Genomic DNA, 55,011 nt, shown 5'->3' on the forward strand with positions numbered 1-55,011 from the left:
CCCGGGGGGCTGCCCGCTGGGCTGTTTGTGGGGGTGGGGGGGGGGGGGGGGGGGGGGGGGGGGGGGGGCGGGGGGGGGGGGGGGGGGGGGGGGGGGGGGGGGGGGGGGGGGGGCGCGCGGGGGGGGGGGGGGGGGGGGGCCCCCCCCCCCCCCCGCCCCCGGTCGCTCAGGGCAGCTCGTCGAGGAGTCGCTCAGGGCAGCTCGTCGAGGAGCCCGGCCCGCTCGGCGAGGAGGGCGGCCTGGAGGCGCCGCCGCACCCCGAGCTTGCGGAGTACGGCCCGCACGTGGTCCTTCACCGTGCCCAGGCTCAGGTGCAGTTGGCGCCCGATGTCGGAGTTGGGCAGCCCCAGGGCCATCAGGACGAGCACCTGTCGCTCGCGGGGGGAGAGCCGGGCGACGGCGGCCGCGGTCGCGCTCCGGCTGGCGTCCGACAGGAACGCGGTGACGACCGGCGCGCTGATCTCGGACGACATCATGGTCCAGCCCTGGTCGAGGAAGCGCACCAGGGGCGGGAGCCGATCGGGCGGCGTGTCCTTGCGTACGTAACCCGCCGCGCCCGCTGCCAGGGCGATGGCCACGTGTTCGGGCCGGTTGGAGGCCGACAGGACGCAGACGGTCGGAGGCGCGCTCACCGAACCGAAACCGGCGGACAGCCGGGGCGCGTCGGAGTCGCAACTGTCGAGCAGCACGACTCGGGGCTCCAGATCCCGGACGGTGTCGACGGCCTCGTTGACCGGGGCGGCCGCGACGACGTCGATGTCCTCCGCGTCGCCGAGGGAGTGCTGCAGACCGGCTCGTATCAGGGGTTCATCGTCGATGACAACGACTCTGATCATGTCTGCGCCGTTCGTTGAGGTCCGCGGCCTCCCCGATTTCCAGCGTAGGGCCGCCGGCCGGCGGGCGCAGGGGGCGGGGAGGCGAACCATCCGTTCGGAGGGGTGTGGGGAGGCGAACCATCCGTTCGGAGGGGGCGGTTCCAGCCGGTGGACGGATAGTCTCCACCCCATTGGTCCGACGATGCTCGTGGCACCCCGGTGAGCCTCTGACCAGCGCGTATGAGACGCGAGTCCTCGCCGGGAAGCAGGGGATTCAGGTAAGAGCATGAAGATCAAGTTCATGGCCGCGACGGTCGTTGCTTCGATGGCGCTGGCGGGGGCGGCGGGCGTTGCGGCACCGGCGGCGTACGCGGTGGACCCGATCCAGGAGCACGCCATCTCGAAGTGCTACTTCGACAAGAGCGCCTCGGGCAAGGAGAAGGAGAAGTACTGCAAGAAGCTGGAGGGCAAGGACCTGTCGGCCCAGGACAAGGAGTGCCTGAAGCGGGCCGGCGTGGCCGGCGCGGCCGCCCTCACGCTGGGCAGGATCAACAACAAGAAGGCGAAGGAGATCACCGCCAACGCGACCGTCGGCGCTCTGGCCGCCTGCTTCTCCGCCAAGATCAAGTAAGGCTGGCACGCACACCATGTACGCAAGAGCTGTCGTCTTCGCCGTCTGGGCGTTCACCCTCCTGCTGGTCGACGCCTACGTGATTCATGCCCTGTGGGGGCAGTTCCTGTTCACGGGCGCTTCTGTCGTGGCGATGACGTACGTCCAGGGCAGGCTTGGGGCCAAGAAGCAGTCCTGATCGTCGGGAGTTGCGCGGTGCGGTGCGGTGCGGTGCGGTTCGGTGCGGTGGCCGGTAGGCGGTAGGCGGTAGGCGGTGCGAACTTCGGTCCCCAGGTGGAGGGGAGGGGACGGGGGTGTCTCCCACGGCCGGAGGAAGGGGAGTTCGCACCGCCTGCCGGCCTCCGCAACCGGCCTCCGCAACCGTGTGTCGAGCCGCCGCGTCCAGGCCGGTATGAAGTCGAAGGGTGAGCGCCGGGAAGTCAGGCCCGTTCTCGCCGTCCTCGGCGCCGCGATCGGGCTGGTGGTCTGGGCGCCACGGGCCGCGTTCAGTATCGACGGCGGATTCGAGAGCCATGCCCGCGACCTGACCGTGCTCTTCGTCGACCTGCCGCTCATCCTGCTCGGCGGCGGGCTGGTGCCGGTCATCACGTGGGCCTTGGCCATCAGGCGGGTCCCGCCCTGGGCCGCGATGGTCGCGGCCCTGGCCGCGCTGGCGCTCGGGGTGTGGGGCCTCACCGAGTGGTGGACCCCTCGCCAGCATCCATCCCCGGGCTACGACATCCCCGGCATGTGAGCGCCAGGCGCGCCTCCGTGCCTCAAGATCCTCAAGATCCGTCAGGCTTCCGGGCGAAGAAGGTCCCGGACCTCCTCCTGGCCCCCTCCCCGGGCTCCTGAGTCAGCCGCGCGGTGAGCACGAAACCGGCCCGACGGAGGAGTTCGGCGATCCGCTCGGGCGGGAGGAGGTACGAGGTGTACGACACGGGTAGCCCGCAGTACGCCTCCGTCGGCCGGAGCCGCTCACCGTCTCCGTCCCGGTCTCCCACATGCCCGGCGAGCATCAGCTGCCCACCGGGTGCGAGCGCGCGATGGAACTCCCCGAAGACGGTTGGCAGTTCCTCCGGTGGTGTGTGGTGCGTGGAGTAGTAGGCGAGTACGCCACCCAGTGTGCCGTCCGCGACGGGCAGCGCGGTCATCGACCCGACGACGAACGGCAGCCGCGGGTACGCCCGACGGGCCTGCCCGACCATCGCGGCGGACAGGTCCACCCCGAGCACGTCGCCCACCCCGCGCTCGTCCAGGTACGCGGTCACCTTCCCGGGCCCGCACCCCACATCGGCAACGGCCCCGAGCCGGGCGTTCCCTACGACCTCGGCGAACGCCTCCAACATCCCGCGCGACACCGGATCCAGCCGCGCCGGCGGCGGAACGATGTCGGCGTAGGCGGCGGCCACGGTGTCATACGACTCCCGGACGGCGACAAGGTACGAGAGATCGGCCACGGGGGCGACTCTAGGTGCCTGGGCCTGCACGAGGCGGGCGCCTTTTGTGGGCTGTGGGTCTCGGTGCGGGTCGGGTTCCGGGCCGTTCGTGGGCGGCGGGTCTCTGGGCGGGTCGTGTTCCGGGGCCTCGGGGGCTGGGGGTCTCCTTGCCGGTCGTGGTCGGGGGGTCTGGCGGGTTTCTGGTTCGGCCGCCCTCGTTCTGAGTGTGGCGACCTCCGGTGGTGCGTCAAGGGCGCTCCCTGCGGTCGCCTGCTTTTGCTCGGGGGGCGGCCGGGGGGCGTGGCCACCGGGAAGGCCGGGGATCGCTGCGGTGGCGGGGGCGGCCTGCGGCCCGGTGGGTGGGGGGCCGGGAATTGCTTCGGTCGTGGGGGCGGCCTGCGGCCCGGTGGGGTGGGGTCCGGGTATCGCTCCGGTCGTGGGAGCGGCTGCCGCCCGGTGGGTGGGGGCTTGGGGATTGGCTGGGCGGGGCGAGTCTCTTGCGCCCGGTGGGGTGGGGTCCGGGTATCGCTCCGGTCGTGGGGGCGGCCGCTGCCCGGTGGGTGGGGGCTTGGGGATTGGCTGGGCGGGGCGAGTCCCTTGCGCCCGGTGGGGTGGGGGCCGGGGATCGCTGCGGTGCGGGGGCGGCCTGCGGCCCGGTGGGTTGGGGCTCGGGGATTGGCCGGGCGGGGCGAGTTCCTTGCTCCCGGTGGATGAGGGGCCGGGTATCGCTTCGGTCGCGGGGCGGGCGCCGTCCGGTGGGTGGGGGCTCGGTTCGCGGCGGGGGCGGGTGAGTTGGTGCTGGTTGGCCCGGGGGTGCGCGGTGGTGGCGTGGGGCGGTGACGGCAGCGGCTCAGCGTCTGGCGGTTGCCGTTCGGTCGGGCTTCATGCCCCGCCGACCACTCCCGGTGGGTCCTAGGTACCTGGCGGCGGCAGCCGCGCGGGCGAAAGGGCGGCCTGCGCCCGCCCGGCGCGCCCTAAGTGCAGCGAACTCCGAGTATCCGCACCCGAGCCATGGCTGAAGCGGGGCATATCGGGCGCGGGAAGCGACTTCGGGGGGAAATGTGTGCCTGAGCGGCGATCCGAGGGCCCACCTCCGCCTCAATCCGCCCTGACTCTCATCGGCGAGGCTTTCCCCGCCGCCCCTCTGGAGTGACTAGCCGGGCACGAAGTCCGGCCGCTGGAGGGTGATCCGGGGTGTGCCTGCACCAACCCCCACCGCCCAGGGCTTCCCTCACCATCCGTCGCGAGCCACAGCCACCACGAAGTCCGGCTGCCGCAGCAGCGGTTCGAGGGGCGAGTTCCTGCCCCGACCCCGTTGGCGAGGCCTTCCCACTACCCACCGGGAGCCACTCGCCGGGCACGATGCCGGGCCGCCAGAGCGGCGGTTCGAGGACCTGTGGCTCTGGTCACGAGAAGGAGCGCAGGTTCGGTGGTACGTGACGATGGGACACCAAGCCGGAGGGCTTGCTTGCTCACTCCGCTTGCGTGGCCCGTCGGCGCCGCCAGGCCAGTCGCGACGGAGGAGCGCCCTTGAGGCGCCGCCTCCACCCGCCACACTCGGAGAGAGGGCGGCCACACCAGAGGCTCGCGGAGGTCGGTCAGAAAAAGTTCCGCTGGACCTGTCACACGTGTGCGGTGCGTTCCGTCAGTGCGGTGTGCGAGCGAAGAGCGCCCGCGAACGACTGACTGACTGACCCAGGAGCCCGCCATGACCACCACCTACATCGTCGTCACCGCCGTTGCCGCCTTCATGGTCGGCTTCTCGGCGCTCTCGATCTTCATCAAGGCCCCCTGGGTCACCCAGCCCCTCACCGAGTACGGCGTCCCCACCACCTGGTGGACCTGGCTCGGACTCGCCAAGGCTGCCGGCGCCGCGGGCCTCGTCGTCGGCCTCTGGGTCCCCGCGATCGGCCTCGCGGCCGGCATCGGCGTCATCCTGTACTTCACCGGCGCCGTCATCACCGTGATCCGCGCCCGCCAGTACCCCCACGTCGCCTGGCCCCTGATGTACGCGGCCCCGGCGGTCGCCGCGCTGATCCTCGCCTGAGCGAGGAACGGTCAGTCAGCCGCGGGAACTGGCGTTGATCAAGCGGCGTCAGTCTCATCGATCGAGGCGCATGACGACCGGGGGTACCCATGCGTACGACTCAAGCGCAGAAGATGCTTCGTCTGATGGAGAGCGGTGAGCCGGTCAAGCTCACCGTCTCCACGGCGGGAAGCTTCAAGAAGCTCACCCGACTCGCCTTCGTCGCGGAGCAATTCGGTTACGCCTACGAGGACCTGGCACAGGTCGGCAGAGCCGGGTTCCAGATCTCGCTCGTGCCGGACCCCAGCCCTCAGGCTCAAGCACTGGCCGCGGCGAACCGGACCCGGTACCCGCACGCGCGAGACGGCGGCTCGCTGCCGCCACTCGTCCCCGAGGCGCACCGCCTGCTCAAGGCCCGGATGACCTTGGACCTCAACCGCCGGCTCTCCGACCGCCAGCGGCTGCTGCTCGTCACCATCCCCGTCACGATGATCGCGCTCGCGCTCGGCATACGGTTCGGCCAGGACACAACCGGCTTCATCACCATCACCGCCATCACGCTCGGCTCGGCCACCGCCCTGTTCGCCCCCTTGCTGGTCATCAGCCGACGCCACGTCGTCACCTACAGCGCCCAACTGAAGGCCGCCGGCTTCGTGCCCACGACGGACCGGAACGGCCGGACGCGGTACGTGCCCCCGGGTGGCCGGCTTCCCGAACACGGCAACTCGGCCTAGGGCTCGATGGGCTCGATCCAGCGCCGCAGCGCGTCGACCGTGGTCTCCGGCGAGGTGTTGAAGCACAGCCGGATGCCGGGCACGGCCTCGGTGAGGACGTTCACGAGCCGCTCGAACAGCAAGGTGTGCTCGGGCATCATCCGTACGCCACCACCGATCATCGCCACCCCGAACTCCCCACCCTTGAGCTGCTCCCGCACAGCCGCCTCGGCGAGGTCGGGGTCGGTGTCGATCAGGCAGGTCGCGACATCGAACCCCGCCTCCCGCACCGCGGCCATCCCGGCTTCGATCCGCGCGGTCAGCGACGCCTCGTCGACACCGGCAGGCATGGCGCTGTAGTCCAGTGCGCGGGGGTGCAGCCCGATCGACAGGGCCCTCGCCTTCACAGCGACCCCACGAACGACTCCCAGGCCCTGCGCTCGAACACGAGCGACGGCCCTTCGGGAGTCTTGCTGTCACGTACGGGGACGAGGTCGGGGAATCCTGGGGCGACTTCGAGGCAGTTGCCGCCGTTGTCTCCGCTGTAGCTGCTCTTGATCCACGTCGCGGGACCCAGATCGTGCCTGTCCATGATGCCCGTACCCTTCGATCAAGTCGCTTATCAGAGCGGCGGTTTCGCGGGCGGACAGTGCATCCGCCCTCAGCCCATCATAGGTCTGGGTGTGCCGTAACAAGACGGATGGATCGTCGCTGAAGTGACCGCTGTCGAGCGACTCCGAATAGACCCAGTCGTGCCCGTCGGGCAGCTTGATCAGTGACAACGACGTGTTCGGACGGTGGAGGCCGTGGTCTCGCGCCGGTGCGATCTGTACGAAGACGTTGGGGAGCTCGCTCACGTCCAGCAGGTGGGCGCACTGCGCGCGCATGATGTCCGCGCCCCCGATGACGGTGCGGAGGCAGCTTTCGTCCAGTACGACCGTGTACAGGGGGCCGTCCGCCGAGAGGAAGCGCTGCTGGCGGCTCAGCCTGGCGCGGACCCTCTCCTCCAGTTCCACTCCCGTCGTCGCCCGGGAGAACAGAGCATGGGCGTACTCCGGGGTCTGCAACAGGCCCGGCACGATGTGCACCTGGTACTCCCGCAGGATGACGGCCTTGGCGTCCATCTCCGCCCGCCGCTCGAACCAGTCCGGATGCTCCACCTGCGGGTACCAGTTGATCCGCCCCCACAGCCGCGGCAGCACCCCACCCGTCCCCAGGGCCTCGTCGCACGCCTTGGCGAAGGTGTCCGTCGGGACGCGCTTCGCCGCTTCCACGCGGGCGACCTGGGAGCGGTCGCAGTGGATGAGGCGGGCCAGGCGGTCCTGGGTGAGGCCTGCTGCCTCGCGGTAGTGGCGGAGGAGTTCGCCGAAGACCTCCGCCGTCGTCGCGGCCTCCGTGCTGGCCCTCGCGTTTCGCTGGGTCACTCCAAACCCCCTCGTGACAGTGGCCCTTGGCACGCGTCGAGCGTTGTGGCCGCACCTTCCATTGAGCAACGCTGAGCGCACAGAGAGTAGTCGCCCGATCGGGTGAGGAGCTGAGGAGTTGAGGAATGGCAGGGCAGAGGGAGTGCGGTGGGTTCGTCTACGACCCCGAGGCGCGCAGGGTCGGGGAGTACCGGGGTGAGGCGGGGCCGTACGCCATGCTGCGGCCCGTCGGGGGCGGGAGGGAGTGGCAGGCCGACCCGGCGCAGGTGAGGCCCGCGACGGCGGCCGAGCGGCTGAGCGCCGAGGTGCGGGCCGTCAACGAGCGGGCGGGGGTGGAGTACGAGATGAGCCGGCCGCCCGTGCCCGTACCGGGGTGTGCCGAGTGTGGGGCCCTCGCTGCCCAGAGGGCCGAGGCCCGGGAGCGGTTCGACTGGAGTGGTGAGACCGACGCCAATGTGCTGATGCGGCGGCATCGGAGTGCGGCCCACCCCGTCACTTCCACGTCGCCGTGACCTTCTGGGTGTCGACCCGCATGCCGAGCGGGACCCGCCAGGAGTCCACGCAGACCGTGTACGTATGCGTCCGCGCCGCCCCCGGGGCGATAGGTGTCGGCAGCGGTTGGGCGGACTCGATCGTCGCCCAGTCGACGCCCAGCGCGCCGATGATGTGCGTCGCGAAGGTGACCGTCCCCGAAGTGGCCGCCGCGCCGCCCGTGTTGCGGAAGGTCATCGTGACCTGCTCGCACCAGCGCTTGTCCGCGTCCGTGAGTACCGGGGCCGAGAGCGTGAGGGTGGCGGGGGTTGTCGGTGGGGCCGGAGTTGTGGGTGGGGGTGGGGCGGTCGTGCCTGGAGCGGGGGCCGTCGCCGTGCGGGGCGGGGGTGCCGGTGTCCGGGTCGCGGGTGGGGGTTGGGGGGTCGTCCTGTCCGGGGCGTCCGTGCTCCCCGGAGTCGGAGCCGAAGTCGGAGACGGAGTCGGGCCCGGCGCCGGTGTCGTGCCCGGTGGGCGGGGGGACGGGGACGACGTGCTCGATGTCGTGCCCGTCGTCGTCGGGGACGGCGTGCCGTCCAGGGGGATCAGCGTGACCGATCCCGACGGGGCGACCGCGCCCTTCGGGGAGGAGCCCGCGCCGACCGCCGCGTAGCCCTCGTCGTCGCTACCGCTGCCGCACGCGGTCAGCGCTCCGCCCAGGCAGAGCGCGACCACTGTCAGGAGTGACCTCTGTCGCCGCATGGCGGCAGTCTTGCTGACGGGATGTCAGTTGGGAATGCGATTCCCGAATTTGGCCCGGGCGCCCGCCCGTTGGTGATCAGTCGGCGATCAGGCCCTGGCGGAGCTGTGCCAGCGTCCGCGTCAGGAGGCGCGAGACGTGCATCTGGGAGATGCCGACCTCCTCGCCGATCTGCGACTGGGTCATGTTGGCGAAGAACCGCAGCATGATGATCTGCCGTTCGCGGGGCGGGAGTTTGGCGAGGAGCGGCTTCAGGGACTCGCGGTACTCGACGCCCTCCAGGGCCGTGTCCTCGTAGCCGAGGCGGTCCGCGAGGGAGCCCTCGCCGCCGTCGTCCTCCGGGGACGGGGAGTCGAGCGAGGAGGCGGTGTACGCGTTGCCGACCGCGAGGCCGTCGACGACGTCCTCCTCGGACACTCCCAGTACGGCGGCGAGTTCGGGGACGGTCGGGGAGCGGTCGAGCTTCTGGGCGAGCTCGTCGCTGGCCTTGGTGAGGGCGAGGCGCAGCTCCTGGAGCCGGCGCGGGACGCGGACCGACCAGGAGGTGTCGCGGAAGAAGCGCTTGATCTCGCCGACGACGGTCGGCATCGCGAACGTCGGGAACTCCACGCCGCGTTCGCAGTCGAACCGGTCGATCGCCTTGATCAGGCCGATCGTGCCGACCTGGACGATGTCCTCCATCGGCTCGTTGCGGGAGCGGAAGCGGGCCGCCGCGTACCGGACGAGGGGCAGGTTGAGCTCGATCAGGGTGTCGCGGACGTACATCCGCTCGGGGCTGTCCGCCGCCGTGCCCGCGTCGTCAAGTGCGCGCAGCCGGACGAACAGGGAGCGGGAGAGCGTGCGGGTGTCGATGGCTTCCGACGTGACGACGATCGGCGCGATCGGCGTGATCGACGCGGGGGCCTCGACGGTCTCCGCCGACGGCTGGACTGGCATCGACACGGGCATCGATGCGGGCATCGTCTCGGACATCACTTCGGACATCGATACCGGCGTCGCCGCGGGCGTGAGCGTGAGCACCTTCGAGCTGCCCTGTTCTGCGGACATGCCACCCCCTTGAGGTCGCGGACGGTCGCGGCGGCCACGACCATCGGAGGAACGCAGCCTCCACCTGAATACCGGAGGCGGGGCTGCGGCAAACGCGGTTCCAGCAGAATGTCACATGTCGGCAACACGCTGTAGTGACTTGTCGACATGACGTGGGTGAATATCCGCAGGAAACAAGGGGTGTACGGCATTTGGGGTGCCGTAGAACTACTCCGAACCGGTCTACCCGTTCCAGCTACGCTTCGATCCTGTTTGCGGATCTCAAACGGGCGAAGCTCCGGGCGAGGAGCCTTGACACATGCATCTGTGAGACGCCGAGCTCCTGGCTGATCTGGGACTGCGTCAGGTTGCTGTAGTAGCGGAGCATCAGGATGCGCTGCTCGCGCTCGGGCAGCTGTACGAGCAGATGCCGTACGAGGTCGCGGTGTTCGACGCCGGCGAGGGCCGGGTCCTCGTAGCCGAGCCGGTCGAGGAGGCCGGGCAGTCCGTCGCCCTCCTGGGCCGCCTCCAGGGAGGTGGCGTGGTACGAGCGGCCGGCCTCGATGCAGGCCAGCACCTCGTCCTCGCCGATCTTCAGGCGCTCGGCGATCTCCGCGGTGGTGGGGGAGCGGCCGTGGGCGGTGGTGAGGTCCTCGGTGGCGCCGTTGACCTGGACCCAGAGTTCGTGGAGCCGGCGCGGTACGTGCACGGTGCGGACGTTGTCGCGGAAGTACCGCTTGATCTCGCCGACGACGGTGGGCATCGCGAAGGTCGGGAACTGTACGCCCCGGTCCGGGTCGAAGCGGTCGATGGCGTTGATGAGCCCGATGGTGCCGACCTGGACGACGTCCTCCATCGGCTCGTTACGGGAGCGGAAGCGGGCGGCCGCGTACCGCACGAGCGGGAGGTTGGCCTCGATCAGCGCCCCGCGTACGCGGTCGTGTTCGGGGGTGCCCGGCTCAAGCTCCTTGAGCTGCCCGAAGAGCACCTGGGTCAGGGCGCGGGTGTCGGCGCCGCGGGTGCTCGGGGGGCGGGTGCTCTGGGGGCGGTGGGGCTGGGGGTTCTGGCGAGGCTGTGGCTGCTGGTTCTCCGGCTGCTGGCTCTCCGACCGCTGGTTCTCCGGCTGCTTGTTCTCTGGCCGGGGGCGCGCGGTGTCCGGGCCACCGACCTCGTTCTGGGGCGGGACCTGAGGCGCTGTACTGGCCGGCACGTTCACGCCACCCCTTTTGCTGGTCAACTACGGTCAACTCATCCGTCAAAAGCGGTCATAGCATCACAAGACATGTCCACTGTGTGCAAGCACCGCCTAACCACGTGTTGACGGCGTCGCGGCAGATGCCGACAGCCGGAAGGCCCCCCGCCATGACGGCGGGGGGCCTTCCGGAACTTGGATCGGGGGCGCGCTCTAGTACGCGTAGTCCGCGATCACCCACGTGGCGATCTCACGCCACAGGGCGACACCCGCCTGGTGGGCGGGGTGCTCCAGGTAGCGCTGGAGCGCATCGGGGTCCTCGACCGCCGAGTTGATGGCGAAGTCGTACGCGATCGGGCGCCCGCTGATGTTCCAGCCGCACTCCCAGAACGCCAGCTCCGGGATCTGCTTCTCCAGCCCGTCGAACGCCTCGGCGGCGGCCAGGGCGCGCGGGTCGTCCTTCGCGATGCCCTCGTTGAGCTTGAACAGGACCAGATGGCGGATCACAGCAGGACTCCTCGTCGGTGGTTCTAGTTGACGAGTTCGGTCATGAACTCGCCGACGCCCTGTGCGGCGGACGATATGCCCTCGAACCCTACCTGGACGAGATCGGCGGCCCTGTCCGGGGAATTGATGATCGTGTAGAGCACGAAGACCACCACCGCGTACAGCGCGACCTTCTTCGCTTGCGCCATCTGCCGCGCCCTCCCCTGTCTGCGACCCCTGCGTGGACGCGTGAGTCTAACGGAGCCACTTCAGCCACTTCACCGGACCTTTATGGACCAAGGGCCCGGGAATCGGGGCCTTTTGCCGCCCCCGGAAGGGTGACGGCAGAGCAGTATGGATGTCGAGCCCGGCGGATCTGGCAGGAATCCGACGGGCCGAGGAACCGGCCCTCACTGCGGGGTCCGCGCCGCGAGCTTCCCCCCTGACTGCGGCGCTGGACTTGCAGGACCGGTTCTCATCGGGGGGAGCGGCTTGTCCCCCCGATGCCGCTCCCCCCGTCCGACGAAGAAGGCCCCGGCCGCGCGCACACGCGTGGCCGGGGCCTTCTGTCGTATCGGTGTATCGCAGCCACACCGTGCCCGGATACGCCGAAGGGCCCGGTGCATCGCACCAGGCCCTTCGATCGAAGCGGTAGCGGAGGGATTTGAACCCTCGGTGACTTGCGCCACACTCGCTTTCGAGGCGAGCTCCTTCGGCCGCTCGGACACGCTACCGAGAGAGAGCTTAGCCCAAAGATGCCGCTGCGATGAAATCCATATCGATCCGCAGGTCAGCGGGTTCGGAAGAAGGCCGTGAGCTGGGCGGAGCACTCCTCGCCGAGGACGCCCTGGATCACCTCGGGACGGTGGTTGAGGCGGCGGTCCCGGACGAGGTCCCAGAGCGAACCGGTCGCGCCCGCCTTCTCGTCGAGCGCGCCGAACACCAGCCGGTCGACCCTGGACTGCACGAGTGCGCCGGCGCACATCACGCAGGGCTCCAGGGTCACGACGAGCGTGCAGCCGGTCAGCCGCCACTCGCCGGTCGCCGCCGCGGCCCGGCGCAGGGCCAGGACCTCGGCGTGGGCGGTCGGGTCGCCCGTCGCCTCGCGCTCGTTGTGGCCGACGGCGAGGACCGTGCCGTCCGGGGACAGCACGACCGCGCCGACCGGTACGTCACCGGCCAGCGCGGCGCGGTCGGCCTCGGCGAGCGCGAGCCGCATGGGCTCCCGCCAGGGATCCCGTACGGGATCGGCGGCGGGATCAGCCACAGCGGGGGCGGGGGTCGGACTGAGGGTCGGACTGGGGGTCGGGGTGGGTACGGAGTCGGGGGCGGGTACCGGGTCGGGTACTGCTTCGGTCACTAGCGGACGGTCTCCAGAACGTCCGAGGCGCCCAGCGCGTCCGCGATCTCGCCGAGCGCGTCGCTGTCGAGCTCCTGGAGCTGGCTCTCGGACATGCCGAGGTCCGCGAGGATCAGCCGGTCGCCGACCGGCTCGGCGGGTACGGCGTCGTCGGACGCACCGGCCTCGTCGTCCTCGTCGTCCCGGTCGAGCGGCTCGCCGTCCTCGGTGCCGTCGAGGTTCAGGTCGTCCAGGGTGTCGGCGTCGTCCTGGTCGTCCCCGAGGATCTCCTTGGTCAGGATCTCCCCGTACGAGGAGCGGGCGGCGGCCGCGCCGTCCGAGACGTAGATGCGAGGGTCTTCCTCGCCCTCGATCCTGAGCACGCCGAACCAGGCGTCCTCCTGCTCGATGAAGACGATCACCGTGTCGTCGTCGACCGAGGCCTCGCGGGCCAGGTCGATCAGATCGGACAGGGTCTCCACATCGTCGAGCTCTGTGTCGCTCGCTTCCCACCCGTCTTCGGTGCGCGCGAGCAGTGCGGCGAAGTACACCGTGACTCTCCCACTGATCAGAGGATTGACGATCCGGCGAGGCGCTCCTGATGCCCCGCCCAATCGGCATCGTGGCAGAAACAGCGGCTTCAGGAGAGGTCTTCGGCTCTTGCGTCGTGCATCAGTCTGAACGACACGCCGACGGTGGGCGTGCGAACCCGGCGCGCCTTCCCGGCGCACGGCCCCGGCGCACGGGCGGCGCGCGCGTGGTGCCGGGCGCCGTCGCCGTCACCAGCGGAAGGTCCTCATCCGCATGGCCTGGCGCATCCTTGCCGCCCGCGCGCGCCGGGGCTGCACGCGGTCGCGCAGCGCCTTCGCCTCGTGCAGCTCGCGCAGGAACTGGGCGCGGCGCCTACGGCGCTCCGCGTCCGTCTCGGGCGGCGTCTCGCCGCCCCGTACGTCCGCCGGGTCTTCCGGATCGGGCATGGGCCACCACCCCACGACTTGGTCCTTGCCCCCACCTTCCCTCCACGGCATGGGTTGATGCCACCGCGGGCTACTGTTGGAGTCATGCGTCTCCACGTCGTCGATCACCCGCTGGTCGCCCACAAGCTCACCACGCTGCGCGACAAGCGCACGGACTCCCCGACCTTCCGCCGGCTCGCCGACGAGCTGGTCACCCTGCTCGCCTACGAGGCCACCAGGGACGTGCGGACCGAGCAGGTCGACATCGAGACCCCCGTCACGCCGACGACCGGTGTGAAGCTGTCGTACCCGCGGCCGCTGGTGGTCCCGATCCTCCGCGCCGGTCTCGGCATGCTCGACGGCATGGTCCGGCTCCTCCCGACCGCCGAGGTCGGCTTCCTCGGCATGATCCGCAACGAGGAGACGCTGGAGGCGTCGACCTACGCGACGCGGATGCCGGAGGACCTCTCGGGCCGCCAGGTGTACGTCCTGGACCCGATGCTGGCGACCGGCGGCACGCTCGTCGCCGCGATCCGCGAGCTGATCAAGCGCGGCGCCGACGACGTCACCGCCGTCGTGCTCCTCGCCGCCCCGGAGGGCGTCGAGATCATGGAGCGCGAGCTGGCGGGCACGCCGGTGACCGTCGTGACGGCCTCGGTCGACGAGCGCCTCAACGAGCACGGCTACATCGTCCCGGGCCTCGGCGACGCGGGCGACCGGATGTACGGCTCCGCCGACTAGTCGGCCGGATCCACCAGTTCCTTCAGTTCCTTCAGCACTTCGCGGCGGGCGCGGGCTTGGGCTTGTTCAGAGCCGTCAGGGCCGCGTCCGCCGTTGCTTTCGGGTCCAGGGTCTTGAAGGCCGTACCGATGATCAGGTCCACGTCCGCCGTCGCGCGTGGGTCCGTCTTCGTCGGGGCGTCCTTCAGTTGGGTGCCGAGGACGGGGAACGCGCCCTTCGTCGCCCCCGGGCCGCCGAGCAGTAGCCCGGCGCCGGGGACCTTCTTGTCGTACGCGGCGGGGGCGTTGCCGACCTTGCCGATGACGAAGCCGCGCTTCTTGAGTTCGTCGGCGGTCGTCTTCGCGAGGCCGCTGCGCGGGGTCGCGTTGTAGACGTTCACGGTGATCTGCGCGGGCTTGGGGAAGGCGGCCACGGGCGTGCCCGTCGCCAGCGGTACGACCGGCTTGCAGTCGGCGCCCCGGCCGGCGGTGGTCTTCGTGTCGTCTCCGCTGCCGCCGGAGAACACGTCGACGAGCTGCAGCGTTCCCCAACCGGCCGCGCCGAGCACGACCACGGCGGCTCCGGCCGCCAGGACGATCCTGCGCCGGCGGCGAGGGCGGCGCATGCGGGGGTACTTGTCCCCCGTGATGCGGTACTTTCCGCCCATTCCTGGGGGAGTGAGCATGCTCATGGACGCAGCGTAATGCCGTCCGTCGGCGTTGGATACTTGACGATCATGTGATCGCGTCCGGATGGACGGGCGTAGCCCCCGAAAGGGTCAGAACGGCGCGTCGCGCAGGGGTGCAACGGCGGGGCCGTGCAGCGGTGGGACGGCGCGTCGCGCAGGGGTTGGGACGGCGCGTCGGGCAGCGGTCCGAACGGCGGGCCGTGCGGGGAGACGCAGGACCGCGTCAGTCCATCTCCAGGACGCGGGCGTGCAGCACCTGTCGCTGCTGGAGCGCCGCGCGCACCGCGCGGTGCAGCCCGTCCTCGAGGTAGAGGTCGCCCCGCCACTTCACGACGTGCGCGAAGAGGTCGCCGTAGAAGGTCGAGTCCTCGGCGAGCAGCGTCTCCAGGTCCAGCTGGCCCTTGGTGGTGACCAGCTGATCGAGGCGGACCGGGCGCGGGGCGACGTCCGCCCACTGCCGGGTGCTTTCCCGGCCGTGGTCGGGATACGGCTTGCCTTGTCCGATGCGCTTGAAGATCACACGGAAAGCCTACCGGGCGAGCGGCTCCCGGCGCAGCCACGCGGAGCCGGTGGGATGCTGGGGCAATCCGTGACAATTCGGGAACTAGGGGTCCTGTCATGAGCGTGAGTGAGCAGTCTCCGACCGGCGAGATCGCGGCGGGGTACGCCTTCTCGGGGCCCGCGCTGGAACTGGGCGCCCTGCTGTGGGACGGCGAATGTCACCCGGACGCGCGTATCCGCATCCCGCTCCCGATGCTCAACCGGCACGGTCTGGTCGCCGGCGCGACCGGCACCGGCAAGACGAAGACGCTCCAGCTCATCGCCGAGCAGCTGTCCGCGAACGGGGTGCCGGTCTTCCTCGCCGACATCAAGGGGGACGTCTCGGGGATCTCGGCGCCGGGCGCGGACGGCGAGAAGGTCCGGGAGCGGGCGGGACAGGTGGGGCAGGAGTGGGTGGCGACCGGCTTCCCTTGTGAGTTCTACGGGCTCGGCGGGGTCGGTCCGGGGATTCCCGTACGGGCCACGGTGACCAGCTTTGGGCCCGTCCTGCTGTCGAAGGTGCTCCAGCTCAACCAGACGCAGGAGCAGTCGCTCGGGCTGATCTTCCACTACGCGGACCAGAAGGGTCTGGAGCTGGTGGACCTGAAGGATCTGCGGGCGGTGATCGCCTTCCTCGTGTCGGACGTGGGCAAGCCGGAGCTGAATGGGATCGGCGGCCTCTCGACGGTGACGGCCGGGGTGATCCTGCGTTCGATCACCGCGTTCGAGCAGGCGGGCGCCGGCGGGTTCTTCGGGGAGCCGGAGTTCGACACGGCCGAGTTCCTGCGGACCGCGGCCGACGGGCGCGGGATGGTCTCCGTACTGGAGCTGCCCGCGGTGCAGGACAAGCCGCAGCTCTTCTCGACGTTCCTGATGTGGATGCTGGCGGATCTGTACGGCGACCTGCCGGAGGTCGGGGACCTGGAGAAGCCGAAGCTGGTCTTCTTCTTCGACGAGGCGCACCTGCTCTTCAACGGGGCGTCGAAGGCGTTCCTGGAGTCGATCACGCAGACCGTGCGGCTGATCCGCTCGAAGGGCGTCGGCGTCTTCTTCGTGACGCAGACCCCGAAGGACGTGCCGGGGGACGTGCTCGCGCAGCTCGGCAACCGGGTGCAGCACGCGCTGCGGGCGTTCACCCCGGACGACGCGAAGGCGCTGAAGGCGACGGTACGGACGTTCCCGAACTCCCCTTACGACCTGGAGGAGGTTCTGACCGGTCTCGGGACGGGCGAGGCGGTGATCACCGTGCTCAGCGAGACGGGCGCGCCGACGCCGGTCGCGGCGACGCGGCTGCGGGCGCCGGAGTCCCTGATGGGGCCGATCGACGCGGCCGCCCTCGACGCGGCGGTGAAGGGGTCGCTGCTGTGGGGGCGGTACGCGGAGGCGGTCGACCGGGAGTCGGCGTACGAGAAGCTGACGGCGGAGCAGCAGGCGGCGGAGGCCGCGGCGGTGCGGGCCGCGGAGGCGGCGGAGGCTGAGAAGGTGGCGAAGGCTGAGAAGGCGACGCCTGCCCCTTCGAAGAAGGAGGACGCGTCGCTCGCGCAGCAGGTGGTGGGGAGCGGGGTCTTCAAGTCGCTGGCGCGGTCGATCGGGACGCAGCTGGGGCGGGAGATCAGCCGGTCGATCTTCGGGACGGCGCGGCGGAAGCGGTAGCGGATACCGAAGGCCCGCCCCTGGAGGGGGCGGGCCTTCTAGGACGTTCAGACGACCTTCAGAGGGTGGTTACTCCGTCACCTCGTGGTCGTGGCCGTCGTGGAGGCCGCCGCCGCTGCCGGCGTCGCCCTCCGTCGGGACGGTCGTGACCGGACGCTTGAGGGAGCTGATGTCGTGGGCGTAGGTGCCCACGGCGTTGGCGATGACGTCGATGTTGGCGTCGAAGGCCTTCATGTTGATGTTCGACAGGTTGTCACCGGCCGCGTGGTAGTTCACGTCGTACGCGACACCGGCCGTACCGCCGAACTTCGCCGCCTGCGCGGCCGTCTTGATGCCCTCGGCGCCGGTGAACGTGCCGCCCGAGGGGATGCCGATCGCGATGAACGGGCCGTAGTCCGAGCGGCCCGTGAAGTCGGTGCCCTCGTGCGGGAGGCCGCGCTTGTCCATGAAGTCGGTGATGTCCCGCTCCAGTTGGGCGGAGCCCTCCGGCCCGGCGCCCTCGCCGACGTTGTCGGAGTTGTCGCCGTCGTAGACGAACAGGCCGTAGTTCGGCGAGGCGATCATGTCGAAGTTGAGGTAGAGCTTGACTTCCTTCTTGTCCAGCTCGCTCATGTTCGCGACGTAGTGCTCGGAGCCGAGCAGCCCGTTCTCCTCCGCCGACCACCAGGCGAAGCGGACCTTGTTGCGGACCTTGTCCTTCGACTTGGCGAGCTCCAGGGCGGCCTGGAGGAGGCCGGCGGAGCCGGAGCCGTTGTCGTTGATGCCGGGGCCGGCCGTCACCGAGTCGAGGTGCGAGCCGAGCATCACGGTGTTGGCGGCGTTGCCGCCCTTGGTCTCCGCGATGACGTTGTTGGTGGTGCGGTTCTCCTGGAGCTGGCGGATCTCGAAGGAGAGGTTCACCGGGCCCTTCGCCAGGTCGGCGACGAGCTTCTCGCCCTCGGCCTGGGTGATGCCGCCGGTCGGGATCTTGCCGGCGGCCGGGTCTCCGAGGGTGCCGGAGAGCGCGCCTGCGGTGTTGTTGTAGATGATCGCGCCCACGGCGCCGGCCGCCGCCGCGTTCTCCTGCTTGGCGGCGAAGGTGCAGCCGCCGCGCTTGACGAGCGCGAGCTTGCCGGTGAAGGCGCCCGCCGCGAAGTCGCCCGGCTCACAGCCGTTCGTGCCGTCGGCGTCGACGGGGGCGGCCGCGAGGTCGGCCTTGATGCCGCCGACCGGCGTCGACTTCGTGTACGTCATGGCCGAGATGGTGACGTCACGCGGGGCCGGGGAGACCACGGAGGCCTTCTCGGCCAGCGTCTGCGTGTAGAGGAAGGTGAACTTCTGGTACGAGACGTTGTAGCCGGCCTTCTTCAGCTGCTGGTACACGTACGCCGCGGAGGCGTCGTGCCCGAGCGAGCCGGCCGCGCGGTGACCGCCGGCCGAGTCGGCTATCGCCTGGAACTTCTGGAGGTGCTTGTAGGCGCCCTGTGCGGAGGTCTCGCGGACGAGCTCCTTGGCCAGCTTCGCGGCGTCCCGTGCGGGCTTGGCCGCGGGGTCGTGCTTGGCAGTGGCGGGGGAAGCGGCGGCCAGCAGGAGCGGGGTGGCGAGTGCGGCTGCGGCCAGGGTGGCCGCGGCTCTGCGAGAGGATGCGTTCACAGAGGTCCTTCCCGGTTCGGACGAGGTTGAAGGGAAGTTAGCGATCTCCGACGCCTTCTGTGAACAGGTTCGGCACAATTCATGTCTGATTTAGCAGGATTGACATGCGGAACGATCAATTCCCGGACGATTTGGAATCGTTCGCCGCTTTGGCCGCCTTCGCCGCGCGCTTGGTCTCCTGCTTGAAGGCCCGTACCTTCGCGAGCGACTCGGGCCCCGTGATGTCGGCCGCCGAACGGTACGAGCCCTGGTCGCCGTACGACCCCGCCGCCTCCCGCCAGCCCTCGGGCCGTACGCCGTACTGCTTGCCGAGCAGGGCCAGGAAGATCTGCGCCTTCTGCACCCCGAAACCGGGCAGCGCCTTCAGCCGGGCGAGCAGCTCCTTGCCGCTCTTCGCGTCCGCCCAGACGGCCTCGGCGTCACCGCCGTACTCGTCGACGAGGAACTGGCAGAGCTGCTGGACCCGCTTGGCCATCGAGCCCGGGTAGCGGTGCACGGCGGGCTTCTCGGAGAGCAGCGCGCCGAAGGCCTCGGGGTCGTACGCGGCGATCTGCCCGGCGTCGAGATCGTCCGCGCCGAGCCGCTGCGCGATCGTGTAAGGCCCGGAGAACGCCCACTCCATGGGCACCTGCTGGTCGAGCAGCATCCCGACGAGCGCGGCGAGCGGGGAGCGGCCGAGGAGTTCGTCGGCCTCGGGCTGCTGGGCGAGGTGGATCTCGGTGGTCATGCTCCGATGATCTCCCCCGGGGCGGTGGGGCGCACGGCCGGTCACCCGCATGCCGCTCCGGGTGGGTGACGGTCACCGCGTCCCGGTCGCCGCGTCACCGTCGTCGGGCGGGCGCCTCCCGGTCGTCCGGCGTCAGGGGATTGCGGTCGACGGTGCGGGAGAGCGTCCAGACGTAGTACCAGGCGTTCTCGCGGAGCGTCCGCGGGCTGTTGTCGGCGCCCGCCTGGAACGCGCCCCACAGGCCCCCGGCCGCCCCGCCGACGACGGCGGTGAGCGCCGACTGGAGGGCGGGGCCGTAGACGGCGACGAGGCTCGCGGTGACCGTCCCGACGACCGCGCCCGTCACGGCCACGGCCTGCTTGCGGCGGATCTGATTCATCTGCGCCCGCATGCCCCGGACCGAGTCCTGCATCCGGAAGCCGATCTTCATCAGCTCCTTCTGCCGCCCTTCCGCGTCGAGCGCGCTGTCGAGGCCGGCCAGTTCCATGCGCAGCCATAGGCGATGGGCCCGGTAGGCGTCGAACTCCCCGACGGTGATCTTGCTGAAATCCTCCAGCGAGACGCCGTCGATGAAGGGCAGTTCCAGTTCCTCGATGACCGGGATCACGAGCTGGCTGAGCACGGCGGGGGTGTGGCTCTGGGCGACGACCCGGCGCCCGGTGGCGGCGAAGTCGAGCAGGCTCGGTACGTCGGAGTCCGTGGTCGGGCCGTCGAGCCCTTCGTAGACGGCGTCGATCGGATCCCCCACGTATCCGTAGTTGGTTGTCTGACGGGACACCGAGTACGTGGGCAGGTACCAGGCGCAGCCCGCGCGCAGCAGCGGTTCGGTCTGCAGCAGCCAGCGGCCGAGGCGTTCCGGGTCCGGGCAGTGCATCCACAGGTCTTCCGTCGTGTCCGACCCGGTGGGCAGGACGTTGGTGCGCTCCTGCTCCTCGGTCTGGGGGATGTACGAGGAGTCCCGGGCGATCTGCCTGACGTGGTGGCGCTCGCCCGCGCCGTTGTGGGACAGCAGGAGGGTGTCCGAGACGAGGACGGCCCGCTTGGTCAGGTCGGCGAAGTCGTCGGCACCGACGCCGATGCCGACGTGGAAGCGGGAGGCGGCGAAGCGCTTCTCGTCCACGAGCCTGCGCCTGCGCCTGTGGAAGAGGTGCTTGCCGTACTCCTGGGCCACCAGTCGGGGGGCCTTACGGGTCTCGGCCGACAAGCCCTTGAAGAAGGTCCGCATCTGCGCGGCGACGACCGCGTTCTCGACCGCCCCCCTGGTACGCCACCACATGGCTCGCCACCCTAGGGGTAGTCGGGGGAGGCCAGGAGGGGTCCGGGAGCCGTTCCCTCGGGAGGGTGACTCGGGAGGGTGAGGGGCTACCTGGGACGCCGGCCCCCGGGCGTCACTTCTCCGCGAAGCGCGCGAGGGCGGAGAGGATGAGGGCGCGGGTCTCCTTGTTGCCTAGGTGGCCGGCGTGTTCGATCACGTGCAGTTCCGCGTCCGGCCAGGCGCGGGCCAGTTCCCAGGCCGTGGTCAGCGGGCCGCCCATGTCCTGGCGGCCGTGGATCAGGACGCCCGGGATGCCGGCGAGGCGGTGGGCGTCGCGGATCAGGGCGCCCTCCTCCAGCCAGGCGCCGTGGGCGAAGTAGTGGGCGCAGATCCGGACGAAGGCGAGGCGGGCGTCGTCGACCCGGTCGGTGTACGGGGTGCCCATCCCCTCCATGGACAGCACCGCGTCCTCCCAGGCGCACCAGTCCGCCGCCGCCTTCTCCCGTACGGAACGGTCCGGGTCCTCCATGAGGCGGGCGTACGCGGGGACGAGGTCGGCGGCCCCGTCGGCCCCCGCGCGGAACCGCTCGTGCGCCTCGGGGAAGAACGCCCCGGCGCCCTCGTACAGCCAGGCCGTCTCCGAGCGGCGGGTCGTCGTGACGGAGACGATCACGATCTCGGAGACGCGCTCGGGGTGGGCCTCGGCGTACGCCAGGATCAGGGTGGAACCCCAGGAACCCCCGAACAGGAGCCAGCGGTCGACCCCGAGGTGCTCGCGCAGCCGCTCCATGTCCGCGACGAGGTGCGCGGTGGTGTTCACGGACATGTCGGCGGCCGGGTCGCTCGCGTGCGGGAGCGAGCGGCCGCAGCCGCGCTGGTCGAAGAGGACGATCCGGTACGCCTCCGGGTCGAAGACGCGGCGGGCGCTCGGGCGGACCCCGGAGCCGGGGCCGCCGTGGACGTACAGGGCGGGCTTCCCGGCCGGGTTGCCGGCGACCGAGTAGTGGACGCGGTTGCCGTCACCGACGTCGAGCAGGCCTTCGTCGTGCGCTTCGGTCTCCGGGAACATCCGGCCGACCCTACCGGGGCACGAGCCTCGTCGTAGGGGTCTCGCACCACTGGAGGAGCGAGGGCCACTCCCCGTACCCCGAGTCCGGGGTCAGGTGCGCGCCGCCCGGGACGACGTCCATGTCGAGGCCGAGCGGGATGCCGTAGGGGACGTCGGCGCCCTCGGGGCAGTACGGGTCCCCGGCGGCGTAGACGAGCCGGGCCGGGGCCTTGAGCCGTACGGAGCCGAGGGCGAGCAGCCCGTCCAGCCCGTCCAGCCCGTCCGCGAAGGCGGCGATCTCCGGGATCGACGCCGTCACGGCGGGCGACGGCGGGGCGACGAGCAGGACCCGGTCGACGTCGAGCCCCTCCGGGTCGAGGGCGGCGGCCCGCAGCCAGAGGAGCACGGACAGGCTGTGGGCGACGACGACGAACTCACCGCCGTCGCCCGGGCGGTGCAGGTTCTCCCGTAGGGCGTCCAGCCAGTCGTCCAGTACGGGCGCGTCGGGCTCGGGCAGCTGCGGATACCGGACCTCGTGCCCGCGCTCGGCGAGCCGCCCCGCGAGCCAGTGGTGCCAGTGGCCGGGGGGACGGTGGTTCTGGAAGCCGTGGAGGAGAAGGAAGGTCGCCATGGGGGCGATGGTGCGGGGTGGGGGCGGGGGCGGTCCAGACGGTTTCAGGTGGTGGACGCCCGGGAGGCCTGACGCCCGCCCCCAACCCAGTACGTCAGCGCTTACGCGCCCACGTACTCCCTCAAGTGGCGAGCCGTCAGCGTCTCCCCCTTCTCCACCATCTCCGACGGCGTGCCCTCGAAGACGATCAGGCCGCCGTCGTGGCCCGCGCCCGGGCCGAGGTCGACGATCCAGTCGGCGTGGGCCATGACGGCCTGGTGGTGCTCGATGACGACGACCGTGTTGCCGGCCTCGACCAGGCGGTCCAGGAGGGCGAGGAGCTGGTCGACGTCGGCCAGGTGGAGGCCGGTGGTCGGCTCGTCGAGGACGTAGATCGCGCCCTTCTCCGCCATGTGGATCGCCAGCTTCAGGCGCTGCCGCTCGCCGCCCGAGAGGGTGTTGAGGGGCTGGCCGAGGCGGAGGTAGCCGAGGCCGACGTCCTTCAGGCGGCCGAGGATCGTGCGCGCCTGGCCCTTGGCGGTGAAGAAGTCGTACGCCTCCTCGATCGACATCGACAGGACCTCGTGGATGTTCTTGCCGTCGAGGGTGTAGGAGAGCACCTCGCTCGTGAACCGCTTCCCCTCGCACTCCTCGCAGACCGACGCGACGCCCGCCATCATCGCCAGGTCGGTGTAGACGAGCCCGAGGCCGTTGCACTTCGGGCAGGCGCCCTCCGAATTGGCGCTGAAGAGGGCCGCCTTGACGCCGTTGGCCTTGGCGAAGGCCGTACGGATGGGGTTCAGCAGGCCCGTGTACGTCGCCGGGTTCGAGCGGCGCGAGCCGCGGATCGGGGACTGGTCGGCGACGACCACGCCCTCGCGGCCGGGCAGGCTGCCGTGGATGAGGGAGGACTTGCCGGAGCCGGCGACGCCCGTGACGACGGTCAGGACGCCGGTCGGGATCTCGACGCTCACGTTCCGCAGGTTGTGCCGCGTCGCGTCCGTGATGGAGAGCGCGCCGGTGCGGGGCCGTACCTCGGGGCGGAGCTTCGCCCGGTGGGAGAGGTGTTCGCCGGTCAGCGTCCCGGAGCTGCGCAGGCCCGGTACGTCGCCGGAGTAGCAGATCTCGCCGCCGTTCGAACCGGCGCGCGGGCCGAGGTCGACGACGTGGTCGGCGATCTCGATGACCTCCGGCTTGTGCTCCACGACGAGGACGGTGTTGCCCTTGTCGCGCAGCCGCAGCAGCAGGTCGTTCATGCGGGCGATGTCGTGCGGGTGGAGCCCGATGGTCGGTTCGTCGAAGACGTATGTGACGTCGGTGAGGGAGGAGCCGAGGTGGCGGACCATCTTCACGCGCTGCGCCTCGCCGCCGGAGAGCGTGCCGGAGGCCCGGTCCAGGCTGAGATAGCCGAGGCCGATCTCGACGAGCGAGTCGAGCAGTTCACGCAGGCCGGCGAGGAGCGGGGCGACGGACGGGTCCTCGATCCGGCGGATGAAGCCGGCCAGGTCGCTGATCTGCATCGCCGAGCATTCGGCGATGTTGACCCCGTCGATACGGGAGGACAGCGCGGCCTTGGTGAGGCGGCTGCCCTCGCACTCGGGGCAGGTGCGGAAGACGACGGCGCGGTCGACGAAGGCGCGGATGTGGGCCTGCATGGCGTCCCGGTCCTTGACGAGGACGGTCCGCTGGAGCTTCACCACGAGGCCCTCGTAGGTGAAGTTGTTGCTGCCGACCTTCACCTTGCAGGACGGCTTGTGGAGGAAGTCCTCCCACTCCTGCTCGGTGAAGTCCGCGAGCTTCTTGTCGGGGTCGTAGAACCCGGAGTGGGCCATGACCTGCCACATCCAGGAGTCGACGGCGTACCCCGGGACGGTGATCGCGCCCTCGTTGAGGGACTTGGTGCGGTCGACGAGCTCGTCGACGTCGATGTCGGAGACCTGGCCGGCGCCCTCGCAGCGCGGGCACATGCCCTCGGGCAGGTTGAAGCTGAACGCGCCGGACGTGCCGATGTGCGGGGTGCCGAGGCGGCTGAAGACGATGCGGAGCATCGTGTACGCGTCGGTCGCCGTGCCCACGGTGGAGCGGGAGTTGGCGCCCATCCGCTCCTGGTCGACGACGATCGCGGCGCTGAGGTTGTGCAGCCCGTCGACGTCCGGGCGGCCGAGGGCCGGCATGAAGGACTGGAGGAAGGCGCTGTAGGTCTCGTTGATCAGGCGCTGCGACTCGGCGGCGATGGTGCCGAAGACGAGCGAGGACTTTCCGGAGCCGGAGACGCCGGTGAAGACGGTGAGGCGGCGCTTGGGGAGGTCGACGTCGACGTTCCGCAGGTTGTTCTCGCGGGCTCCGCGGACCTGGATGACGTGGTGGTTGTCCGCTGCGGCGGGGGTGGTCATGGGATGCGCCCTCCGATAGTGGTCCCGTACCCCGAACACGTTACTCTATACGGCGTACAAAGTAATGGGATTTACCTCCTGACCTGCAAGAATGGGTGCCATGGCGAAGGAACGGAGCAGCGGGGCGGGGGATCCGGCGCGGACGCTGGAGCTGCTGTGGCGGGATGTCGGGAGCGCCGGGAGCGCCCCGGCGGGCCGGCGCGGGCCGCGTCAGGGGCTGACGGTCGATGCCGTCGTCGAGGCGGCCGTCGCCCTCGCGGACGAGGGCGGCCTCGACGCGCTCACCATGCGCGCGGTGGCGCAGCGCCTGGGCGTGACCCCGATGACGCTGTACACGTACGTCCCCGGCAAGGCCGAGCTGCTCGACCTGATGCTTGACCAGGTCTTCCTGGCGATGGAGCGGGCCCCGTTCGTGGCGGAGGTGCCGTGGCGGGAGCGGGTGACGGCGGTCGCCGACGCGAACCGCGCGCTCTACCTCGGCCACCCCTGGCTCGCGGAGCTGCGCGTCCACCGGCCGCCGCTCGGCCCCGGCGTGATGGCGAAGTACGAGCACGAGCTGGGCGCGTTCGAAGGCCTGGGGCTCGACGACGTGACGAGGGACTCGGCGCTGACGCACCTGCTCGGCTTCGTCCAGTCCGCCGCCCGTACGGAGCTGGACGCGCGGGCGGTGGACCGCGAGAGCGCGATGTCCGACCACGAGTGGTGGGACGCCCACGCGCCGCTGCTTGAGCGGATGTTCGACGCGGAACGGTTCCCGCTGGCGGCGCGGGTGGGGGAGGCGGCGGCGGTGGCGTACGAGGGGATGTACAGCCCGGAGTACGCGTACGGGTTCGGGCTTGCGCGGGTGCTGGACGGGCTGGCGGCGCTGGTGACCCGTACGGGCCCTGAGGGGGCTCCGGGCCTTAAGGGGCCTAAGGGCTCTCCGGGCCCTAAGGGTTCTCCGGGTTCCCCAGGTTGAGGAGTGCGTCGACCCCGGACTTGAGCTGGTCGGCGGTGAGTTGCCGCTCGGTGGTGAGGTGGTTCATGAGGCTCGGGGTGAACGGGGCGAGCAGCATGTGCGCGAGGAGCGCGCTGTCCGTCCCGGGCCGGAGCCGGCCGAGCAGCATGGCCACGTGCGTGTGCATGGCGAGGTACGCGCCGCTGGTGTAGGTCGCGCTGGGGGCGGCGGCCTGGGCGGCGAGCAGGAGTTCGCGCTGCTCGATGACCCGGTCGACGAGCGCGTCGAGGAAGGCGCGCAGCCGCTCGTCGGCGGGGGCGCCGGGCCCGAGGGGCGGCGGGCCGCCCATGTACGCCTCCTGGAACTGCACCTCCCGGTCGTCCAGGAGCGCCCACAGGAGCTGGGAGACGTCGCCGAAGCGGCGGTAGACGGTGCCGACGCCGATGCCGCTGGCGTGCGCGACCTGGTTCATGGTGACCCCGCCGGGCCCGGCCTCGGCGACGATGCGGGCGGCGGCGTCGAGGATCTTCCGGCGGTTCCGCGCGGCGTCGGCACGCTCCGGCACGGCCCGTCCGACGGTGGGCAGCAGGGGGACGTCGGCCGCCGCCCTGGAGTCCTTCGCGCTGATCATGTCCGCCTGCCCTTCCGCTCCGACCTGCTCCGACCCCCCTTGGTCCGCTGGTCCGCCCTTGTCACGAGCATAACGGAGCACTATCCGGTTACCGGATCGGTGCGCGGAGTCACGTGATCCGGCTCACTCGGGCTCACACATGTCACATCCGTCGGCCCGGCGGTGTCTAGAGGGTGAGCGAGGCTTTCGAGGCTCACCGAAGCGTTCATCGAAGCGCGACGACGAGGGAGACATCATGGCTGGGAACACGGCGGTGGCGGTGGTTGTGATCGGTGGAGGGTACGCCGGAGTCATGGCGGCCAACCGGCTCACGGGGCGCGAGGGCGTGGCCGTGACGCTGGTCAACCCGAGGCCGTCCTTCGTCGACCGGATCAGGCTGCACCAGTACGTGGGCGGTTCGCACGACGGGGTCGTGGAGTACGGGAAGGTGCTCGCCGCCGGGGTCCGGCTGGTCGTGGACAGCGTCGCGGACATCGACGCGGCCGGGCGGAGCCTGGCGCTGGCGTCCGGGGACACGGTCGCCTACGACTACCTGGTCTACGCGGTGGGCAGCGGGAGCGCCACGGCGCGGGTGCCGGGGGCGGCGGAGTTCGCGTACCCGCTCGGCGGGTGGGAGGAGGCGCGGCGGCTGCGGGACGCCGTCGAGGCCGCGCCCGCCCCAGCTCCGCTCACCGTGGTGGGCGGCGGGGCGACCGGCATCGAGACCGCGGCCGAGCTGGCGGAGGCGGGCCGGAAGGTGACCCTGGTCTGCGGCGAGGCCCTCGCCCCGTCCCTGCACCCGCGCGGTCGGCGCGCGGTCGCCAAGCGGCTGGCCCGGCTCGGGGTGACGGTCGTCGAGGGCCCCGGCGCGAAGGCGGCGGAGGTGACCCGGGACGCGGTGCGGCTCGCCGACGGGCGGGAGGTGGCGAGCGCGGTGACCGTCTGGACGGCCGGGTTCACCGTGCCGGACCTGGCCGCGCGCAGCGGCCTGAGCACCGACTCCCTGGGCCGGCTGCTCACGGACGAGACGCTCACCAGCGTGGACGACGAGCGCGTCGTGGCGGCGGGTGACGCGGCGGCGCCGTCGGGTCTGCCGTACCGGATGAGCTGCCAGGCCGCGATGCAGCTCGGCCCGCAGGCCGCCGAGACGGTCCTCAGCCGGATCGCGGGCGAGCGCCCCGCGGACGTCGAGGTGGGGTTCGTCAGCCAGTGCCTCAGCATCGGCCGGCGCGCGGGGCTCCTCCAGCTCGCGGAGCGCGACGACACGGCGAAGAAGCAGTACGTGGGTGGTCGTACGGGCGCGCTGGTCAAGGAGCTGATCTGCAAGGGCGTTCAGTGGCAGCTGGGGTACGAGGCCCGGAAGCCGGGCGCGCGCAAGTGGTGGGCCAAGGACGCCGGGCGGGAGGGGCTGGTGGCGACGGAGGGCGCGGGCGCGGGGCACGGCGCGATCGCGGAGCAGGCGGCCTAACTTGGGCCACAGGAGCGAAAGTTGATCGCCGGTAGGTGACGTGACCGACCGACCTACCGGCAGGAAGGAACTCACCCGTGACCGACCCGGACTCCACTACGAACTCCACTACGAACTCCACTACGGACCCCGCGACCGAGAGCTTCGTCGCCCACCGCAACCTGCTCTTCACCGTCGCGTACGAGATGCTCGGCTCGGCCGCCGACGCCGAGGACGTCCTCCAGGAGACCTGGATGCGATGGGTGGAGGTCGACCTGGCGGAGGTGCGGGAGCACCGCGCGTACCTGGTCAGGATCACCACCCGGCAGGCCCTCAACCGGCTGCGCACCCTGTCGCGCCGGAAGGAGGCGTACGTCGGCCCCTGGCTGCCGGAGCCGCTGCTCACCGCGCCCGACGTGGCCCAGGACGCCGAGCTCGCCGAGAGCGTGTCGATGGCGCTGATGCTCGTCCTGGAGACGCTGTCGCCGACCGAGCGCGCGGTCTTCGTGCTGCGGGAGGTCTTCGACCTCGGTTACGACGAGATCGCGGCCGCGGTCGACAAGACCCCGGCCGCGGTGCGCCAGATCGCGCACCGCGCGCGCCGGCACGTCGACGCGCGCCGCCCCCGCGCGGTGGTCTCCGCGAGCGAGACCCGGGCGGCGCTGGAGTCGTTCCAGCGCGCGCTCGCCACCGGGGACCTGCAGAGCCTGCTGGACGTCCTCGCCCCCGAGGTGGTCCTGCTGAGCGACGGCGGCGGGATCAAGCAGGCGGCGCGGCGGCCGGTCCTCGGCGCCGACAAGGTGGCCCGCTTCATCCTCGGCGGCGCGGGCAAGCACGCGGGCGCGCTCTCCGTCGGCCTCACCGTGGTCAACGGCAACCCGGCGCTCGTCCTGCACCTGGACGGCGAGATCGACGGCGTCATGGCGGTCCGGCTCGAGGACGCCCGGATCACCGGCCTGTACTACGTACGCAACCCGGAGAAGCTGACCCGAGTGGAGTCCGAGACGGAGCTGACCCTGAGGTGAGGCGGGAGGCGGGAGGCGTGAGGCGTGAGGCGGGCTTGCGAAGTGGATGGGTATCCGCTTAACCTCGAGCTGGTTGAAACGGAACCGAATCCGCTTAAGGGGAACTCGTCATGTCCGTGAACGTCGCCGTCATCTACTACTCCTCGACCGGGAGCGTGCACCAGCTCGCCCAGGCCGTCGCCGAAGGCGCCGAGAAGGCCGGTGCGCAGGTGCGGCTGCGGCGCGTGACCGAGCTCGCCCCGGACGCCGCCATCGACGGCAACCCCGCCTGGCGCGCCCACGTGGACGCCACCGCGGGCGTCGAGGTCGCCACGCTCGACGACCTGGAGTGGGCCGACGCGTACGCGCTCGGTTCGCCGACCCGGTACGGCAACGTCGCCGCCCAGCTGAAGCAGTACATCGACACCACGGGCGGCCTGTGGCAGCGCGGCGTCTTCTGGGACAAGCCCGCCACCGCCTTCACCAGCGCCCACAACGTGCACGGCGGCAACGAGTCGACCCTGCTCGCCCTCTACAACACCTTCCACCACTGGGGCTCGGTCATCGTCTCCCCCGGCTTCACCGACGGCGCCGTCTACGCGGCCGGCGGCAACCCCTACGGCACCTCCCACGCCGGCGGCAACGGCGCCCCCGAGGAGAACGTCCTCGAAGCCGCCCGCTACCAGGGCCGCCGCCTCGCAACCATCGCAAAGCGCCTGAAGGGCCTCGCGACGGACTGACGGACTGAACGAACTACTCCGCCAGCCGGGCCGCCTTTATCCGCAGGTAGTGGCGTTCCGGGAGGCTGAGGGTGAGGCGGGCCGCTTCGGAGTAGGCCTCGCGGGCCGCTTCGCGGGCGCCGGTGCGTTCGAGGAGGTGGGCGCGGACGGCCGAGAGGCGGTGGTGGTCCTTCAGGCGGGGCTCCAGGGCGGCGAGTTCGGTGAGGCCGGCCTCCGGGCCGTGGACCATCGCGACGGCGACCACGCGCCCGAGTTCGGCCATCGGGTGGGGCCAGTCGGCGACCAGGACGTCGTACAGGGCGAGGATCTGCGGCCAGTCCGTGTCCTCGACCCGCCGCGCCTCGTCGTGCAGCGCGCCGATCGCCGCCTGGAGCTGGTACGGGCCCGGCGGGCCCTCGGTCAGGGCCTCCTCCACCAGTGCCGTGCCCTCCTCGATCGCGGCCCGGTCCCAGCGCGTCCGGTCCTGTTCGTCGAGCGGGATCAGCTCGCCGTGCGGGCCCGTGCGGGCGGCGCTGCGGGCCTCCGTGAGCAGCATCAGGGCCAGCAGGCCGGTCACCGTGGCCTCCCTCGGGAGCAGCCGGCGGACGGCCCGGGTCAGCCGGATGGCCTCGCGGGCCAGGTCGGCGCGGTGCAGCGCGGGGCCGGAGGTCGCGGTGTACCCCTCGTTGAAGATCAGGTACAGCACCTGGAGGACGGCGGCGAGCCGGGCGTCCCGGTCGTCGGGCCCCGGCGTGCTGAAGCGGTGGTCCCGTAGCTTCGCCTTCGCCCGGCTGATCCGCTGCGCGATCGTCGCCTCCGGTACGAGGTGGGCCCGGGCGATCTCCGCCGTCGTCAGGCCGCCGACCGCGCGCAGCGTCAGCGCGATCCGGGCGGCGGGCGGGAGCGACGGGTCGCAGCAGAGGAAGAGCAGCGTCAGCGTGTCGTCGTCGGACGGCGCGGCCCGCGTCTCGCGTGGTTGGAGGCGCGCGGCCGTCTCCTCGCGCCGGGCCCGGGCCTCGTCCGCCCGCAGCTGGTCCGTGAGCCGCCGCGAGGCGACCCGGATGAGCCAGCCGCGCGGGTTGTCGGGCGTACCGGACTCGGGCCACTGCGCGGCGGCGGCCACCAGGGCCTCCTGTACGGCGTCCTCGGCGGCGTCGAAGTGCCCGTACCGGCGTACGAGCGCGCCGAGGACCTGCGGCGCGTGCCGGCGCAGCAGGTCCTCGACGCTCTCCTCGGCTCCTTCGGGATCCACGCTCAGTTGGTGCTCCAGTCCTCGGCCAGGTCGGACTCGGACCGGTCGTCGATCTGGCGGATCACGACCGGGTACTCCGGTGCCCCTTCGGGCTGCGGGCAGCGGGCGACGCGCGCGGCGATCTCGGTGACGCGTTCCAGGCTCGCGCAGTCGAGGATCCAGTAGCCGGCCAGCAGTTCCTTCGTCTCGCTGTACGGCCCGTCGGTGATCACCGGCTGCCCGGCCTTGTCGACGCTCACGTGCCGGGTGAGCCGGGGCTCGACGAGCCCCTGCGCGTCGACGAGCTCGCCCGACTCGGCGAGGTCGTTGTTGATGGACCCCATGTGCTCGAACATCGCGTGCAGGTCCTTCTCGCTCCAGGCGGGTCCCTGCCCCGGGCCCTTGCCGGACATGGTGTTGTAGTCGGCCTGGGATCCCTGCACCATGACGAGGTACTTCATGACGTGCTCCTTAGCTGAGTGCTCTCCGGCCGGTGTCTCTTTCTTCGGCCTTTCACAGGGGACGTCGGAGCCGGGTTCCGATTCTCGACACCTCGCCGGGGTCGCGTACGAATTTCTCGGGGATTCCACCCAGGGGAACCAGGGCCCGTTCATCAGGGCCCGTTCATCAGGGCCCGTTCATCCGGGCCCGTTCATCAGGGCCGGTCTCACGCCCCCGACAGCTCCCGCTCCAGCGGCGTACGGAACCGTGGCGTGACGCGTACGTCCCCCACCCAGCCGCGCAGCCGAGCCGCCTCCGCCTCGACGGCCGCCTCGGCCTCGGATCCGCCCTCGTCGCTCAGGTCGCTCAGGAACCGGATCGCGATCTCCCCGTCGGGCCGCTGGGCCCAGCCGCCGACGACGCGGCCGTTCCACCACACCGTCGGGCCGATGTTGCCGCTGCGGTCGAAGAGCGCGGCCTTGTGCGCGGGGTCGGTGTACCAGTCGCGGTACTGCCAGCCCATCGCCGTCGGGTCGAGCGCGGGCAGCAGCGCGGCCCAGGGTTCCAGGTCGGCGGCCCTTACGGGGTCGAGGTCGTCCGGCAGGACATGGCCCGTGCCCTCCGCCAGCTCCACCGGCTCCGCTCCGATCGCCGCGAGCGCCTTGCGGACGTCGGTGACCTTCCACCCGGTCCACCACTTCAGGTCCGCCTCGGTGGCGGGACCGCAGGCCGCGAGCCACTGCCGTACGAGCTCGGCGTGGGCGAACTCGTCGGAGGGGTCGGGCCGTTCGGGCGTCGGCTCCCAGCGGAAGCGACTGGAGGTCCAGGTCCCCTGCGGGCGGCCGCGCGCGATCCGGCCCTCCATGCCGAGGATCCGGAGCAGCCGGCTGGAGAGGGGCTGCGGCCCCTCCTGGCGGGTGCCGACCCCGTACATGTACTGCGCGCGCAGCCGTGGCACGGCCTCGCCCAGCTCGGCGCCCGTCGCCTCGCCCCGTACCGTCAGCTCGGCCAGGACCTGCCGCTCGGTCTCGGTGAGCCAGGCGTCGTCGTACTCGCTGCCCTTGGCCAGGTGCTTGAGCAGCATGGCGCGTTCGCGGGTGGCGGCGTCGCGGGTGGTGGAGGCGTGCACGGCGGGGACGAGGGCGGTCGGGAAGACGAAGATCGTGTGCCGCATGCCGTGCATCCGGGTCAGCGCCCGGTCCTCGTACAGGGCCTTCTCCACCCCGGCGACCGGCCCGGCCACGCCCTGCTTCCCGGCCAGCCGGGCCCCGACGGCGAGGAAGACGGTGGCCGGGTCGGTCGCGTGCAGCGCCACGAGCGACCCGGCCACCTCCTCCGCGCTCGCCGCCCGCGCCGTCCCGGCCAGCCGATGACGTACGGCCAGCCGGGCCCTGCGTTCGTCCGCCTCGATACGGCGGGTGTGCCGCGCCTTGTTCCCCATGCGGCAAGCATGGCGCAGCGGCGATCGCGATTCCGGCTTCCACGGCCCACGCGGCTCTCAGCCGGCCGCCGCGCGGTCCCCCACCGGACGCCGCCTCAGTGCGGGGTCGGTCATGTGCGGCGGGCGCCAGGCGCCGTCCGCCTGGTAGAGGTTGGTCCCGGGCGGGACGATCTCGTCGATCCGGTCGAGGACCTCGTCGTCGAGGACGAGCGGCGCGCCCTTCAGCAGCCCGTCCAGCTGGTCCCGGGTCCGCGGCCCGATGATCACGGACGTCACGGCCGGGTGCGCCGCCGCGAAGGCGAGCGCGAGCTCGGGCAGCGAGCAGCCGATCTCCTCGGTGAGGGCGACGAGTTGCTCGACGGCGTCGAGCTTGGCCGCGTTGCCGGGGATCTCCGGGTCGAAGCGGTGCGGGGTGATCGAGGGCCGCCCGCTGGTCAGATCGACCGGCTGCCCCTTGCGGTACTTCCCGGTGAGGAACCCGGACGCCAGCGGACTCCAGGTCAGTACGCCCATCCCGTACTTCCGCGCCACCGGCAGCACCGCGTTCTCGACGCCCCGCGCGAGGAGCGAGTACGGCGGCTGCTCGGTCCGGAAGGGGCGCAGCCCGCGCCGGTCCGCGACGGCGTGCGCCTCGACGATCTGCTCGGCGGGGAAGGTGGAGCAGCCGAACGCCCGGATCTTGCCCTGCGCCTGGAGGTCGCCGAGGACGGCGAGCGTCTCCTCGATGTCCGTACGGTGGTCGGGGCGGTGGACCTGGTAGAGGTCGATCCAGTCGGTGCCGAGGCGCGTCAGGCTGTCCTCGACGGCCCGGGTGAGCCAGCGCCGCGAGAGCCCGCCGCGGGCGGGCCCGTCGCCCATGGTGAAGTACCCCTTGGTCGCGAGGACGGTCTCGGCGCGGCGCTTCGGGTCGCGCAGCGCTTTGCCGACGATCTCCTCGGACTCGCCCATGGAGTACATGTCGGCGGTGTCGACGAAGTTGATGCCCTGGTCGAGGGCGGCATGGATGACCCGTACGGAGTCCGTGTGGTCGGGGTTGCCGATGGCGCCGAACATCATGGTGCCGAGGCAGTAGGCGCTGACTTCGATCCCGGTCCCGCCGAGTACGCGATATCGCATGCGGCGCACTCTAGGAGCTGGAGCCGCCTCTAAGGCAAGACCCGTACGCGTACCCGTAGCCATGCCCGTACGCGTACCCGTACTCGAAACTCGAACTCCTCAGGGGACAAGGGGAGAAGGGGACAAGAGGGCAAGGGAGCAGGGTCAGACGGCGCCGCCCGCCGGCGCGAGGAGCGCGTCCGCGACCGAGGTACGGGCGTAGAGGACGGAGCGGCCGGCGCGGTGCGCGGTGACGAGGCCGGCGTTGCGCAGCGCGGTGAGGTGCTGGGAGACGCCGGCGGCGGACAGGCCGCAGTGGGCGGCGAGTCGGGTGGTGGAGGTCGGGGTGTCGAGCTCGGCGAGGAGCTGGGTGCGCGAGCGCCCGAGGACGGCTGCGACCGCGTCGGTCGCGGAGCTGGTACGCGGCTCCCAGAGCGAGCCGATCCCCCGTGCCGGGTAGGCGAGTTGGGGCGGATCGGGGGCCACGGAACGGGTCAGGACGCGGGGCCAGGCGAAGGCCGAGGGGACGAGCAGCAGCCCCGAGCCGGCCTCGTCCCGGGTCAGCGCGCAGTGCCGCCGGACCAGGTGCAGGGTGCCGTCGTCCCACCGTACGGTCTCGTGCAGTTCGCCGAGGACGCGCGCCGAGCCGTGCTCGGCGACCTGCCGGGCGCGGTGGAAGACGTCGGCTTCGAGGAGCCGCCGGATCCGGGCCCAGTAGGGGGCGAGGGCGAGCTCCCAGTAGGTCTCGATCTCGTCGGCGACCTTCTCCAGGGCCACTTCGGGCGCCTCGCGCAGCAGCCGCAGCCGGGCGCGTTCGGGCCGGTTCCCGTCCGGCCCCTTGGCCAGTTCCCTGGCCGGCCCCTCGGCCGTCTCCTTGGACGCGAGGACGTCCAGGTCCGCCAGCACCTGCTCGGGCGGGGTGGCGCGGATGGCGTCGAGTTCGGCGGCGAGGGTGGGGAAGGGGGTGGTGGGCGTCGGGTTGAGGAAGTCGGCGAGGAAGCCGTGGCCGGGGACGAGCGCGGCCAGCCAGCCGCTGTCGAGCCCGGCGCCGCTGACCCGGGGCCGTACCTGCGCGGCCCAACGCCGGTGCAGGGGCGGGTCGGTGGCCTCGCGGAGCAGTCGGAAACTGGTGATGACCTCCCACATGGGGGAGACCGCGAACCGGGTCTGGGCGAGGTCGGCGGCGGAGAAACTGAGCCCGGTTTCCAAGATTCCACCCTAGATCGAGACCGTCGTCCGGTCTGGTTGCCCGTTGGATTCGGCCTGAGCTTAATCAATGGCCGTCGGATGCGGCGGAGTCCAGTCTCCTCACATGTTCACCTCCTTCCGCGGCCTGCCGCCCACCGTCTGGACCCTGTTCGCCGGCACCATCGTCAACCGCCTCGGCTACCTCGTCACCCCCTTCCTGGTCTTCTTCCTGGCCGCGCGCGGGGTCACGGGGACCGACACCTCGTACGTCCTCGGCGCCCTGGGCGCGGGCAACCTCCTCGGCCCGGCGCTCGGCGGAATCCTCGCCGACCGCGTCGGCCGCCGCCCGACGATGCTGACCGGCCTGGTCGGCGCGGCGGCGGCGCACGGCGCGCTGTTCGTGGCGCCGGGCGTGTGGACGATGGCGGCGGCGGCGCTGCTGATCAGCGCGACGGGCGCGATGGTCGGCCCGGCGGCGTACGCGCTGATGGCCGACTCGGTCGACGCGGAGCGCAGGCAGCGGGCGTACGCGCTCTTCGGCTGGGGCGTGAACATCGGTACGGCGGTGGGGGGAGTGCTCGGCGGCTTCCTGGCGGCGCAGGGGTACTGGCTGCTGTTCGCGGTGGACGCCGGAACGATGCTGATCTACGCGACGATCGTGGCGACGCGGCTGAGCGAGGCCGGCCCGGCGGCGAAGTCGAAGGCACCGACTCCTCGGCCCGACGGCATCGGCTACGGAGTGGTGTTCCGCGACCGACTGGCACTGGCGCTGCTCCCGCTCTTCGGCATCCAGCTGTTCGTCTACTCCCTCACCGAGGTGGCCCTGCCCCTCGCCATCCGGGACAACGGCCTCTCCCCGGCGGTGTACGGAGCGATGGCGGCGGTCAACGCGATCCTGGTGGTCGCGCTCCAGCCCCTGGCCACGGCCCGGCTCGCCAAGCTGCCGCCCATGGCGGTGCAGAGCGCGGGCAGCGTGCTGATCGCGGCGGGCGTGGCGCTGACGGGCCTGGCGGACGGGGTGGTCGGGTTCACGGTGTCGGTGGTCGTCTGGTCCCTGGGCGAGGTGGTCGTCGCTGGCATCGCGGCCGCGACGGTGGCGAACCTCGCCCCGGCCCACGCCCGCGGCCGCTACCAGGGCGCCTTCAGCTGGACGTGGGGCCTGGCCCGCTTCGGGGCGCTCACCCTGGGCGTGACCCTGTACACCGGTTTCGGCCCGACGCTCCTGTGGGGGATTGCGCTGGTGGGCGGCGTGCTGGCGGCGGCGGGGACGTGGGCGCTGAGGGCCCGGGTGGAGCGCAGGACGGCGCACAGCCTGGCGGCGTGAGGGAGTCAGCCGGCCCGCAGGATCGAGTCGATCCGCCGCCAGGCGGGGGAGGAGGCGTTGATGTCGTCCTGGACGAGGGCGGGGATGGGGGAGGCGGAGTCGACCTGGACCGGCGGGGCGCCGTCCCCGTAACGCTCCCGGGTGGCGGCGAGGATGCGGCGGGCGAGGTCGGGGAGGGCGGGATCGTAGGCGCGGTCGTACTCGAGGAAGAGCAGCCGCAGCGCGGGCTCGGCGAGGGTCTGGGCCTGGTCGTGGAAGAGGGCGTCGGCGCTCTCGGGGTGGGTGGCGAAGACGAGGATCCAGAGGTCGCGTTGCAGGTCCACCCAGCGGGGCGTGAACCCCCAGCGGCCCAGCTGCTCCAGATGGTCGACGACCTCGGCGGGCAGGGGCGCGAGCTGCCCTGCGGAGAGCCGCCGAAGCCGCGTACGGGTGGTCCGGAGCCCACGGATCCGCGCGACAAGCGCGTCGTCGATCTCGCGGAGCGCCTGCCGGAACTCCCCATCGGAGGCGGACATCAGCTCCCGGATCCGGGCGAGGGGGACACCGGCCTCGGCGAGCGTCCGGATCTTGATGAGGGTGATGGCGTCGCCGGCGCTGTACCGGCGATAGCCGGAGGCGTCGCGTTCGGGCTCGGGAAGGAGCCCTTTCTGGTGGTACACGCGGACGGTCTTGACCGAAACGCCGACGTACGCGGCCAACTGCCCGATGGTGATCACACGCCGATCCTCGCACTTGACCCTGCCCCTGGGGCAGGGTTGCAGCATGGGTGTCATGACAAACCCGAACCATGACAAACAGACCCTGCGCGACCTGGCCGACGCGGGCAACGAGACGGCCCTGGACCGCCTGGCGGACCTGGCCGACGAGGCGGGCGAGGTCGAGGAGCTGAGCGAACTCCTGGACGAGGGATCCATGCACGCCGGCTCCCTCCTGACCCGCCGCGCGGCAGCGGCGGGCGACCTCCGCGAGCTGCAACGGATCGCGGACGCGGGCTACGAGCCGGCGGCGGAGGAACTGGACCGCCGCCTAAGGCCTGGCGGCTAATCCCGCCGAATGTGCTCGGGGTCGACGTGCCGACGCACGAGCGGCAGCGCGGAGACCCCGGCGGCGAGGAGCACCCCGAGACAGCAGGCGAGCAGCAGCGGCAACCCACTCCAGTCCCAGTGCACGGCCCCACCCCCGGTGATCAGATAACTCGACTCGGCAAGCCACCCGGTCACCACGGCGGCCCCCAACCCCACCCCCAGCGGCACGACCACCTGCACACACTGCACCACCCGCAACGTCCCGGCCCGAGCCCCGAGCAACACAAGCGCGGCCACCTGCCCCCGCCGCTCCATGGCCCGATCAGCCACGGACACGACGAACGCGGCGACACCGATGACGAGGCCGAGCACCATGCCGGCGGCGAGCAGACTGCGGATGACGGTGAGTTGGGCGAGGGACTCGACGACGATCCCGACGGGTTTGACCTCGGCGGTGGGGGCGATGGCGCCGATGGCGTCGAGGACGGTGCGGACGGTCTGGGGGTCCGACTTGCTCAGGAGGACGAGCTCGGAATCCTTCGGCAAGTCGCCGGCCGGAACGAGCGAGGGCGGGATCAGCACGTCCGCACCGAAGGCCGAGGGGTCAAAGCCTCGCAGCTCCACTTGTTCCTTCGGGACGGTGAGGGTGAAATCCCGACTCCTGAGGTGGAACGGGAAGCTGCGTCCGGGCTGTGCGTTCACATTCCCCAGCAGGTCGGCGTCGTGCAGCCGCAGGACCTGACTTTCTTTGCAGCCGCTCGACCAGGCGACGAAGGCGGTGAGTTGGTCGCATGTGGCGACTACGGCGTAAACCGAGGCCGCGGTGCTCCCGTCCGCGGGGCTTGCGGAGGACATAGTGGTGGCGTGCGCCAGCACGCCTTCGGCCTTCGTCAACCTCTCGACCTGATCCGCTGTGAGTCCGTCGCGGGGCACGCCGTACTCCTGCACGGGTGCGGTGCGGCGGCTGACCTGATCGAGTTCGATCAGAACGCCCTGAGTCAGGGAGGCAGCGAAGATCAGCAGGACGAGGCCTGTGATCACGCGCAATGAGGCACCCGGTTCGACCTCGGCGCGGCGCATCGCGAGTGCCAGTGGGAGCGATCGTGTGGTGCCCGCGAGCCGACGGGCGAGCCACATCGTGATCGGTGGAAGCCCGAAGACCAATCCGGCCCCGGTCAGCAGCACGGCTGTGGGGACGAGGAGGCTGTTGGCAGAACCACCGGACGGGTCCCTCCCCAACACGCTGAGCACGCAGTAGCCGCCGATGACACCGAGCCCGGGGATCAGCAGGAGCATGCCGTACGGCTTGGGTGGCCTGTGTTCGCCGGTGCGTCGGACGTTGAGCGGGGTGAGTGCAGCTGCCCGGGCGCTGCGGCGTGCGACGACCGAGGCGAGGGCCGGGCACAAGAACAGGCAGGCGGCGAGTGTCGTTGCCTCAGGGCGTCCATCAGCCGGGTACCAGTGGAGTCCGGGCAGTCCGATCCTCGCCATGATCTCGTTGGCGATCAGGTACCCGCCGACGCCGAGCAGTGCCCCGAGGGATGCGGCGGCTACGGTCTCGCCGGCACTGACTCGCAGAGTGTCCTTGACGCTGAGTCCGACGAGACGCAGCGAGGCGAGTCGCCGAGCACGCGACTCGGCAGACAGCCGGGCACATACCGACAGGAAGACTGCTAAGGGGAGCAGTACGACGCAGCCCAGGGTGAACCTCAGGATGTCGAGGGTCGATTCATCAATGACCTCGAACCTGGAGTACCACGAGCCGAAGTGGTCCACCCGCTGAGGGTCCGGAACCTGTGCGTGGGTGGTTCCGATGTACGCGTACAGCTCGTCGGGACCGGCCAATCCCTCAGGCCCGATCGTGCCGGTCACCTTGCCGGGCAGGAGCCCGGCGATGCCGGGCTCCTCCGTGAGGACCTCGCGCAGCCGTGGGGAGACGATCACCTCGCCTGCGGCAGGCAACCTGTCGATGCCAGGAGGAACCGGAGCGGGGCCCGAGACCGACCTGGCGACGAACACGCGACGCAGCGGCTGGGAACCGTATGCGTCCTCGAACGTGCGCTGAATGGTGTCGGCGGTCGACCAGCCGTCTTTCAACTCGAATCGTGTTTCGGGTTCACGCGCCGCGGATCGGGCGTCGTGGGCGTCGAGGACCGTGGGGATGGACAGCACCGCAGCCAGGCAGGCCACGCCGATGGCGCAGCCCATCGTCATCAGCAGGAAGCGGGCCCGATTCCTGCGCCCACCGTGCCACAGCAGGCGAATTCCGAGCAGGAATGGGTTCACTTCAGAATCCCGTCGGTCATCGTGTATCGGCTGTCGGCGTGTTCGGCCACGCTCGCGTCATGCGTGACGATGACCACGGCGGTCCCCTGATCCCGGGCGAGCCGCAGGAACTCCTCCAGTACGGCCGAAGCGTTGACGCTGTCGAGCGCACCGGTCGGTTCGTCCGCGAACACCACGTCCGGCCGATGCACGAGCGCCCGCGCGACGGCCACCCGCTGGCTCTGCCCACCGGACAGCTGCGAGGTCCTGCGCTGCAACAGCTCGGTCATGCCCAGCCGTCCGAGCACCTCGCCGGCCGCCGCGTGTGCGGGCGCCTTCCGCTGGCCGGCGAGGCGCAGGGGGAGCGCGGCGTTCTCCTCCACCGTCAGTTCGGGCAGCAACTCCCCGTACTGGAAGACAAACCCAAACCGCTCGCGGCGCAGCGTGCTCAGTTCGTCGTCGTTGAGGGAAGACAGCCTGAGCCCGTCGAACGTCAGGGTGCCGCACGTGGGCGGGAGCACCCCGGCCAGGCAGTACAGCAGCGACGACTTTCCGGAACCACTGCTCCCCATGATCGCCGCCACCTCCCCGCGCTTCAGGGAGAAATCCACACCATTGACGGCCCGGTGCGTCCCGTAGAAGAGGTCCACGCCTTCGGCGCGGAGGATGGCGTTCATGGAAGTGCTGCTCCCTAATGGGGTGGCTGTGGGACTACTGGCGCTTGTACGGATTCGTGAACGAGCAGTTGTCTGGGCGGAGGGACCCGCGATCGCGGCAGACGCGAATCTCCGCCGTACTCGTGTACTGGGCGGCGCCGTCGTAGACGATCTTGTCCAGGTGGACGGACTTCTTCTGGACCCCGTTGAACCGATTCCAGCTGTAGCCCTCGACCTTGGCCTGCACGTACACGTTGTGTCCGTCCTTGGGAAGCTTGTCCATCAGGTCGCCCTTGAAGTGGAATCCGCCGTGGTTCTGCCCCTTGGGTTCCCAGGTGTACGACCAGTCGGAGAACCACGCTCCGGTGGTGCGGAGTGGATCCGGCTTCTGCCACGAATCCGCCACCGCCGCCCCCGCTCCACCCAGGAACAGCGCTGCCGCCACCGCCATCGTCGTCAATTTCCGCACGTTTCCTCCACTTTGAGAACGCCCCCGACAGGGCGTAGCGGAAAGTGTTCCAGCGATCACGGAACGAAGTGGCGGGCGGAACGTCACTGCCTGCTCGGACCCCTCGAACCGGTGACATCACCACATCAGCCGCCAGTACGGAGGTACGGCGAAGGCCCCGACCGTTCCCCGGTCGGGGCCTTCCACCGTGTGCCGTTCGGCGCTCGCTCGCGCGCTCGCCGTCGTCAGGCAGCCAGCTCCTGCTCGGAAGCGAGCTCCGCCTCATCCCCCGCCTTCGGCTTCCCGTCCCGCATCACCGCCGCCGCCAGCACCGCCGCCGCGAGGACGCCGATCGCGCTGATCGTGAAGGTCGCCGACATGGACGTCGTGAAGGCCTCCCGTGCCGCGTGAGCCAGGGTGCCGTCCTCGCCCGCTGCGGCCAGCGCGCCGCCGATGGAGTGCTTGGCCTGCTCCGGGGCGTCGGCGGGCATCTCCGAGGCGAAGCGGCTGGAGAGGAGCGAGCCGAGGATCGCGATGCCGAGGGCCGTGCCCGCCTGCTGGATCGTGTCGTTCATGGCGGAACCCACGCCCGCCTTCTCCTCCGGGATCGTGCCCATCAGCGCGCCGACCGCCGCCGGCATGGCGAGACCCGCGCCGAGGCCGAGGAGGCCCAGGCCGATCGCCGGGACCGTGAAGCCCGAGGCCGCGTCGACGGTCGTCAGGAGGCCGAACGAGCCGGCCATCACCAGCAGGCCGCTCACGACCAGCGGCCGGTAACCGACCTTCGCGGCGAGCCCGGCGCCGGCGGCGTTGCCGATCAGGGCGGCGACGGCGAGCGGGACGAAGGCGAGGCCCGCCTTGACGGGGGAGTAGCCGAGCACGAACTGCAGGTACTGGGTCAGGACGAGCAGCAGGCCGCCGTTGCCGATCTGGACCAGGGTCAGCGAGAGCGAACCGCCGCTGAAGTTACGGTGCTTGAAGAGGACCAGCGGGACCATCGGCGACGCGGTGACGTTCTCCCAGATCACGAACCCGGCGAGGGCGCCGACCGCGATCACCAGCGTGATGAGCCCCCGGCCCTCGAAGGCGCCGTGCTGCGGGATCTCGATGATCCACCAGATCAGCGCGGTCATGCCGACCGCCGACAGGATCGCACCGAGCGGGTCCGGCTTCTGCCAGGGGCCCTTGGACTCGGGCATCAGGGTGAGCGCGGCGACGACGGCCAGGATCACGACCGGCACGTTGATGAGGAAGATGGACTGCCAGGAGAAGTGGTCGATCAGGAAGCCGCCGAGGACCGGGCTGCCGACCAGGCCGAGCATCGACACCGAACCCCACGCGGCCATCGCCTTGCTGCGCTCGTCCTCGTCGAAGACGGTGATGAGGATCGACAGCGTCGAGGGCATGATCAGCGCGCCGCCGACACCCATCGCGACGCGTACGGCGATGACCTCACCGGGGTCGTCGCAGAAGGTCGCGGCCAGTGATGCGAGCCCGAAGAGCAGCAGGCCGATGATCATGACCTTCCGCCGCCCGAACCGGTCGCCCAGGCTTCCGGAGGTCAGCAGCAGTCCGGCGAAGACCAGGATGTAGGAGTCGAGGATCCACTGGATGTCCGTGGCGCTCGCGCCGATGTCCGCGGTCATCGAGGGGACCGCGACGGTGAGCGCCATGCTGTCGACGACCAGGACCAGCGTGCTGAGGCACAGCACGAGCAGGATCCACCAGCGGCGTGGATTGCGGACGGTTTCCATGGGAGTTCCTCGTGTTCCTCTTGGCTGCGCACGGTGTTCCTTCGATGCGAACACTGTACGCAGACGCGTACACCGTGCGCAAGCCCTGGCTCCTGTACGCTGAATGCGCACGCTGTACGCAGCCATCGCGGAGGTTCACATGGCCGAGAAGCCCAACCCGACGAGCCCAAAGAACCCGATGAACCCAACGGACAGGGCCAGTACGGCCAGTACGGCCAACCCGGCCAACCCCATCCCGTCCGTCTGGGCCCGCCAGCAGTCCGCCGCCGAGCAGCCCGCCCTCAGCCGCGCCTCGATCGTCCGCGAGGCGATCGTCATGCTGGACGCCGACGGCATCGAGGCGCTGAGCATGCGCAAGCTCGGCGCCCGCCTGAACGCCGGCGCCACCTCCCTCTACCGGCACGTCGCCACCAAGGACGAGCTGATGGAGCTCGCGGTCGACGAGGTCTTCGGCGAGATCTCCGTACCGCCCGCCGACAGTCCGGACTGGCGCGCCGCCGCGATCGAGGCCGCCGGTTCGTTCCGCGCGTCGGCGCTGCGCCACCCCTGGCTGGCCTCGGTCCTCGGCCAGGCGGGCCTCGCCTACCTGGGCCCCAACCTCATGGCGTACTCGGAGCGGTTGGCGGCCCTCTTCACGGCCGTCGGCTTTCCCGAGCCCAGCCGGGCGATCGAGAGCCTCCTGGCGTACGTCATCGGCATGAGCACGACGGAGGCGGCCTGGCTCACGACGGTCGCGCGCTCCGGCGAGACGGAGGCCGACTTCATCGCCCGCCTCGCCCCCGCCGCCCAGCAGGCCGCGTCCGACCACGCCCACCTGGCCGACTCCTACCAGCAGTCCCTGGCAGCCCCCGACCCGGTCGAGACCCGCGACGCCAAGTTCGCGTACGGCCTGGACGTCATCCTCGACGGCCTCGCCCTGCGCCTCGCCCCGTAGGGGTGATCACCGAGCCGATGCGGCAGAAGGTCGAGGCCCAGCGGACCCGCATCCGGTAGATCAGGACCAGGGCGAGGCTGTGCCCGCCGGTGCTTTGCGTGCGCCCGTCGAGTGCGCCTTTCGCGATCTCGCGTCTGATCGGACATCGGGCATTGGACAGAAGGTGGGCGACCAGGTGGAACTCCCTACGGTACGGAGGCGGCGGCGCACGACCTCACTCGCGTGGCAGCCGCCACCCTGCTGACGGTCCTCGGCACCGGCACCGCCCCGGCCGGCGCGGACGGCGCGTGGCAGAAGTTCGGCGGCGACGCCCGGAGCGGCGTCAGCGGACTCGCGTACGAGGGCCGTACGGCGGACGGAAGCGGCGTGAACCTGCTGGCCGTCCACGACAAGAAGCGGACCGGGCAGCAGCGGCTCTCCCGGATCACGCACCTGGACGGCTCCGACAGCGTCACCCTGCTCACCTGGGTGGGCGGGGAGACGGTCGACCTGGAGGCGGTCGAGGCCATCCCCGGGGCGCCGGGGGAGTACGTCGCGCTCGCCTCCCGCGGCATCGCCTTCCGCCTCAAGGCCGACGGCTCCACGGTGACGGTCGTCGGAGACGGCGCCTCCCCACCTATCGACGCCCGGAGTCCCGCCCGCACTCCCGCCCGCACTCCCGCCCCCAGTCACGCCCGCACTCCCGCCCCCAGTCACGCCCGCACTCCCGCACCCAGTCCCGCCCCCAGTCACGCCCGCAGATCCGCGACCACACCCCCCAACCGGCGTACGCCCTCCGTCAGTTCGGCGTGGTCGGCTGTGGCGGCGAAGCCGATGCGCAGGTGGGCTGCGGGTGGCTCGGTGGCGAAGTAGCGGCTGCCGGCGCTCACGGCGACGCCGCGCTGCCGGGCGGCGCTCGTCAGTACGGTGTCGTCCACGCCGGGCGGCAGGCGGACCCACAGGTGGAGTCCGCCCGCGGGGACCGTGGTCAGGGTTGCGCCGGGGACTTCCCGGGCGATCGCGGCGGTCAGCACGGCGCACCGCTCACGCAGCGCCGTACCGAGAGCGCGGACGTGCCGTTCCCAGGACGGGGAGCTGAGGACCTCCAGCGCGGCCTCCTGGAGCGGGCGGGTGACGAAGAAGTCGTCGACCAGGCGTACCGCCCGCATGCGCTCCATCACCGGTCCGCGGGCCACCAGTGCCCCGATCCGCAGGCTCGGCGCCGCGGGCTTGGTGAGTGAGGTCACGTGGACGACCGTGCCGTCGCGATCGTCGGCCACCAGCGGCCGCGGCACCGGGCCGCCGCCGTGTCCGAGGTGGCGCGCGAAGTCGTCCTCGATCACGAACGCGCCCGAAGCGCGCGCCACATCGAGGACCTGGCGGCGGCGTTCGGGTGCGAGGACGGTGCCGGTCGGATTCTGGTAGGTCGGCTGGCAGTACAGCAGTCGCGCGCCGGTCATCGCGAACGCGTCGGCCAGCAGGTCGGGCCGGACGCCGTCGGCGTCGAGCGGCACCGGCACCGGCCGCAGCCCCGCGGCGCGGGCCGCGGCCAGCGCCCGGGGATAGGTCGGGGACTCCACCAGGACCGGGCTGCCGGGCCCGGCGATGGCCCGGAACGCGATCGAGAGCGCGCTCTGCCCGCCCGCGGTGACGAGCACGTCCTCCGGCGCCACCGTGCCGCCGATGATGCGGGCGAACACGGTACGCAGCGCCATCAGGCCGCCGGCCGGGGCTCGGTCCCAGGCGTCCGGACGGCGTGCCGCCCGCGCCAGCGCCGCGCTCAGGGCCCGGGTGGGCTGGAGCGAGCGGTGCACATAACCGCCGTCCAAGGTGATCGTCCCGGCCGGTGGCGGTCCGAGCGGGTCGGCGATCAGGTGGGTGTCGACGGCGCGGTCGGTGAGGGCGACCGTCTGCCAGTCCGTGTCGGTGGCGGTGCCGGTGGCCTCGTCTAGGAGCCGGGTGCGCTGAGCCACGTACGTACCGCTGCCCGGCCGGGTCACGACCGCGCCCTCGGCGGCCAGTGCGGCGATGGCCCGCGCCACGGTCGCGGGGCCGACCCGGTACTCCTTGATCAGTTCCCGGCTGCTCGGCAGCCGGTCGCCGGGCGAGAGCCGGGAGAGCAGCGTACGGAGACTGTCGGCCAACTCCCCAGAAGTGCTACCGTCATTCATGACAGACAAGAATAGCGCTACTGGCTCTGCTTCGGAAGCACTTCAGCTGGACGTCGCCGCCCTGCGGGCCGACACCCCGGGGTGCCGGCAGGTCATCCACTTCAACAACGCGGGCTCCGGCCTGCTGGCGGCCCCGGTCCTCGACGCGATGGTCGGCCAGCTGAACCTCGAGGCCCGGATCGGCGGTTACGAGGCGGCGGCCGCCCGGGCCGCCGAGGTCCGCGAGTTCTACGCGGAGATCGGCGCCCTCATCAACACCACGGCCGACAACATCGCCTTCGCGGGCAGCGCCACCCACGCCTACTCCAACGCGCTGTCGTCGATCCCGTTCGAGGCGGACGACGTCATCCTCACCACCCGCGACGACTTCGTCTCCAACCAGATCGCCTTCCTGTCCCTGCGCAAGCGCTTCGGCGTACGCATCGTCCACGCGCCCGACGCACCCGAGGGCGGGGTCGACGTGGAGGCGATGGCCGCGCTGATGCGGACGCACCGCCCGCGCCTGGTGTCCGCCACCCATGTCCCCACCAACTCGGGCCTGGTCTCGCCGGTGGCCGAGATCGGCCGCCACTGCCGCGAGTTGGACCTGCTCTACCTGGTCGACGCCTGTCAATCGGTGGGCCAGTTCGTCCTCGACGTGGAGGAGATCGGCTGCGACTTCCTCACCGCCACCTGCCGCAAGTTCCTCCGCGGCCCGCGCGGCTCCGGATTCCTGTACGTCTCCGATCGCGTCCTGCGCGCCGGCTACGAACCGCTGTTCATCGACATGCACGGCGCCCGCTGGACCGAGCCGGGCCGCTACGAGCCCGCCGGGACGGCGACCCGGTTCGAGGAGTGGGAGCTGCCGTACGCCACGGTGCTCGGCAGCGCCGCCGCGACGCGGTACGCCCGCGAGGTCGGTATCGAGGCCATCGAGCAGCGCACACCCATGCTCGCGGCCCGGCTCCGCGACCGGCTGGCCGTGATCCCGGGGGTCCGTGTGCTCGACCGGGGCCGGCGCCTCGCCGGGCTCGTCACCTTCGGCGTGGAGGGCTGGCAGCCGGAGCCGTTCAAGGCGGCCCTGGACGCCCGTTCCATCAACTCGGCGCTCAGCTTCCGTGAGTTCGCGCAGCTCGACTTCGCGGACAAGGGCATCGAATGGTGTCTGCGCCTGTCGCCGCACTACTACAACACCGAGGAAGAGGTGGACCACGTCGCCGACGCGGTCGCGGAACTCGTCGGCCAGGGACGGCGATGACGGACACACAGACACGCACCGTGAAACCCTCCCCGGACGGCACGGAGAGCCTCTGGCGCAACGGTGACTTCCTCAAGTTCTGGCTCGGCGAGACGATCTCGCTCCTCGGCGCACAGGTCACGAACCTCGCCCTGCCGCTGACCGCGATCCTCGCCTTCGACGCCACCGACGAGCAGGTCGGCGTCCTGCGCTTCCTGCAACTCGTCCCGTACCTCGGCCTCGCCCTGGTCTTCGGGGTGTGGGTGGACCGCGCACGGCGCCGGCGGATCATGCTCGGCGCCAACCTCGTCCGGATGGTCCTGCTGGCCCTCGTGCCCGTCCTGTACTGGACGGACGCGCTGAGCATGGCCTCGCTCCTGACGATCGCCTGCGCCGTCGGCGTCGCCTCGGTGCTGTTCGACGTCAGCTGGATGTCGTACGTGCCCACACTCGTACGCGACCCCAAGCACTATGTCGAAGCCGGCGCCAAGATGGGCATGAGCTCATCGGCGGCCGACGTGGCGGGACCCGGGCTCGCCGGTGTCCTGATCGGCGCCCTGACCGCACCCGTGGCGCTGATCGTGAACGCGTTCTCCTACCTGGTGTCCCTGGTCTCGCTTCTCCTGATCCGCACCCCCGAACCCCGCCCCCAACCCCCGGCCGCACGTCGGCACGTGCCGACCGAACTCCGGGACGGCCTGCGCTGGGTCCTGAAGAACCCGGTGCTGCGGTCCCTCGCGCTCATCGGGTTCTGCTGCAACTTCTCCATGATCGCCGTGTGGACCATGTTCCTGCTGTACGGAACACACGACCTGCGCCTGAGCCCCACGACCCTCGGCGGCGTCTTCGCGACCGCCTCCGTGGGCGGACTGATAGGCGCGGCGATCTCCCGAAGGGTCATCCGGCGCTTCCGCCTCGGTCTCGCCTACCTGGTGTCCCAGTCGGCCGTTCTCGCCGGCCCGACGCTGATAGTCCTGGCCGCCGGCCCCCGGCCGGTGATGGTGGGGATGTTCGTCCTCTCCTTCTTCACCACCTACCTCGGGCTCGGCGTCGCGGGCGTCATCATCGTCAGCCTGCGCCAGGCCTCCACACCGCAGTCGATGATGGGCCGGATGACGGCGGTCTTCCGCACCCTGCTCTTCGGCGGCGGCGCACTGGGCGGCCTGTCCGCGGGCCTGCTGTCCGGCCGGCTCGGCGCCCACGGCGCGCTGACGGTGGCGGCGATCGGCTCCGCCACCATCCTGATCGCGCTGGCCCTGTCCCCCGTGAGCCGACTCCACGCCCTGCCCCCACCACCGCAAGACCCCACCCCGGCGCCGGCACCCGACCGGGCCGCAGCCTGAGACCCCACACCCCACAAACGCCGAAGGGCCGGACCGCTTTCGCGATCCGGCCCTTCGGGCTGGCGGAGGATACGAGATTCGAACTCGTGAGGGGTTGCCCCCAACACGCTTTCCAAGCGTGCGCCCTAGGCCACTAGGCGAATCCTCCGCCGCAAACAATACAAGACGTTGAGGGGTGCTCGCGAACGTGATCCAGAAGGGGGTTCCCGTGGTCGGGAGCGGGGGTCACGGGGGTCTGGGATCAGGTACCCTTGGCGGAGCCCCTCACGTGGCGCTATCTGACTGAACTCCCCCAGGGCCGGAAGGCAGCAAGGGTAGGTCGGCTCTGGCGGGTGCGTGAGGGGCGCTTGCGTTCCCGGGTTGTCGGTGGGCGCCTATAACCTCGTATACGTGTCGTCTCTCGCGCTGTACCGCCGCTACCGTCCCGAGTCCTTCGCCGAGGTCATCGGGCAGGAGCATGTCACCGACCCGTTGCAGCAGGCCCTGCGGAACAACCGGGTCAATCACGCGTACCTGTTCAGCGGGCCCCGGGGCTGTGGCAAGACGACCAGTGCGCGCATTCTCGCGCGCTGTCTGAACTGTGAGCAGGGTCCCACTCCCACGCCCTGCGGCGAGTGCCAGTCCTGCCGTGACCTGGCGCGGAACGGGCCGGGGTCGATCGACGTCATCGAGATCGACGCCGCCTCCCACGGTGGCGTGGACGACGCCCGTGACCTGCGGGAGAAGGCCTTCTTCGGGCCCGCCTCCAGCCGGTACAAGATCTACATCATCGACGAGGCGCACATGGTCACCTCGGCGGGCTTCAACGCCCTGCTGAAGGTGGTCGAGGAGCCGCCGGAGCACCTCAAGTTCATCTTCGCCACGACCGAGCCCGAGAAGGTCATCGGGACGATTCGGTCCCGGACGCACCACTATCCGTTCCGGCTCGTGCCGCCGGGCACCTTGCGGGAGTACCTGGGCGAGGTCTGCGGGCGCGAAGGGATTCCCGTCGAGGACGGCGTGCTGCCGCTCGTCGTGCGCGCCGGCGCCGGTTCCGTGCGTGACTCGATGTCCGTGATGGACCAGTTGCTCGCCGGCGCCGCCGACGACGGTGTGACATACGCCATGGCGACCTCTCTTCTCGGCTATACGGACGGGTCCCTGCTCGACTCCGTCGTGGACTCCTTCGCCTCCGGTGACGGGGCCGCCGCCTTCGAGGTCGTCGACCAGGTCGTCGAGGGCGGGAACGACCCCCGGCGGTTCGTCGCCGACCTGCTTGAGCGGCTGCGCGACCTGGTGATCCTCGCCGCCGTGCCGGACGCCGCCGAGAAGGGGCTCATCGACGCCCCGGTGGACGTCGTCGAGCGCATGCAGGCGCAGGCGTCCGTCTTCGGCGCGGCCGAGCTCAGCCGCGCGGCCGACCTCGTCAACACGGGCCTCACCGAGATGCGCGGGGCCACCTCGCCCCGGCTCCAGCTGGAGCTGATCTGCGCGCGCGTGCTGCTGCCCGCCGCCTTCGACGACGAGCGGTCGCTCCAGGCCCGGATCGATCGGCTCGAGCGTGGTGCCGCGGCCGCCCCCGCCGCTGTCTTTACGGCCGGTTCGCCCGCGCCCGCCATGGGGTACGTCCCCGGGCCCGACGCCCATACGCCTATGGCCCCGCCGCCTCCGCCGCAGCAGCCTGTGCAGCCCGCAGCCGCACCCGCACCCGCACCCGCGCCTGTGCAGCAGGCCCCGGCTCCGGTCCAGCAGGCCCCCGCACCCGCTCCCGTACAGCCCGAGAGCGGGCCCCGGCCCGGTGCCTGGCCCGGTGCCGCCACCCCCGGCGCGCCCGCCCCCGGCACCTGGCCAGGTGCCTCGGCGCCCGCGGCCCCGGCTCCTCAGGCGCCCGCGCCGGCCGCCGCGCCCGCCCCGGCCGCGCAAGCCCCCTCAGGCGACATGGCCCAAGGCGCCGCCCAGGTGCGGAACATGTGGCCGTCGATCCTCGACGCCGTCAAGAACAAGCGCCGTTTCACGTGGATCCTGCTCAGCCAGAACGGCCAGGTCGCCGGGTTCGACGGCACCACCCTCCAGCTCGGTTTCCTGAACGCGGGCGCGCGGGACAACTTCGCCAGCAGCGGCAGCGAGGACGTCCTGCGCCAGGTCCTGGCCGACCAGTTCAACGTGCAGTGGAAGATCGAGGCGATCATCGACCCCTCGGGCGGCGCGAACCCGCCGCCCGCCGCGACCGGCTTCGGCGGCGGCCGTCCGGCCGCTCCCGCCCCGGCCGCGCAAGCCCCCGCCGCGCCTCCGCAGCAGCAGTGGGCCCCGGCGCAGCAGCCCCCGCAGGCCCCGCCCGCCGCCCCGCCCGCGCCTCCCGTCCAGAACGCACCCGCCGCCCCCGCCCCCGTGCCCGTCGCGCCCGAGGACGACGTGCCCGAGGAGGACGACCCGGACCTGGTCGACTCCGCGCTCTCCGGTCACGACCTGATCGTGCGCGAGCTCGGGGCGACCGTTGTGGAGGAATACACGAACGAGTAGGAGCGTCTCGCTCGGTGGCCCGCACAAGGGTCATCCGGCCACGCGGGCTACCCTGGCTGGCGTGAAGGTCCTCGTCATCGGCGGCGGCGCCCGCGAACACGCCCTGTGCCGCTCTCTCTCCCTCGATCCCGACGTCACCGCTCTGCACTGCGCGCCCGGCAACGCCGGAATCGCGGAGGTCGCCGAGCTGCACCCCGTCGACCAGCTGGACGGCGCCGCCGTCGCGCGGCTGGCCGCCGACCTCCAGGCGGACCTGGTCGTCGTCGGCCCGGAGGCCCCGCTCGTCGCGGGCGTCGCCGACGCCGTCCGCACGGCCGGCATCCCCTGCTTCGGCCCGTCCAAGGAGGCGGCGCAGCTGGAGGGCTCCAAGGCGTTCGCCAAGGACGTCATGGCCGGGGCCGGCGTCCCGACCGCCCGCAGCTACGTCTGCACCACGGCCGAGGAGATCGACGAGGCGCTCGACGCCTTCGGCGCTCCGTACGTCGTCAAGGACGACGGTCTCGCGGCCGGCAAGGGCGTCGTCGTCACCAGCGACCTCGCGGAGGCCCGCGCCCACGCCCTCGCCTGCGCCCGGGTCGTCATCGAGGAGTACCTCGACGGCCCCGAGGTCTCCCTCTTCGCGATCACCGACGGCGTCACCGTCATGCCGCTGCAGCCCGCGCAGGACTTCAAGCGCGCGCTCGACGGCGACGAGGGCCCGAACACCGGCGGCATGGGCGCCTACTCCCCGCTGCCCTGGGCCGACCCCAAGCTGGTCGAAGAGGTCATGGCCTCCGTCCTCCAGCCGACGGTCGACGAGCTCCGCCGCCGCGGCACCCCCTTCCAGGGCCTGCTGTACGCGGGTCTGGCGATCACCAGCCGTGGCGTACGGGTCATCGAGTTCAACGCCCGCTTCGGCGACCCGGAGACCCAGGTCGTCCTCGCCCGGCTGCGCACCCCGCTCGCGAGCGTCCTGCTGAACGCCGCCAACGGCACCCTCGACAACGAACCGCCGCTGAACTGGCACGACGACGCGGCCGTGACCGTCGTCGTCGCCTCGCACAACTACCCGGCGACCCCGCGGACGGGCGACCCGATCGAGGGCCTGGACGAGGTGGCGGCACAGGATGCCCCGCACGCGTACGTCCTGCACGCCGGGACCAAGCGGGACGGCGACGCGATCGTGAGCGCCGGCGGCCGCGTCCTCTCCGTCACCGCGACCGGAAAGGACCTGGCGCGCGCCCGCGAGAGGGCGTACAAGGCGGTCGCCCGCATCCGTCTGGACGGCTCGCAACACCGTACGGACATCGCACGCAAGGCCGCGGGGGAGTGAACCCCTAACCGCCCAGGACCGTCATCACCTTTACCCAAAGCCATTCCATCGAGTGACGGCTGAGCCATCCGGATGACGCCCGCCGAACCCCCAACTAGGGTGCGGCGAAGGCGTTCCGGCACTTGGCCCACCGGCATTGCGATGTCAGTGGCGGGTGCCACAGTGGGGGAGTGACCAACACCGCCACAGGCAGTCCCGACAAGGGCAGGAGGGGGTGATGAACGGCGTGTCCGGTAGCGGCTCCGGTTCCGTTGTCGGCGAGGAGATGGGTGTGCGCGCCGCGCGCACCCGGGCGCTCGCCGTGCTCCGCGTCCGCGCCAGGGCGCTGGCCGTCGCGCTGCTCCCCGCCGCAGCGGCGGTGATCCTGTACGCGGGCGGGGTCACCGGTCACATGACCGGACCCGGCTGGGACGCGGCCCGCGGCTTCACCACGGTGCTCGCGCTGGTCGTCCTGCTCGCGGCGGCGGCCGTCGCCGTGGTCATCGCGCGCTCCCGGCCCGCCGTCACACCGACGGTCGAGCTCTCCGAGCGGTCCGCCCCCGATCTGTACCGGATGGTGCGGGACCTGGCCGACCGGCTCGGCGTCCCCGCGCCCTCCGCGATAGCCCTGACCCCGGACTGCGACAGCTGGCTCGAAGACCGTACGCACCCGGCGCACGACTCGGGCCGTACGGCGGGCCTGCGGCGCTCCACGGACGCGCCGGTCCTGGTCATAGGCTCGCCCTTCCTGTGGTGGATGCGCGTCGGCGAGCTGCGCGCGGTCCTCGCCCCCGTCGTCGCCGGTACGGCTCCGGCGGCACACCCCGACATAGCTGCGGCCCGCCGCTTCGTGCAGGGTCTCGACGCGGCCGTCGCCGCTCCCCGCAACCCCGGGCTCGGCCCGGTCGGCAGGCTGGGCGCGCGCGGGATCGCGTCGGTCGCCCGGGTGCTGCTGCGGATGAGCCGCGGGCACGCCGCCGAGATGGAGCGGGGCGTCGCCGTGGCCGGCTCCGAGCGCGCACAGGCTGTGGACTACGGAATCCGGATCGTCGCCCAGGAGCAGGTCGGCCTCGCCTACGCGGGCTGGGACCGGCTGCTCACCCGCGTCGCGCTGCCCGCCTGGCGGATGGGCCGCTGGCCCGCCAGCCTCGACGTGGGCGTGGTCGCGGCCCTCACCGAGCTCTCCCGCCGGGACCGCCTCGCCGACGGCTTCGCCTCCCGGCTCGGCGAGCGCCCTGCCTGCGACCTGCTCGAAGAGCCCGGCGCCGTGGACGAGGCCGCCTCGCTGCTCGCCGCCCGCCTCTTCCACGGCGGCCCGGCGGAGCCAGGCCCTGACTGGTCCCCGGTGGACTGGAGCCAGTACCCGGAGGAGGTCGTGGACCGGAAGTGGCGCAGCGACGCGGCCCGCCTCCACCAGGTCCTCGACGAACTGGGCGTCCTCCCGACCGCCCCGGGCGCCGGGCGGACCCCGTCCGCCGGTACGGGTACCGGAATCGGTACGGGCACGGGTACGGGAATCGGTACGAGTACGGGCAGGGCCACGGGTACGGACAACGTGGACGGCCCGACCCTGACCCGCGTCCTGACCCACCTCTCGGCCAACCCGGAGCCCGGGCAGGTGCCCGAGCCCCAGGCCCACCCCGAGCCCGCCTCCGGGCCCGAGCCCCACCCCGACCCCCACCCCGACCCCCACCCCGCCCCCGACCACGACCCCGAGCCCCACCCCGACCCCGAGCAGCCCCTCGCCGCGAACCCCGCCGCCGATGCCCTCGCCGCCGCCCTCACCGCCCACGTGGCGCGCGAGGAAGCCGCACGGCCCGTGGCCGCCGAGCCCGCGCCGCACGCCGACGCCCTCGGCGACGACGCGCTGCCGCTCTTCCCGCTGCAGCCGCCCCGGACCGGGCGGGACCTGCTCGCCGACCACGTCACGGCGATGGTCTGCTGCGCCGCCGTGGACACCGCGGGCGCCGCCCCCGGCCTCGACTGGCTCGACGGGCCCGCCCTCCTCGTCGGCGGCGTGCGGAGCACGGACCTGACCGCCCGCGTGCTCGCCCTCGTCGAGGACGGCGACCCCGACCCCCTCAGCGCCTGGCTCGCGGAGACCGGCGTACGCCCCGAGAAGCCCGTCCGCCTCGTCTGAGGCGCCCTGAGGACGGCTCGAACGCGGAAGCGCACCTTCCGTTTCACGTCAATTCGCGACGAACGGTGACGGAGTGCGTGCGTTATGTGATGTGCTGGAGACCGGCACTGACAGCAGCACATGACAACGGCGCGCGGGGGAGTCGAGGGAGGGGCGCGACATGGGGGCGGACCAGATCAGGCGGTGGGAGTCGGGCGCGCTCGCCCACGCCGTCACGGACCCGTTCGGCCAGGGCCCGCTGCCCTGGCTGCGCGGCTCGGAGAACTACTTCGACGCCACGGGCCAGGTCGTCCCCTGGTACGCCGACGAGACCCTGGCCCGCGGCGGGAGCGGAGGCCCCCGCACCGCCGACGACGTACGGGGCCAGATCAAGGGGTTCGTCTCCAGCGGGGCGGTGGCCCCCGGCGAGGCGATCGATTTCCACATCACCGTGGACCCGCCGCAGCAGTTCTCGGTCGACATCTACCGGATCGGTCACTACGCCGGCGAGGGCGCCACCAAGATCACCACGAGCCCCCGGCTCTCCGGCATCGTCCAGCCGGCCCCGCTCACCGCCGACCGCACGGTCTCCTGCCACCACTGGTGGCAGTCCTGGCGGCTCCAGATCCCGGCCCACTGGTCGATCGGCGCGTACGTCGCCGTGCTCACCACCGCCGACGGCTACCGCTCCCACATCCCCTTCACCGTCCGCGACGACCACCCCGCGGACCTCCTCCTCGTCCTCCCGGACATCACCTGGCAGGCGTACAACCTCTATCCGGAGGACGGCAGGACCGGCGCCAGCCTCTACCACGCGTGGGACGAGCAGGGCCGGCTCCTCGGCGAGGAGGACGCGGCGATCACCGTCTCCTTCGACCGCCCCTACGCCGGCGCGGGCCTCCCCCTCCACGTCGGGCACGCCTACGACTTCATCCGCTGGGCCGAGCGGTACGGCTACGACCTCGCCTACGCCGAGACCCGCGACCTGCACGCCGGCCGCGTCGACCCGACCCGCTACCGGGGCCTGGTCTTCCCCGGCCACGACGAGTACTGGTCCGTCCCCATGCGCCGGACCGTCGAACTCGCCCGCGAGCAGGGCACCTCGCTCGTCTTCCTCTCCGCCAACACCATGTACTGGCAGGTGGAGCTGGGCCCGTCCCCGTCCGGAGTGCCCGACCGGCTCCTCACCTGCCGCAAGCGCCGCGGCCCCGGCCGCTCCGCGCTCTGGCGCGAGATCGACCGCCCGGAGCAGCAACTGCTGGGGATCCAGTACGCGGGCCGGGTGCCGGAGCCGCACCCGCTGGTCGTACGGAACGCGGAGCACTGGCTCTGGGAGGCCACCGGCGCCGGGGAC

Annotated in this window: 53 protein-coding genes, 2 tRNA genes, 1 other RNA gene and 1 pseudogene (1 of these 57 running past the window's edge); 22 read left to right on the forward strand and 35 right to left on the reverse strand. The window is 71.6% G+C overall.

Features of this window, described 5'->3' with window-relative positions; genetic code table 11:
* Positions 1 to 191 precede the first annotated feature (191 nt).
* A complete protein-coding gene (locus ACFWRO_RS02510; RefSeq protein WP_384503528.1) occupies positions 192 to 836 on the reverse strand; it encodes a response regulator transcription factor in 645 nt (214 codons plus the stop codon).
* A 265-nt stretch (positions 837 to 1,101) separates the two neighbouring features.
* On the opposite strand from ACFWRO_RS02510, the gene ACFWRO_RS02515 reads away from it, so the two are divergent.
* From ACFWRO_RS02515 to ACFWRO_RS02525, 3 genes are all read left to right on the forward strand, one after another.
* Positions 1,102 to 1,446 carry a hypothetical protein gene (locus ACFWRO_RS02515; protein WP_384503530.1) on the forward strand — a complete coding sequence of 115 codons (345 nt, stop codon included), beginning with the start codon at positions 1,102 to 1,104 and terminating at the stop codon, positions 1,444 to 1,446.
* A gap of 16 nt (positions 1,447 to 1,462) precedes the next feature.
* A complete protein-coding gene (locus ACFWRO_RS02520) occupies positions 1,463 to 1,624 on the forward strand; it encodes a hypothetical protein (protein ID WP_384503532.1) in 162 nt (53 codons plus the stop codon).
* A 213-nt stretch (positions 1,625 to 1,837) separates the two neighbouring features.
* Complete coding sequence (locus ACFWRO_RS02525) at positions 1,838 to 2,179, forward strand: hypothetical protein (RefSeq protein ID WP_384503533.1); 342 nt, start codon at positions 1,838 to 1,840, stop codon at positions 2,177 to 2,179.
* A 31-nt stretch (positions 2,180 to 2,210) separates the two neighbouring features.
* On the opposite strand, the gene ACFWRO_RS02530 is transcribed toward ACFWRO_RS02525, so the two are convergent.
* The gene (locus tag ACFWRO_RS02530) at positions 2,211 to 2,885 is read right to left on the reverse strand and encodes a class I SAM-dependent methyltransferase (RefSeq protein WP_384503534.1); all 675 of its coding nucleotides are present in this window, start codon (positions 2,883 to 2,885) and stop codon (positions 2,211 to 2,213) included.
* A 1,687-nt stretch (positions 2,886 to 4,572) separates the two neighbouring features.
* On the opposite strand from ACFWRO_RS02530, the gene ACFWRO_RS02535 reads away from it, so the two are divergent.
* Positions 4,573 to 4,911: a DoxX family protein gene (locus ACFWRO_RS02535; RefSeq protein ID WP_384503536.1), complete on the forward strand. Its 339-nt coding sequence runs from the start codon at positions 4,573 to 4,575 to the stop codon at positions 4,909 to 4,911.
* 89 nt (positions 4,912 to 5,000) lie between these two features.
* Entirely contained in the window at positions 5,001 to 5,624 is a 624-nt protein-coding gene (locus ACFWRO_RS02540) for a hypothetical protein (protein WP_384503537.1), read from the forward strand.
* On the opposite strand, the gene ACFWRO_RS02545 is transcribed toward ACFWRO_RS02540, so the two are convergent.
* The 3 genes and pseudogenes from ACFWRO_RS02545 to ACFWRO_RS02555 all read right to left on the reverse strand — a co-directional run bounded on the left by ACFWRO_RS02545 (position 5,621) and on the right by ACFWRO_RS02555 (position 7,027).
* A complete protein-coding gene (locus ACFWRO_RS02545) occupies positions 5,621 to 6,010 on the reverse strand; it encodes a hypothetical protein (RefSeq protein WP_384503539.1) in 390 nt (129 codons plus the stop codon). The two genes, ACFWRO_RS02540 and ACFWRO_RS02545, sit on opposite strands and share 4 nt — an antisense overlap.
* A pseudogene (locus tag ACFWRO_RS02550) lies at positions 6,007 to 6,111 on the reverse strand (DUF397 domain-containing protein); the annotation flags it as partial. The pseudogene ACFWRO_RS02550 and the gene ACFWRO_RS02545, both read right to left, overlap by 4 nt.
* Positions 6,080 to 7,027: a Scr1 family TA system antitoxin-like transcriptional regulator gene (locus ACFWRO_RS02555; RefSeq protein ID WP_384503541.1), complete on the reverse strand. Its 948-nt coding sequence runs from the start codon at positions 7,025 to 7,027 to the stop codon at positions 6,080 to 6,082. The pseudogene ACFWRO_RS02550 and the gene ACFWRO_RS02555, both read right to left, overlap by 32 nt.
* A gap of 125 nt (positions 7,028 to 7,152) precedes the next feature.
* On the opposite strand from ACFWRO_RS02555, the gene ACFWRO_RS02560 reads away from it, so the two are divergent.
* Entirely contained in the window at positions 7,153 to 7,539 is a 387-nt protein-coding gene (locus ACFWRO_RS02560; protein WP_384503542.1) for a hypothetical protein, read from the forward strand.
* On the opposite strand, the gene ACFWRO_RS02565 is transcribed toward ACFWRO_RS02560, so the two are convergent.
* The 9 genes from ACFWRO_RS02565 to ACFWRO_RS02605 form a co-directional block, all read right to left on the reverse strand.
* Positions 7,520 to 7,756, reverse strand: coding sequence for a hypothetical protein (locus ACFWRO_RS02565; protein ID WP_384503543.1), 237 nt, complete (start codon positions 7,754 to 7,756; stop codon positions 7,520 to 7,522). The genes ACFWRO_RS02560 and ACFWRO_RS02565 overlap by 20 nt on opposite strands.
* Before the next feature lie 577 nt (positions 7,757 to 8,333).
* Entirely contained in the window at positions 8,334 to 9,302 is a 969-nt protein-coding gene (locus ACFWRO_RS02570) for an RNA polymerase sigma factor SigF (protein WP_384503544.1), read from the reverse strand.
* Between the two features lie 235 nt (positions 9,303 to 9,537).
* On the reverse strand, positions 9,538 to 10,497 hold the full coding sequence (locus ACFWRO_RS02575; RefSeq protein WP_384503546.1) for an RNA polymerase sigma factor SigF: 960 nt from the start codon (positions 10,495 to 10,497) through the stop codon (positions 9,538 to 9,540).
* A gap of 189 nt (positions 10,498 to 10,686) precedes the next feature.
* Positions 10,687 to 10,980, reverse strand: coding sequence for a Dabb family protein (locus ACFWRO_RS02580; RefSeq protein ID WP_384503548.1), 294 nt, complete (start codon positions 10,978 to 10,980; stop codon positions 10,687 to 10,689).
* A gap of 23 nt (positions 10,981 to 11,003) precedes the next feature.
* Positions 11,004 to 11,168, reverse strand: a complete 165-nt coding sequence (locus ACFWRO_RS02585; RefSeq protein ID WP_355110869.1) for a hypothetical protein — start codon at positions 11,166 to 11,168, stop codon at positions 11,004 to 11,006.
* 440 nt (positions 11,169 to 11,608) lie between these two features.
* Positions 11,609 to 11,693 (reverse strand) — tRNA-Ser (locus tag ACFWRO_RS02590).
* 56 nt (positions 11,694 to 11,749) lie between these two features.
* Entirely contained in the window at positions 11,750 to 12,178 is a 429-nt protein-coding gene (gene tadA, locus ACFWRO_RS02595) for a tRNA adenosine(34) deaminase TadA (protein WP_384503744.1), read from the reverse strand.
* Positions 12,179 to 12,318: 140 nt separating this feature from the next.
* Entirely contained in the window at positions 12,319 to 12,849 is a 531-nt protein-coding gene (locus ACFWRO_RS02600) for a hypothetical protein (protein WP_384503550.1), read from the reverse strand.
* Positions 12,850 to 13,077: 228 nt separating this feature from the next.
* Positions 13,078 to 13,275, reverse strand: coding sequence for a hypothetical protein (locus ACFWRO_RS02605; RefSeq protein WP_384503552.1), 198 nt, complete (start codon positions 13,273 to 13,275; stop codon positions 13,078 to 13,080).
* An 84-nt stretch (positions 13,276 to 13,359) separates the two neighbouring features.
* On the opposite strand from ACFWRO_RS02605, the gene upp reads away from it, so the two are divergent.
* Positions 13,360 to 13,995 carry a uracil phosphoribosyltransferase gene (gene upp, locus ACFWRO_RS02610; RefSeq protein ID WP_384503554.1) on the forward strand — a complete coding sequence of 212 codons (636 nt, stop codon included), beginning with the start codon at positions 13,360 to 13,362 and terminating at the stop codon, positions 13,993 to 13,995.
* A gap of 31 nt (positions 13,996 to 14,026) precedes the next feature.
* Here upp and ACFWRO_RS02615 read toward each other — a convergent pair whose 3' ends face one another.
* Positions 14,027 to 14,665, reverse strand: a complete 639-nt coding sequence (locus ACFWRO_RS02615) for a LytR C-terminal domain-containing protein (RefSeq protein WP_384503556.1) — start codon at positions 14,663 to 14,665, stop codon at positions 14,027 to 14,029.
* 220 nt (positions 14,666 to 14,885) lie between these two features.
* A complete protein-coding gene (locus tag ACFWRO_RS02620; RefSeq protein ID WP_315894780.1) occupies positions 14,886 to 15,182 on the reverse strand; it encodes a type II toxin-antitoxin system VapB family antitoxin in 297 nt (98 codons plus the stop codon).
* Positions 15,183 to 15,280: 98 nt separating this feature from the next.
* Between ACFWRO_RS02620 and ACFWRO_RS02625 the strand changes: the two genes are divergently transcribed.
* Positions 15,281 to 16,855 (forward strand): helicase HerA-like domain-containing protein, encoded by a 1,575-nt coding sequence (locus ACFWRO_RS02625; RefSeq protein WP_384503558.1) that lies wholly within the window; start codon positions 15,281 to 15,283, stop codon positions 16,853 to 16,855.
* 69 nt (positions 16,856 to 16,924) lie between these two features.
* On the opposite strand, the gene ACFWRO_RS02630 is transcribed toward ACFWRO_RS02625, so the two are convergent.
* The 6 genes from ACFWRO_RS02630 to ACFWRO_RS02655 form a co-directional block, all read right to left on the reverse strand.
* On the reverse strand, positions 16,925 to 18,487 hold the full coding sequence (locus ACFWRO_RS02630; RefSeq protein WP_384503560.1) for a M28 family metallopeptidase: 1,563 nt from the start codon (positions 18,485 to 18,487) through the stop codon (positions 16,925 to 16,927).
* Positions 18,488 to 18,602: 115 nt separating this feature from the next.
* Positions 18,603 to 19,214: an HhH-GPD-type base excision DNA repair protein gene (locus ACFWRO_RS02635; protein ID WP_384503562.1), complete on the reverse strand. Its 612-nt coding sequence runs from the start codon at positions 19,212 to 19,214 to the stop codon at positions 18,603 to 18,605.
* 94 nt (positions 19,215 to 19,308) lie between these two features.
* Positions 19,309 to 20,490, reverse strand: a complete 1,182-nt coding sequence (locus tag ACFWRO_RS02640) for a hypothetical protein (protein ID WP_384503564.1) — start codon at positions 20,488 to 20,490, stop codon at positions 19,309 to 19,311.
* A gap of 112 nt (positions 20,491 to 20,602) precedes the next feature.
* Positions 20,603 to 21,538, reverse strand: a complete 936-nt coding sequence (gene pip / locus ACFWRO_RS02645; RefSeq protein WP_384503566.1) for a prolyl aminopeptidase — start codon at positions 21,536 to 21,538, stop codon at positions 20,603 to 20,605.
* Between the two features lie 10 nt (positions 21,539 to 21,548).
* Positions 21,549 to 22,148 (reverse strand): RBBP9/YdeN family alpha/beta hydrolase, encoded by a 600-nt coding sequence (locus ACFWRO_RS02650; RefSeq protein ID WP_384503568.1) that lies wholly within the window; start codon positions 22,146 to 22,148, stop codon positions 21,549 to 21,551.
* Between the two features lie 101 nt (positions 22,149 to 22,249).
* Entirely contained in the window at positions 22,250 to 24,520 is a 2,271-nt protein-coding gene (locus ACFWRO_RS02655) for an ATP-binding cassette domain-containing protein (RefSeq protein WP_384503569.1), read from the reverse strand.
* A gap of 100 nt (positions 24,521 to 24,620) precedes the next feature.
* On the opposite strand from ACFWRO_RS02655, the gene ACFWRO_RS02660 reads away from it, so the two are divergent.
* Positions 24,621 to 25,478: a TetR/AcrR family transcriptional regulator C-terminal domain-containing protein gene (locus ACFWRO_RS02660; RefSeq protein ID WP_384503570.1), complete on the forward strand. Its 858-nt coding sequence runs from the start codon at positions 24,621 to 24,623 to the stop codon at positions 25,476 to 25,478.
* Here the strand turns inward: ACFWRO_RS02660 and ACFWRO_RS02665 are convergent.
* Positions 25,450 to 26,088, reverse strand: a complete 639-nt coding sequence (locus ACFWRO_RS02665; RefSeq protein WP_384503571.1) for a TetR/AcrR family transcriptional regulator — start codon at positions 26,086 to 26,088, stop codon at positions 25,450 to 25,452. The two genes, ACFWRO_RS02660 and ACFWRO_RS02665, sit on opposite strands and share 29 nt — an antisense overlap.
* A 235-nt stretch (positions 26,089 to 26,323) precedes the next feature.
* Here ACFWRO_RS02665 and ACFWRO_RS02670 point away from each other — a divergent pair, with 235 nt between their 5' ends.
* The 3 genes from ACFWRO_RS02670 to wrbA all read left to right on the forward strand — a co-directional run bounded on the left by ACFWRO_RS02670 (position 26,324) and on the right by wrbA (position 29,258).
* Positions 26,324 to 27,535 (forward strand): NAD(P)/FAD-dependent oxidoreductase, encoded by a 1,212-nt coding sequence (locus ACFWRO_RS02670; RefSeq protein WP_384503573.1) that lies wholly within the window; start codon positions 26,324 to 26,326, stop codon positions 27,533 to 27,535.
* A 77-nt stretch (positions 27,536 to 27,612) separates the two neighbouring features.
* On the forward strand, positions 27,613 to 28,539 hold the full coding sequence (locus ACFWRO_RS02675) for an RNA polymerase sigma-70 factor (protein WP_384503575.1): 927 nt from the start codon (positions 27,613 to 27,615) through the stop codon (positions 28,537 to 28,539).
* A 110-nt stretch (positions 28,540 to 28,649) separates the two neighbouring features.
* Positions 28,650 to 29,258 (forward strand): NAD(P)H:quinone oxidoreductase, encoded by a 609-nt coding sequence (gene wrbA, locus ACFWRO_RS02680; protein WP_384503577.1) that lies wholly within the window; start codon positions 28,650 to 28,652, stop codon positions 29,256 to 29,258.
* Between the two features lie 13 nt (positions 29,259 to 29,271).
* Here wrbA and ACFWRO_RS02685 read toward each other — a convergent pair whose 3' ends face one another.
* The 5 genes from ACFWRO_RS02685 to ACFWRO_RS02705 form a co-directional block, all read right to left on the reverse strand.
* Positions 29,272 to 30,489: an RNA polymerase sigma factor gene (locus tag ACFWRO_RS02685; protein ID WP_384503579.1), complete on the reverse strand. Its 1,218-nt coding sequence runs from the start codon at positions 30,487 to 30,489 to the stop codon at positions 29,272 to 29,274.
* Between the two features lie 2 nt (positions 30,490 to 30,491).
* Positions 30,492 to 30,929, reverse strand: a complete 438-nt coding sequence (locus ACFWRO_RS02690) for a YciI family protein (protein WP_384503580.1) — start codon at positions 30,927 to 30,929, stop codon at positions 30,492 to 30,494.
* Positions 30,930 to 31,135: 206 nt separating this feature from the next.
* Positions 31,136 to 32,350, reverse strand: a complete 1,215-nt coding sequence (locus tag ACFWRO_RS02695) for a winged helix DNA-binding domain-containing protein (RefSeq protein ID WP_384503581.1) — start codon at positions 32,348 to 32,350, stop codon at positions 31,136 to 31,138.
* Positions 32,351 to 32,407: 57 nt separating this feature from the next.
* Positions 32,408 to 33,466, reverse strand: coding sequence for an aldo/keto reductase (locus ACFWRO_RS02700; protein ID WP_384503582.1), 1,059 nt, complete (start codon positions 33,464 to 33,466; stop codon positions 32,408 to 32,410).
* A gap of 144 nt (positions 33,467 to 33,610) precedes the next feature.
* A complete protein-coding gene (locus ACFWRO_RS02705; protein ID WP_384503583.1) occupies positions 33,611 to 34,654 on the reverse strand; it encodes a DUF5937 family protein in 1,044 nt (347 codons plus the stop codon).
* Between the two features lie 103 nt (positions 34,655 to 34,757).
* Here ACFWRO_RS02705 and ACFWRO_RS02710 point away from each other — a divergent pair, with 103 nt between their 5' ends.
* Positions 34,758 to 35,957 carry an MFS transporter gene (locus ACFWRO_RS02710; protein ID WP_384503585.1) on the forward strand — a complete coding sequence of 400 codons (1,200 nt, stop codon included), beginning with the start codon at positions 34,758 to 34,760 and terminating at the stop codon, positions 35,955 to 35,957.
* 5 nt (positions 35,958 to 35,962) lie between these two features.
* Here the strand turns inward: ACFWRO_RS02710 and ACFWRO_RS02715 are convergent, their stop codons facing one another.
* Positions 35,963 to 36,673: a MerR family transcriptional regulator gene (locus ACFWRO_RS02715; protein ID WP_384503587.1), complete on the reverse strand. Its 711-nt coding sequence runs from the start codon at positions 36,671 to 36,673 to the stop codon at positions 35,963 to 35,965.
* A gap of 55 nt (positions 36,674 to 36,728) precedes the next feature.
* On the opposite strand from ACFWRO_RS02715, the gene ACFWRO_RS02720 reads away from it, so the two are divergent.
* The gene (locus ACFWRO_RS02720; protein ID WP_384503589.1) at positions 36,729 to 37,001 is read left to right on the forward strand and encodes a hypothetical protein; all 273 of its coding nucleotides are present in this window, start codon (positions 36,729 to 36,731) and stop codon (positions 36,999 to 37,001) included.
* Here the strand turns inward: ACFWRO_RS02720 and ACFWRO_RS02725 are convergent.
* The 4 genes from ACFWRO_RS02725 to ACFWRO_RS02740 all read right to left on the reverse strand — a co-directional run bounded on the left by ACFWRO_RS02725 (position 36,998) and on the right by ACFWRO_RS02740 (position 42,105).
* Positions 36,998 to 39,268 (reverse strand): FtsX-like permease family protein, encoded by a 2,271-nt coding sequence (locus ACFWRO_RS02725; protein ID WP_384503591.1) that lies wholly within the window; start codon positions 39,266 to 39,268, stop codon positions 36,998 to 37,000. The two genes, ACFWRO_RS02720 and ACFWRO_RS02725, sit on opposite strands and share 4 nt — an antisense overlap.
* Positions 39,265 to 39,924, reverse strand: coding sequence for an ABC transporter ATP-binding protein (locus tag ACFWRO_RS02730; RefSeq protein ID WP_384503593.1), 660 nt, complete (start codon positions 39,922 to 39,924; stop codon positions 39,265 to 39,267). Before ACFWRO_RS02730 ends, ACFWRO_RS02725 begins: the two co-directional genes overlap by 4 nt.
* Positions 39,925 to 39,958: 34 nt before the next feature.
* Positions 39,959 to 40,372: a hypothetical protein gene (locus ACFWRO_RS02735; RefSeq protein WP_384503594.1), complete on the reverse strand. Its 414-nt coding sequence runs from the start codon at positions 40,370 to 40,372 to the stop codon at positions 39,959 to 39,961.
* 224 nt (positions 40,373 to 40,596) lie between these two features.
* Positions 40,597 to 42,105: an MFS transporter gene (locus tag ACFWRO_RS02740; protein WP_384503595.1), complete on the reverse strand. Its 1,509-nt coding sequence runs from the start codon at positions 42,103 to 42,105 to the stop codon at positions 40,597 to 40,599.
* Between the two features lie 178 nt (positions 42,106 to 42,283).
* Here ACFWRO_RS02740 and ACFWRO_RS02745 point away from each other — a divergent pair, with 178 nt between their 5' ends.
* Complete coding sequence (locus ACFWRO_RS02745) at positions 42,284 to 43,039, forward strand: TetR/AcrR family transcriptional regulator C-terminal domain-containing protein (RefSeq protein ID WP_384503746.1); 756 nt, start codon at positions 42,284 to 42,286, stop codon at positions 43,037 to 43,039.
* 728 nt (positions 43,040 to 43,767) lie between these two features.
* Here the strand turns inward: ACFWRO_RS02745 and ACFWRO_RS02750 are convergent.
* Entirely contained in the window at positions 43,768 to 45,189 is a 1,422-nt protein-coding gene (locus ACFWRO_RS02750; RefSeq protein ID WP_384503597.1) for a PLP-dependent aminotransferase family protein, read from the reverse strand.
* On the opposite strand from ACFWRO_RS02750, the gene ACFWRO_RS02755 reads away from it, so the two are divergent.
* Both ACFWRO_RS02755 and ACFWRO_RS02760 read left to right on the forward strand, forming a co-directional pair.
* Positions 45,188 to 46,426 (forward strand): aminotransferase class V-fold PLP-dependent enzyme, encoded by a 1,239-nt coding sequence (locus ACFWRO_RS02755; protein WP_384503599.1) that lies wholly within the window; start codon positions 45,188 to 45,190, stop codon positions 46,424 to 46,426. The two genes, ACFWRO_RS02750 and ACFWRO_RS02755, sit on opposite strands and share 2 nt — an antisense overlap.
* Positions 46,423 to 47,748 carry an MFS transporter gene (locus ACFWRO_RS02760; protein ID WP_384503601.1) on the forward strand — a complete coding sequence of 442 codons (1,326 nt, stop codon included), beginning with the start codon at positions 46,423 to 46,425 and terminating at the stop codon, positions 47,746 to 47,748. Before ACFWRO_RS02755 ends, ACFWRO_RS02760 begins: the two co-directional genes overlap by 4 nt.
* Positions 47,749 to 47,808: 60 nt before the next feature.
* On the opposite strand, the gene ACFWRO_RS02765 is transcribed toward ACFWRO_RS02760, so the two are convergent.
* Positions 47,809 to 47,896: transfer RNA gene (locus ACFWRO_RS02765), tRNA-Ser, on the reverse strand.
* Between the two features lie 107 nt (positions 47,897 to 48,003).
* Here ACFWRO_RS02765 and ffs point away from each other — a divergent pair.
* The 5 genes from ffs to ACFWRO_RS02790 all read left to right on the forward strand — a co-directional run.
* An RNA gene (ffs, locus tag ACFWRO_RS02770) (signal recognition particle sRNA small type) lies at positions 48,004 to 48,102 on the forward strand.
* A 36-nt stretch (positions 48,103 to 48,138) separates the two neighbouring features.
* The gene (locus ACFWRO_RS02775; RefSeq protein ID WP_384503603.1) at positions 48,139 to 50,247 is read left to right on the forward strand and encodes a DNA polymerase III subunit gamma and tau; all 2,109 of its coding nucleotides are present in this window, start codon (positions 48,139 to 48,141) and stop codon (positions 50,245 to 50,247) included.
* A 61-nt stretch (positions 50,248 to 50,308) separates the two neighbouring features.
* The gene (gene purD, locus ACFWRO_RS02780) at positions 50,309 to 51,559 is read left to right on the forward strand and encodes a phosphoribosylamine--glycine ligase (protein WP_384503604.1); all 1,251 of its coding nucleotides are present in this window, start codon (positions 50,309 to 50,311) and stop codon (positions 51,557 to 51,559) included.
* A 217-nt stretch (positions 51,560 to 51,776) separates the two neighbouring features.
* The gene (locus ACFWRO_RS02785; protein ID WP_384503605.1) at positions 51,777 to 53,678 is read left to right on the forward strand and encodes a hypothetical protein; all 1,902 of its coding nucleotides are present in this window, start codon (positions 51,777 to 51,779) and stop codon (positions 53,676 to 53,678) included.
* 160 nt (positions 53,679 to 53,838) lie between these two features.
* Positions 53,839 to 55,011, forward strand: the 5' portion of a protein-coding gene (locus tag ACFWRO_RS02790) for a N,N-dimethylformamidase beta subunit family domain-containing protein (RefSeq protein WP_384503607.1). The gene runs 288 nt beyond the window's last position; 1,173 of the gene's 1,461 nt are visible here — the first part of the coding sequence; it begins with the start codon at positions 53,839 to 53,841; its stop codon lies beyond the right edge, outside the window.

Source organism: Streptomyces sp. NPDC058579 (assembly GCF_042718575.1).
Lineage (GTDB): Bacteria > Actinomycetota > Actinomycetes > Streptomycetales > Streptomycetaceae > Streptomyces.

Excerpts from the sequence above, each read along its gene's own strand:
- ACFWRO_RS02760 (WP_384503601.1), top strand. The coding sequence starts at position 46,423 with ATGACGGACACACAGACACGCACCGTGAAACCCTCCCCGGACGGCACG.
- ACFWRO_RS02720 (WP_384503589.1), top strand. The coding sequence starts at position 36,729 with ATGACAAACCCGAACCATGACAAACAGACCCTGCGCGACCTGGCCGAC.
- ACFWRO_RS02710 (WP_384503585.1), top strand. The coding sequence starts at position 34,758 with ATGTTCACCTCCTTCCGCGGCCTGCCGCCCACCGTCTGGACCCTGTTC.
- ACFWRO_RS02615 (WP_384503556.1), bottom strand. The coding sequence starts at position 14,665 with ATGAGCATGCTCACTCCCCCAGGAATGGGCGGAAAGTACCGCATCACG.
- ACFWRO_RS02755 (WP_384503599.1), top strand. The coding sequence starts at position 45,188 with ATGACAGACAAGAATAGCGCTACTGGCTCTGCTTCGGAAGCACTTCAG.
- pip (WP_384503566.1), bottom strand. The coding sequence starts at position 21,538 with ATGTTCCCGGAGACCGAAGCGCACGACGAAGGCCTGCTCGACGTCGGT.
- upp (WP_384503554.1), top strand. The coding sequence starts at position 13,360 with ATGCGTCTCCACGTCGTCGATCACCCGCTGGTCGCCCACAAGCTCACC.
- ACFWRO_RS02535 (WP_384503536.1), top strand. The coding sequence starts at position 4,573 with ATGACCACCACCTACATCGTCGTCACCGCCGTTGCCGCCTTCATGGTC.
- ACFWRO_RS02510 (WP_384503528.1), bottom strand. The coding sequence starts at position 836 with ATGATCAGAGTCGTTGTCATCGACGATGAACCCCTGATACGAGCCGGT.
- ACFWRO_RS02570 (WP_384503544.1), bottom strand. The coding sequence starts at position 9,302 with ATGTCCGCAGAACAGGGCAGCTCGAAGGTGCTCACGCTCACGCCCGCG.
- ACFWRO_RS02670 (WP_384503573.1), top strand. The coding sequence starts at position 26,324 with ATGGCTGGGAACACGGCGGTGGCGGTGGTTGTGATCGGTGGAGGGTAC.
- ACFWRO_RS02585 (WP_355110869.1), bottom strand. The coding sequence starts at position 11,168 with ATGGCGCAAGCGAAGAAGGTCGCGCTGTACGCGGTGGTGGTCTTCGTG.
- ACFWRO_RS02740 (WP_384503595.1), bottom strand. The coding sequence starts at position 42,105 with ATGGAAACCGTCCGCAATCCACGCCGCTGGTGGATCCTGCTCGTGCTG.
- ACFWRO_RS02640 (WP_384503564.1), bottom strand. The coding sequence starts at position 20,490 with ATGTGGTGGCGTACCAGGGGGGCGGTCGAGAACGCGGTCGTCGCCGCG.
- ACFWRO_RS02700 (WP_384503582.1), bottom strand. The coding sequence starts at position 33,466 with ATGCGATATCGCGTACTCGGCGGGACCGGGATCGAAGTCAGCGCCTAC.
- ACFWRO_RS02730 (WP_384503593.1), bottom strand. The coding sequence starts at position 39,924 with ATGAACGCCATCCTCCGCGCCGAAGGCGTGGACCTCTTCTACGGGACG.
- ACFWRO_RS02650 (WP_384503568.1), bottom strand. The coding sequence starts at position 22,148 with ATGGCGACCTTCCTTCTCCTCCACGGCTTCCAGAACCACCGTCCCCCC.
- tadA (WP_384503744.1), bottom strand. The coding sequence starts at position 12,178 with ATGCGGCTCGCGCTCGCCGAGGCCGACCGCGCCGCGCTGGCCGGTGAC.
- ACFWRO_RS02515 (WP_384503530.1), top strand. The coding sequence starts at position 1,102 with ATGAAGATCAAGTTCATGGCCGCGACGGTCGTTGCTTCGATGGCGCTG.
- ACFWRO_RS02635 (WP_384503562.1), bottom strand. The coding sequence starts at position 19,214 with ATGACCACCGAGATCCACCTCGCCCAGCAGCCCGAGGCCGACGAACTC.
- ACFWRO_RS02750 (WP_384503597.1), bottom strand. The coding sequence starts at position 45,189 with ATGAATGACGGTAGCACTTCTGGGGAGTTGGCCGACAGTCTCCGTACG.
- ACFWRO_RS02660 (WP_384503570.1), top strand. The coding sequence starts at position 24,621 with ATGGCGAAGGAACGGAGCAGCGGGGCGGGGGATCCGGCGCGGACGCTG.
- ACFWRO_RS02560 (WP_384503542.1), top strand. The coding sequence starts at position 7,153 with ATGGCAGGGCAGAGGGAGTGCGGTGGGTTCGTCTACGACCCCGAGGCG.
- ACFWRO_RS02695 (WP_384503581.1), bottom strand. The coding sequence starts at position 32,350 with ATGGGGAACAAGGCGCGGCACACCCGCCGTATCGAGGCGGACGAACGC.
- ACFWRO_RS02525 (WP_384503533.1), top strand. The coding sequence starts at position 1,838 with ATGAAGTCGAAGGGTGAGCGCCGGGAAGTCAGGCCCGTTCTCGCCGTC.
- ACFWRO_RS02565 (WP_384503543.1), bottom strand. The coding sequence starts at position 7,756 with ATGACCTTCCGCAACACGGGCGGCGCGGCGGCCACTTCGGGGACGGTC.
- ACFWRO_RS02665 (WP_384503571.1), bottom strand. The coding sequence starts at position 26,088 with ATGATCAGCGCGAAGGACTCCAGGGCGGCGGCCGACGTCCCCCTGCTG.
- ACFWRO_RS02655 (WP_384503569.1), bottom strand. The coding sequence starts at position 24,520 with ATGACCACCCCCGCCGCAGCGGACAACCACCACGTCATCCAGGTCCGC.
- ACFWRO_RS02520 (WP_384503532.1), top strand. The coding sequence starts at position 1,463 with ATGTACGCAAGAGCTGTCGTCTTCGCCGTCTGGGCGTTCACCCTCCTG.
- ACFWRO_RS02605 (WP_384503552.1), bottom strand. The coding sequence starts at position 13,275 with ATGCCCGATCCGGAAGACCCGGCGGACGTACGGGGCGGCGAGACGCCG.
- wrbA (WP_384503577.1), top strand. The coding sequence starts at position 28,650 with ATGTCCGTGAACGTCGCCGTCATCTACTACTCCTCGACCGGGAGCGTG.
- ACFWRO_RS02540 (WP_384503537.1), top strand. The coding sequence starts at position 5,001 with ATGCGTACGACTCAAGCGCAGAAGATGCTTCGTCTGATGGAGAGCGGT.
- ACFWRO_RS02745 (WP_384503746.1), top strand. The coding sequence starts at position 42,284 with ATGAACCCAACGGACAGGGCCAGTACGGCCAGTACGGCCAACCCGGCC.
- ACFWRO_RS02625 (WP_384503558.1), top strand. The coding sequence starts at position 15,281 with ATGAGCGTGAGTGAGCAGTCTCCGACCGGCGAGATCGCGGCGGGGTAC.
- ACFWRO_RS02785 (WP_384503605.1), top strand. The coding sequence starts at position 51,777 with ATGAACGGCGTGTCCGGTAGCGGCTCCGGTTCCGTTGTCGGCGAGGAG.
- ACFWRO_RS02690 (WP_384503580.1), bottom strand. The coding sequence starts at position 30,929 with ATGAAGTACCTCGTCATGGTGCAGGGATCCCAGGCCGACTACAACACC.